At 73.2% G+C, this 54,843-nt stretch carries 53 protein-coding genes, 1 tRNA gene and 1 pseudogene (1 of these 55 cut by a window edge); 16 read left to right on the forward strand and 39 right to left on the reverse strand.

From position 1 onward, the window contains the following. Window positions 1–24: the 5' portion of a YchJ family protein gene (locus ACFWUY_RS08435; protein WP_384103693.1), read on the reverse strand. Its footprint begins 420 nt before the window's first position; the window shows 24 of its 444 coding nt (coding positions 1–24); it begins with the start codon at window positions 22–24; the stop codon falls past the left edge of the window. A gap of 113 nt (window positions 25–137) precedes the next feature. Between ACFWUY_RS08435 and ACFWUY_RS08440 the strand changes: the two genes are divergently transcribed. Together ACFWUY_RS08440 and ACFWUY_RS08445 are read left to right on the forward strand one after the other, a co-directional pair. Then, window positions 138–1,481, forward strand: coding sequence for a 6-phospho-beta-glucosidase (locus tag ACFWUY_RS08440; protein WP_384103696.1), 1,344 nt, complete (start codon window positions 138–140; stop codon window positions 1,479–1,481). Window positions 1,482–1,572: 91 nt separating this feature from the next. After that, entirely contained in the window at window positions 1,573–3,462 is a 1,890-nt protein-coding gene (locus tag ACFWUY_RS08445) for a M64 family metallopeptidase (protein ID WP_384103699.1), read from the forward strand. 67 nt (window positions 3,463–3,529) lie between these two features. Here ACFWUY_RS08445 and ACFWUY_RS08450 read toward each other — a convergent pair whose 3' ends face one another. From ACFWUY_RS08450 to ACFWUY_RS08460, 3 genes are all read right to left on the reverse strand, one after another. Next, the gene (locus ACFWUY_RS08450; RefSeq protein WP_384103703.1) at window positions 3,530–4,348 is read right to left on the reverse strand and encodes an SAM-dependent methyltransferase; all 819 of its coding nucleotides are present in this window, start codon (window positions 4,346–4,348) and stop codon (window positions 3,530–3,532) included. Between the two features lie 73 nt (window positions 4,349–4,421). Continuing rightward, window positions 4,422–4,658, reverse strand: a complete 237-nt coding sequence (locus ACFWUY_RS08455) for a DUF397 domain-containing protein (RefSeq protein ID WP_015037566.1) — start codon at window positions 4,656–4,658, stop codon at window positions 4,422–4,424. Next, window positions 4,659–5,534: a helix-turn-helix transcriptional regulator gene (locus ACFWUY_RS08460; protein ID WP_384103718.1), complete on the reverse strand. Its 876-nt coding sequence runs from the start codon at window positions 5,532–5,534 to the stop codon at window positions 4,659–4,661. It abuts the gene before it with no gap. 271 nt (window positions 5,535–5,805) lie between these two features. On the opposite strand from ACFWUY_RS08460, the gene ACFWUY_RS08465 reads away from it, so the two are divergent. The 3 genes from ACFWUY_RS08465 to ACFWUY_RS08475 all read left to right on the forward strand — a co-directional run bounded on the left by ACFWUY_RS08465 (window position 5,806) and on the right by ACFWUY_RS08475 (window position 7,543). Next, on the forward strand, window positions 5,806–6,237 hold the full coding sequence (locus tag ACFWUY_RS08465) for an ATP-binding protein (protein ID WP_384103721.1): 432 nt from the start codon (window positions 5,806–5,808) through the stop codon (window positions 6,235–6,237). A gap of 5 nt (window positions 6,238–6,242) precedes the next feature. Then, window positions 6,243–6,716 (forward strand): hypothetical protein, encoded by a 474-nt coding sequence (locus ACFWUY_RS08470; RefSeq protein ID WP_384103728.1) that lies wholly within the window; start codon window positions 6,243–6,245, stop codon window positions 6,714–6,716. A gap of 86 nt (window positions 6,717–6,802) precedes the next feature. Next, a complete protein-coding gene (locus tag ACFWUY_RS08475; protein ID WP_384103735.1) occupies window positions 6,803–7,543 on the forward strand; it encodes a class I SAM-dependent methyltransferase in 741 nt (246 codons plus the stop codon). A gap of 205 nt (window positions 7,544–7,748) precedes the next feature. Here the strand turns inward: ACFWUY_RS08475 and ACFWUY_RS08480 are convergent. The 22 genes from ACFWUY_RS08480 to ACFWUY_RS08585 all read right to left on the reverse strand — a co-directional run bounded on the left by ACFWUY_RS08480 (window position 7,749) and on the right by ACFWUY_RS08585 (window position 32,510). After that, window positions 7,749–7,836: transfer RNA gene (locus ACFWUY_RS08480), tRNA-Leu, on the reverse strand. 186 nt (window positions 7,837–8,022) lie between these two features. Further along, window positions 8,023–9,081: a sugar phosphate isomerase/epimerase family protein gene (locus ACFWUY_RS08485; RefSeq protein WP_384103739.1), complete on the reverse strand. Its 1,059-nt coding sequence runs from the start codon at window positions 9,079–9,081 to the stop codon at window positions 8,023–8,025. A 59-nt stretch (window positions 9,082–9,140) separates the two neighbouring features. Beyond that, window positions 9,141–10,532, reverse strand: a complete 1,392-nt coding sequence (locus ACFWUY_RS08490) for an alkaline phosphatase family protein (protein ID WP_384103743.1) — start codon at window positions 10,530–10,532, stop codon at window positions 9,141–9,143. Further along, complete coding sequence (eboE, locus tag ACFWUY_RS08495) at window positions 10,529–11,716, reverse strand: metabolite traffic protein EboE (RefSeq protein ID WP_384103748.1); 1,188 nt, start codon at window positions 11,714–11,716, stop codon at window positions 10,529–10,531. Before eboE ends, ACFWUY_RS08490 begins: the two co-directional genes overlap by 4 nt. A gap of 9 nt (window positions 11,717–11,725) precedes the next feature. Then, on the reverse strand, window positions 11,726–12,574 hold the full coding sequence (locus ACFWUY_RS08500) for a TatD family hydrolase (RefSeq protein ID WP_384103751.1): 849 nt from the start codon (window positions 12,572–12,574) through the stop codon (window positions 11,726–11,728). Further along, complete coding sequence (locus tag ACFWUY_RS08505) at window positions 12,574–13,128, reverse strand: EboA domain-containing protein (RefSeq protein WP_384103754.1); 555 nt, start codon at window positions 13,126–13,128, stop codon at window positions 12,574–12,576. The genes ACFWUY_RS08500 and ACFWUY_RS08505 overlap by 1 nt, the downstream gene beginning before the upstream one ends. After that, the gene (locus ACFWUY_RS08510) at window positions 13,122–14,018 is read right to left on the reverse strand and encodes a sugar phosphate isomerase/epimerase family protein (RefSeq protein WP_384103757.1); all 897 of its coding nucleotides are present in this window, start codon (window positions 14,016–14,018) and stop codon (window positions 13,122–13,124) included. The genes ACFWUY_RS08505 and ACFWUY_RS08510 overlap by 7 nt, the downstream gene beginning before the upstream one ends. After that, window positions 14,015–14,911, reverse strand: coding sequence for an SCO3242 family prenyltransferase (locus tag ACFWUY_RS08515; RefSeq protein WP_384103760.1), 897 nt, complete (start codon window positions 14,909–14,911; stop codon window positions 14,015–14,017). The genes ACFWUY_RS08510 and ACFWUY_RS08515 overlap by 4 nt, the downstream gene beginning before the upstream one ends. After that, window positions 14,908–16,026 carry an inositol-3-phosphate synthase gene (locus ACFWUY_RS08520; RefSeq protein WP_384103763.1) on the reverse strand — a complete coding sequence of 373 codons (1,119 nt, stop codon included), beginning with the start codon at window positions 16,024–16,026 and terminating at the stop codon, window positions 14,908–14,910. The genes ACFWUY_RS08515 and ACFWUY_RS08520 overlap by 4 nt, the downstream gene beginning before the upstream one ends. 124 nt (window positions 16,027–16,150) lie before the next feature. Continuing rightward, window positions 16,151–19,825: a ThuA domain-containing protein gene (locus ACFWUY_RS08525; protein WP_384103766.1), complete on the reverse strand. Its 3,675-nt coding sequence runs from the start codon at window positions 19,823–19,825 to the stop codon at window positions 16,151–16,153. 246 nt (window positions 19,826–20,071) lie between these two features. Next, window positions 20,072–21,076: a sugar phosphate isomerase/epimerase family protein gene (locus ACFWUY_RS08530; RefSeq protein WP_384103770.1), complete on the reverse strand. Its 1,005-nt coding sequence runs from the start codon at window positions 21,074–21,076 to the stop codon at window positions 20,072–20,074. Window positions 21,077–21,089: 13 nt separating this feature from the next. After that, a complete protein-coding gene (locus ACFWUY_RS08535) occupies window positions 21,090–22,304 on the reverse strand; it encodes a Gfo/Idh/MocA family protein (protein WP_384103774.1) in 1,215 nt (404 codons plus the stop codon). 129 nt (window positions 22,305–22,433) lie between these two features. Next, complete coding sequence (locus tag ACFWUY_RS08540; RefSeq protein ID WP_384103777.1) at window positions 22,434–23,480, reverse strand: substrate-binding domain-containing protein; 1,047 nt, start codon at window positions 23,478–23,480, stop codon at window positions 22,434–22,436. Between the two features lie 73 nt (window positions 23,481–23,553). Next, entirely contained in the window at window positions 23,554–24,555 is a 1,002-nt protein-coding gene (locus tag ACFWUY_RS08545; protein WP_384103781.1) for an ABC transporter permease, read from the reverse strand. Then, a complete protein-coding gene (locus ACFWUY_RS08550) occupies window positions 24,552–26,084 on the reverse strand; it encodes a sugar ABC transporter ATP-binding protein (protein WP_384103785.1) in 1,533 nt (510 codons plus the stop codon). The genes ACFWUY_RS08545 and ACFWUY_RS08550 overlap by 4 nt, the downstream gene beginning before the upstream one ends. A gap of 203 nt (window positions 26,085–26,287) precedes the next feature. Next, window positions 26,288–27,469: an ROK family protein gene (locus ACFWUY_RS08555; RefSeq protein WP_384103788.1), complete on the reverse strand. Its 1,182-nt coding sequence runs from the start codon at window positions 27,467–27,469 to the stop codon at window positions 26,288–26,290. 222 nt (window positions 27,470–27,691) lie between these two features. Continuing rightward, the gene (locus tag ACFWUY_RS08560; RefSeq protein ID WP_384103791.1) at window positions 27,692–28,345 is read right to left on the reverse strand and encodes a class F sortase; all 654 of its coding nucleotides are present in this window, start codon (window positions 28,343–28,345) and stop codon (window positions 27,692–27,694) included. Window positions 28,346–28,462: 117 nt separating this feature from the next. Further along, the gene (locus tag ACFWUY_RS08565; RefSeq protein WP_384103793.1) at window positions 28,463–29,026 is read right to left on the reverse strand and encodes a hypothetical protein; all 564 of its coding nucleotides are present in this window, start codon (window positions 29,024–29,026) and stop codon (window positions 28,463–28,465) included. 330 nt (window positions 29,027–29,356) lie between these two features. Next, entirely contained in the window at window positions 29,357–30,313 is a 957-nt protein-coding gene (locus tag ACFWUY_RS08570) for a beta-ketoacyl-ACP synthase III (protein ID WP_384103796.1), read from the reverse strand. Between the two features lie 175 nt (window positions 30,314–30,488). Beyond that, entirely contained in the window at window positions 30,489–30,872 is a 384-nt protein-coding gene (locus ACFWUY_RS08575; RefSeq protein WP_384103798.1) for a (2Fe-2S) ferredoxin domain-containing protein, read from the reverse strand. Beyond that, the gene (locus ACFWUY_RS08580; RefSeq protein WP_384103801.1) at window positions 30,869–31,390 is read right to left on the reverse strand and encodes an isochorismatase family protein; all 522 of its coding nucleotides are present in this window, start codon (window positions 31,388–31,390) and stop codon (window positions 30,869–30,871) included. The genes ACFWUY_RS08575 and ACFWUY_RS08580 overlap by 4 nt, the downstream gene beginning before the upstream one ends. Window positions 31,391–31,415: 25 nt before the next feature. Next, window positions 31,416–32,510: a bile acid:sodium symporter family protein gene (locus ACFWUY_RS08585; protein WP_384103807.1), complete on the reverse strand. Its 1,095-nt coding sequence runs from the start codon at window positions 32,508–32,510 to the stop codon at window positions 31,416–31,418. 219 nt (window positions 32,511–32,729) lie between these two features. On the opposite strand from ACFWUY_RS08585, the gene ACFWUY_RS08590 reads away from it, so the two are divergent. From ACFWUY_RS08590 to ACFWUY_RS08605, 4 genes are all read left to right on the forward strand, one after another. Next, on the forward strand, window positions 32,730–33,596 hold the full coding sequence (locus ACFWUY_RS08590; protein ID WP_384103810.1) for a LysR substrate-binding domain-containing protein: 867 nt from the start codon (window positions 32,730–32,732) through the stop codon (window positions 33,594–33,596). A 387-nt stretch (window positions 33,597–33,983) separates the two neighbouring features. Then, a complete protein-coding gene (locus tag ACFWUY_RS08595) occupies window positions 33,984–35,807 on the forward strand; it encodes an AMP-dependent synthetase/ligase (protein WP_384103813.1) in 1,824 nt (607 codons plus the stop codon). A gap of 204 nt (window positions 35,808–36,011) precedes the next feature. Beyond that, window positions 36,012–36,806 carry an aldo/keto reductase gene (locus tag ACFWUY_RS08600; RefSeq protein ID WP_384103999.1) on the forward strand — a complete coding sequence of 265 codons (795 nt, stop codon included), beginning with the start codon at window positions 36,012–36,014 and terminating at the stop codon, window positions 36,804–36,806. A gap of 143 nt (window positions 36,807–36,949) precedes the next feature. Then, window positions 36,950–37,414 carry an RICIN domain-containing protein gene (locus ACFWUY_RS08605; RefSeq protein ID WP_384103816.1) on the forward strand — a complete coding sequence of 155 codons (465 nt, stop codon included), beginning with the start codon at window positions 36,950–36,952 and terminating at the stop codon, window positions 37,412–37,414. Window positions 37,415–37,436: 22 nt separating this feature from the next. Here ACFWUY_RS08605 and ACFWUY_RS08610 read toward each other — a convergent pair whose 3' ends face one another. After that, a complete protein-coding gene (locus ACFWUY_RS08610; RefSeq protein ID WP_384103819.1) occupies window positions 37,437–38,447 on the reverse strand; it encodes a class I SAM-dependent methyltransferase in 1,011 nt (336 codons plus the stop codon). A gap of 80 nt (window positions 38,448–38,527) precedes the next feature. Beyond that, window positions 38,528–39,460, reverse strand: coding sequence for a cupin domain-containing protein (locus ACFWUY_RS08615; RefSeq protein ID WP_384103822.1), 933 nt, complete (start codon window positions 39,458–39,460; stop codon window positions 38,528–38,530). Window positions 39,461–39,554: 94 nt separating this feature from the next. Here ACFWUY_RS08615 and ACFWUY_RS08620 point away from each other — a divergent pair, with 94 nt between their 5' ends. Next, window positions 39,555–40,463: an NmrA family transcriptional regulator gene (locus ACFWUY_RS08620; RefSeq protein ID WP_384103825.1), complete on the forward strand. Its 909-nt coding sequence runs from the start codon at window positions 39,555–39,557 to the stop codon at window positions 40,461–40,463. Between the two features lie 94 nt (window positions 40,464–40,557). Next, window positions 40,558–41,028, forward strand: coding sequence for a hypothetical protein (locus ACFWUY_RS08625; RefSeq protein ID WP_384103828.1), 471 nt, complete (start codon window positions 40,558–40,560; stop codon window positions 41,026–41,028). On the opposite strand, the gene ACFWUY_RS08630 is transcribed toward ACFWUY_RS08625, so the two are convergent. After that, window positions 41,015–41,761 carry a class I SAM-dependent methyltransferase gene (locus ACFWUY_RS08630; RefSeq protein WP_384103831.1) on the reverse strand — a complete coding sequence of 249 codons (747 nt, stop codon included), beginning with the start codon at window positions 41,759–41,761 and terminating at the stop codon, window positions 41,015–41,017. The genes ACFWUY_RS08625 and ACFWUY_RS08630 overlap by 14 nt on opposite strands. 39 nt (window positions 41,762–41,800) lie before the next feature. Further along, entirely contained in the window at window positions 41,801–42,106 is a 306-nt protein-coding gene (locus ACFWUY_RS08635) for a 4a-hydroxytetrahydrobiopterin dehydratase (RefSeq protein ID WP_384103834.1), read from the reverse strand. 91 nt (window positions 42,107–42,197) lie between these two features. Between ACFWUY_RS08635 and ACFWUY_RS08640 the strand changes: the two genes are divergently transcribed. Continuing rightward, window positions 42,198–43,013 carry a helix-turn-helix domain-containing protein gene (locus ACFWUY_RS08640; RefSeq protein WP_384103837.1) on the forward strand — a complete coding sequence of 272 codons (816 nt, stop codon included), beginning with the start codon at window positions 42,198–42,200 and terminating at the stop codon, window positions 43,011–43,013. On the opposite strand, the gene ACFWUY_RS08645 is transcribed toward ACFWUY_RS08640, so the two are convergent. Then, window positions 43,003–43,425 (reverse strand): hypothetical protein, encoded by a 423-nt coding sequence (locus ACFWUY_RS08645; RefSeq protein ID WP_384103840.1) that lies wholly within the window; start codon window positions 43,423–43,425, stop codon window positions 43,003–43,005. The two genes, ACFWUY_RS08640 and ACFWUY_RS08645, sit on opposite strands and share 11 nt — an antisense overlap. 493 nt (window positions 43,426–43,918) lie before the next feature. Between ACFWUY_RS08645 and ACFWUY_RS08650 the strand changes: the two genes are divergently transcribed. Both ACFWUY_RS08650 and ACFWUY_RS08655 read left to right on the forward strand, forming a co-directional pair. Then, complete coding sequence (locus ACFWUY_RS08650; RefSeq protein ID WP_384103843.1) at window positions 43,919–44,371, forward strand: hypothetical protein; 453 nt, start codon at window positions 43,919–43,921, stop codon at window positions 44,369–44,371. A gap of 280 nt (window positions 44,372–44,651) precedes the next feature. Next, window positions 44,652–45,290, forward strand: a complete 639-nt coding sequence (locus tag ACFWUY_RS08655; protein WP_384103846.1) for an IS5 family transposase — start codon at window positions 44,652–44,654, stop codon at window positions 45,288–45,290. A 109-nt stretch (window positions 45,291–45,399) separates the two neighbouring features. On the opposite strand, the gene ACFWUY_RS08660 is transcribed toward ACFWUY_RS08655, so the two are convergent. The 7 genes and pseudogenes from ACFWUY_RS08660 to ACFWUY_RS08690 form a co-directional block, all read right to left on the reverse strand. Next, window positions 45,400–45,900, reverse strand: coding sequence for a hypothetical protein (locus tag ACFWUY_RS08660; RefSeq protein WP_384103849.1), 501 nt, complete (start codon window positions 45,898–45,900; stop codon window positions 45,400–45,402). Between the two features lie 124 nt (window positions 45,901–46,024). Further along, window positions 46,025–46,990: pseudogene (locus ACFWUY_RS08665) on the reverse strand (alpha/beta-hydrolase family protein); the annotation flags it as partial. A 4-nt stretch (window positions 46,991–46,994) separates the two neighbouring features. Next, window positions 46,995–47,150 carry a hypothetical protein gene (locus tag ACFWUY_RS08670; protein ID WP_384104005.1) on the reverse strand — a complete coding sequence of 52 codons (156 nt, stop codon included), beginning with the start codon at window positions 47,148–47,150 and terminating at the stop codon, window positions 46,995–46,997. 58 nt (window positions 47,151–47,208) lie between these two features. Continuing rightward, a complete protein-coding gene (locus ACFWUY_RS08675) occupies window positions 47,209–47,589 on the reverse strand; it encodes a hypothetical protein (protein ID WP_384103852.1) in 381 nt (126 codons plus the stop codon). 166 nt (window positions 47,590–47,755) lie between these two features. Then, window positions 47,756–49,153, reverse strand: coding sequence for an amino acid permease (locus tag ACFWUY_RS08680; RefSeq protein ID WP_384103855.1), 1,398 nt, complete (start codon window positions 49,151–49,153; stop codon window positions 47,756–47,758). A gap of 66 nt (window positions 49,154–49,219) precedes the next feature. After that, window positions 49,220–51,361 (reverse strand): phage holin family protein, encoded by a 2,142-nt coding sequence (locus ACFWUY_RS08685; protein WP_384103858.1) that lies wholly within the window; start codon window positions 51,359–51,361, stop codon window positions 49,220–49,222. Window positions 51,362–51,570: 209 nt separating this feature from the next. Then, on the reverse strand, window positions 51,571–51,975 hold the full coding sequence (locus tag ACFWUY_RS08690; protein WP_384103861.1) for a hypothetical protein: 405 nt from the start codon (window positions 51,973–51,975) through the stop codon (window positions 51,571–51,573). 135 nt (window positions 51,976–52,110) lie between these two features. Here ACFWUY_RS08690 and ACFWUY_RS08695 point away from each other — a divergent pair, with 135 nt between their 5' ends. Together ACFWUY_RS08695 and ACFWUY_RS08700 are read left to right on the forward strand one after the other, a co-directional pair. After that, window positions 52,111–52,890 carry an MBL fold metallo-hydrolase gene (locus ACFWUY_RS08695; protein WP_384103864.1) on the forward strand — a complete coding sequence of 260 codons (780 nt, stop codon included), beginning with the start codon at window positions 52,111–52,113 and terminating at the stop codon, window positions 52,888–52,890. 184 nt (window positions 52,891–53,074) lie between these two features. Further along, window positions 53,075–53,737 carry a DedA family protein gene (locus ACFWUY_RS08700; RefSeq protein WP_384103867.1) on the forward strand — a complete coding sequence of 221 codons (663 nt, stop codon included), beginning with the start codon at window positions 53,075–53,077 and terminating at the stop codon, window positions 53,735–53,737. On the opposite strand, the gene ACFWUY_RS08705 is transcribed toward ACFWUY_RS08700, so the two are convergent. Continuing rightward, window positions 53,717–54,778 (reverse strand): MBL fold metallo-hydrolase, encoded by a 1,062-nt coding sequence (locus tag ACFWUY_RS08705; protein WP_384103870.1) that lies wholly within the window; start codon window positions 54,776–54,778, stop codon window positions 53,717–53,719. The two genes, ACFWUY_RS08700 and ACFWUY_RS08705, sit on opposite strands and share 21 nt — an antisense overlap. Between the last annotated feature and the right edge of the window lie 65 nt (window positions 54,779–54,843).

Below are 54,843 nucleotides of genomic sequence, written 5' to 3' on the forward strand. Positions count from 1 at the left end.
GGGGCGGGTCTTGCGTCGGGACATGCCGCCATTGTCCCCCACGGGAAACCCGGGACCGCGCCCGGCATGTGGACGCCTCCGTGGACGCCCGTCCGGAATCGCGCTGCTCAGAAGGTGCGTCCGAGTAGCGTACGGGCATGAAACTGACGATTCTCGGAGGCGGCGGGTTCCGGGTGCCGCTGGTGTACGGGGCTCTCCTCGGCGACCACGCCGAGGGACGGGTCACCCGGGTCACCCTGTACGACCTCGACGAGGGACGGCTCTCGGCCATCGCCAGGGTCCTCGCGGAACAGGGCGAGGGGGTGCCGGACGCGCCCGGGGTGACGGCCACGACGGACCTGGACGAGGCGCTGCGCGGGGCTGACTTCGTGTTCTCCGCGATCCGGGTCGGCGGTCTGGAGGGCAGGGCGGCCGACGAGCGGATCGCGCTCGCCGAGGGCGTGCTGGGCCAGGAGACGGTGGGCGCCGGCGGCATCGCGTACGGGCTGCGGACCGTTCCCGTCGCGGTGCGCGTCGCCCGCCGGATCGCCGAACTCGCCCCCGACGCCTGGGTCATCAACTTCACCAACCCGGCGGGCCTGGTCACGGAGGCGATGTCCCGGATCCTCGGCGACCGGGTCATCGGCATCTGCGACTCCCCCGTGGGGCTCGGCCGCCGCGTCGCCCGCCTCCTGGGCGCCGACCCGGACGAGGCCTGGATCGACTACGTGGGCCTCAACCACCTGGGCTGGCTGCGGGGGCTGCGGATCGGCGGCCGGGACGAGCTGCCCCGGCTGCTCGCCGACGAGGAGGCGCTCGGCTCCTTCGAGGAGGGCAGGCTCTTCGGCCCGGAGTGGCTGCGCTCGCTCGGCGCGATCCCCAACGAGTACCTGCACTACTACTACTTCAACCGGGAGGCCGTGCACGCCTACCGGACCGCCGGGCGGACCCGCGGCGCCTACCTCCGCGACCAGCAGGCCGTCTTCTACGAGGAGATGGGGAAGCGCGACACTCCGGCCCTGGCCGCCTGGCACCGTACGCTCGCCGACCGGGAGGCCACCTACATGGCGGCCAACAGGGAGGCCGCCGGGATCGGGGAGCGCGACGAGGAGGACCTCGAGTCGGGCGGCTACGAGAAGGTGGCGCTCGCGCTCATGCGGGCGGTGGCCCGGGACGAACGGGCCACGCTCATCCTCAACGTGCGCAACGGCACGACGCTCGCCGCGCTCGACGCGGACGCGGTGATCGAGGTGCCCTGCCTCGTGGACGCGAACGGCGCCCATCCGGTGTCGGTCTCCCCGCTGCCGTACCACGCGGTGGGTCTGGTGACGGCGGTGAAGGCGGTGGAGCGGGAGGTCCTCGCGGCGGCGGAGAGCGGCTCGCGGGCGACCGCCGTCAAGGCCTTCGCCCTGCACCCCCTGGTCGACTCGGTGGCGGTGGCCCGCCGGCTGGTGGAGGGCTACACGGCGGAGCACGCGGGTCTCGCGTACCTACGGCACTGAGCAGACGCCGGTCCTCCCGGAAGCCGACGTGGAGTCGTACGGCTGACGAACATCTTTACGGGGCCGGGGGCGCGGCCTAGGCTCGCGCCCCATGACCTCACAGAACAAGGGTGTTCGACGAGAGGTGGCCCGCCTCGTCACGGCCTGCCTGCTGGCCGCCGGCCTGGTGGGCACCGTACCCGCGGCGGCGGAGACACCGACGCGGGGGGACGGCCCGGTCGTCGTTCCCGTCCAGACCACCGGGCCGGCGGACCGGCGGTTCAACCTGGTGTTCATGGGGGACGGCTACACCGCGGCGGAGATGCCCGCGTTCCGGGCGGACCTCGAACGGCACCTGAACACCTTGTGGAGCATCGAACCCTTCGCCTCCTACCGCTCGTACGTCAACGTGTGGGCGGTGGAGGCGCCTTCGGCCGAGTCGGGCGTGGACTGCGACCCCGGCCTGGACGCCCCAGCCCGCGACACCGCGCTCGACATGGGCTTCTGGGGCGGCTGCGACCCCGGCAGCGTGCAGCGGCTGCTCACCGTCGACAGCCGGAAGGCCGCCGCCCTCGCCGACCTCGTCCCCGGCACCCACCGCGCCAACCGGCAGGTCGTCGCCCTCGCGCACAGCTCCACCTACGGCGGCGCGGGCGGCGGTTACGCCACCGCGTCCGGCGGCAACGCGCTCTCCTCGCTCATCACCCCGCACGAGATAGGGCATTCGCTCGGCGGCCTCCAGGACGAGTACGACTACTACGCGCGGGGCGTCCCGGGCGGGGAGTACTCAGGACCGGAACCCTCCTCCGCCCACCACACGCTCATGACCGAGGGTCGGATGCGGGAGGAACGCGCCAAGTGGTGGCGCTGGCTCGGCGAGGAGAGCGAGTCGGGCGGGATCATCGGACGCCACGAGGGCGGCCTGTACAGCACGAAGGGCGTCTGGCGCCCGAGCCGGCACTCGCTCATGAAGACCCTCGGCTACTCCTTCGACCAGGTGGAGCGCGAGGTCATGGTCCGGGCGATCTCCGCGAAGGTGGACCTGGTCCAGGACCACGCGCCGGACACGGCGCCCATCGGGGCGGACCGGACGGTCTGGGTGGACACCCTGCACCCGGTGGGCGGTGCGCTCGCCGTGACCTGGCGCCTCGACGGGCGGACGCTGCCCACGCACGGGGCCCGCACGGTCGACCTGCGGAGACTGCGGCTCTCCGCGGGACCGCACACCCTCACGGCGACGGTCACCGACCCGACGCCCTTCGTCCGGGACCCGGCGGTCCGCGCCTCCGCCGCCCTGACCCGGACCGTGAGCTGGACGGTCGACCCGTCCCTCACCACCGTGCCGGACGGCACCCGGGCCGCCTTCACCGGCCACACCCCCACCGGTTCGCCCGTGGGCGCCGGGACCGTCGTCCACGCGGACACCACCCACCCGGTGGACGGCACCCCGTCCGTGCGATGGCGGCTCGACGGCCGTCCCGTCGCGACCGGACCCAACGACCGTGACCTCGACCTGCGTTCGCTCCGGATCGCTCCGGGGACCCACACCCTCACCGCCCGGCTCGCGGGCGGCGACGAGGAGTTGCGCTGGACGGTGGACGCCCGCCCGGCCACGGCCTCGTACGAACTCTCCGAACCCCTGCGTACGGTACGCCGCCCCGGGCGGCCCGTGGAGTTCGTCTACGGCGGCCCGTTCACGATGCGGCTGACCGCGCGGGACGACCAGGAGGGCGCGGTGGTGAGCCAGTTCCGGGTGGACGGCGACGGCTGGTACACGTACTACGGCTGGCCGACGGACGCCGACGCGCCGTTCCTCTTCTCGCCGGAGGGCACGGTGATCGACGACCTCGTGTACGGGAAGCTGGGCCGGAGCCGGGCGGTGCCGTGGGACGACGCGACCCCGGACCACGGCACGCACCGGATCGAGTACCGCACGATCGACGCGGCCGGGAACGTCGGCCCGGCGCGCGGCTTCCTGGTGACACTGACGCCACCGAAGTGAGGGAACGGGACGGGCCCGCGAACCTCTCGGTTCGCGGGCCCGGTCGCGCTGTTCGTGGAGGGGCGGGTCAGGGCTTGCGGGCCACCCCGGCCCATCCCGGGATGGGGTCGTCGCCCTGGACCGGGACGGGCTCGCCCAGCTCCGGGTGCCACTCGGCGGTGAGCGAGACCCCGGGCTCGACGAACTCCAGGCCGTCGAAGAACGCGGCCAGCTCGTCCCGCGAGCGGGGCCGCAGGGTCAGCCCGCGCGCCTTGTACATCGCGGCCGCCTTCGCCGCGCCCTCGGGGTCGAAGTCCCCGGTGACGTGGGAGAGGACCAGGTAGCTGCCCGGCGCGAGCTTCTCTACGATCTTGGCGACCAGCTCGTACGCCCCGTCCTCGTCCCCGACGAAGTGCAGCAGGGCGAGCATCGACAGCGCGATGGGCTGATCGAAGTCAAGGACCTTTCCGGCCCTCTCGAGGATGATCTCGGGGTCGCGGGCGTCCGCCTGGATGTACTCGGTGGCCCCTTCCGGGGTCGAGCGCAGCAGGGCGGCCGCGTGCGCGAGCACGATCGGGTCGTTGTCGCAGTAGACGATGCGGGAGTCCGGCGCGGCCTCCTGCGCGATCTGGTGCAGGTTGGGCTCGGTCGGGATGCCCGTACCGACGTCCAGGTACTGGCGGACGCCGTGGGCGCTGAGCCAGCGGATGGCGCGGTGCATGAAGGCCCGGTTGACGCGGGCCATGTCGCGGCCCCGGGCGTCGACGGTGAGCAGCTGGCGGGCCATCGCCTCGTCGACCGGATAGTTGTCCTTGCCGCCCAGGAACCAGTCGTACATGCGTGCCGGATGCGGCGTGCTGGTGTCGATCCGTATCTCACCGCGCGTGGATGCGGGTTCCTGGGTCATCGGCTCTCCTGATCGGGACGAACGAGTGGCGCTGCAGCAAGAGTTACGCGACGGTAGGGGCGGGACGGAAGAGTCAGGTGAGCAGAAAGTCAGCCTGACCGGATTTGGCCCCCTGGATGAATGCGGCGATCTCCCCGTGGGTGTAGATGAGCGCGGGTCCTTCAGGGTCTGCGGACTGTCGCACGGCGACCCTGCCGTCGGCCAGCTTCATGGCCTCCACGCAGTTGCCCCCGTTCCCGCCGCTCCACGGCTTGTGCCAACCCTCGGCACCGAGCTCAGCGGCGGGCATGCCGTTGTATATGCGATCCATTCACAGCTCCTTGCGGAGATCCCGGAGAATCTCCTTCGTGCGTTGTGCAGTCGCGGCCTGAGCCGCCATGCGGTCCATGACCTCCAGGTGGGATGCCACCTCGGGGCGCGCGTCGAGGTAGACGGCGCCGGTCAGGTACTCGCTGTAGACCATGTCCGGGAGTTCCGGCATGGCGAAGCGGAAGAGGACGAACGGTCCGTAGGTGCCGGGATGGTGGCCGGACGCGAACTCCGCGATCTGCAGGGTGACGTTCGGCAGCTCGGACGCTTCGAGCAGCCGGTCGAGCTGGTCGCGCATCACTTCGGGCCCGGCGCCGACCGGTCGGCGGAAGACCGTCTCGTCCATGATCACCCAGAACTTGGGGGCGTCCTCCCTGGTCAGCAGGGACTGGCGCTCCATCCGCAGGGCTACATGCCGTTCGGTCTCCTCGTCCTTGTCGGCATCGCTGCCGCCACCGACCGCCCCGCTGCGCAGAATGGCGCGGGCGTAGTCCCCGGTCTGGAGCAGGCCGGGGACGAACTGGGGTTCGTACGCGCGGATGAGGCTGGCTGCCCCCTCCAGGCTCACGTACATGGAGAACCAGCCGGGCAGCACGTCGTGGAACCGCTGCCACCAGCCGGGGAGGTTGGCCTCCTCCGCGAGGGCGACGAAGCCCTCCGCCTCGGAGTCCGTGATCCCGTACTCCTTCAACAGGAGCTGCACGTACGGGATCTTCAGTGCGACCTCGGCGGTCTCCATCCGCCGGACGGTGGCCGGGGCCACCCGGAGGATCTTCGCGGCCTCTTCCCTCTTCAGGCCGGCTCGCTCCCGCAGGTCCTGCAGGCGCCTCCCGAGAACGACCTGTCCCACCGTGGGGGCGGACCGCGGCTCGCTCACTCTCAGACCTCCCCGACGCACTGTTTCGACTGAGTGTGCCACGAAGCCCGACCAGAGAGAACACAGCACTCTGCAATTTCCAGAGTGCCACTTGCCAAGTGTCCGACTCAGGAGGACAGTGTTCCGTTGAACCAGTACACGCTGCCGCCGTGCGCCACGCGCCACGGCGACAGCGCCGTACGGCAGTCCTGCCCACTGTTGTGAGGAACCGGTCGTGGCTTCTGGTAACGCGCAGCCCTCAGGTCTCATGAGCCCTCGAGCCCCTCGGGTCATGGCCCAGCGCCCACAGCCGCACACCGATACCGTCCGCCGCTTCGCCTTCGAGCTCCCCGCCCTCACCGCGTCCGTCGCCCGGGCCCGCAGACTCGCCGAGGAACGGCTCATCCTCTGGGGCTGCGGTCCCGACATACGTGACACGGTGGCCCTGGTCGTCTCCGAGCTCGTCACCAACGCCGTGGTGCACACCGCGAGCGACCGGGTGGTCTGCGAGATACGCGAGGACGAGGAGACACTGCGGATAGCCGTGCGCGACGAGGGCGGCCCCGCGGGACCGCGGATACGCGACTGCGGCGAGGAGGAGCGCGGCCGCGGACTCCTGCTCGTCGACGCGCTCTGCACCGCCTGGGGCGCCGACCGCACCGGACACGGCACGGCCCAGATCGTCTGGGCGGAACTGGCCCACGGCATGGGGGAACCGTGCTGAGGGCGATGGCCACCCGCATGATCCCGCTGCTTCCGGGGACCCGCAGGTCCCCCGGCCCCGGCCGCGTACCGGACCCCCGCGCCCGCGAGGCCTCGGGCCCCCTCCGCCCCCGCGCACTGGACGCCACCCGCCTCGCCGTGCCCACCGGACTGCACACCGGCCTCGGCTGCGACGCCGTCGGCGTCCCCGCCCGCTTCGGCTTCAAGACCCTCTCCCGCCTCCCCGCCAAGGGCTGCGTCTACGCCGACTCCGACTGGTGGTGGTGGCTCGTCCCGGCCGGCTCCGACCACGATCTGACCTGGCCCCTGCCCGCCTGCTACGCGCCCGGCGCCGAGATCCCGGACCGCCGGCCGCGCCTCATCCACCACCCCGACGGCACCTCGCCCTACACCCCGCCGATCCCCCTCTACCTGCTGGTCTGCCAGCTGACCGGGATCGCGCCGTCCTGGACGGCGCCACCGGTGCGCAGCGCTCTCTGACCGCACGCGCTCCGACCACACAGGCCCTGACGGCACGGGCCCGCCGGGGCGGCACGGAGTCGTCCCGGCGGCATAGGGTCGGGGGCATGTTCACCCCGCAGGGTCCCACCCTCCGCGAGCTGACCGTCCAGGCGCTCTCCTCGGTCGAGCACGGCTACGACCTGCTCGCGGACACCTTCGACGCCACCCCGTTCCGCACGTCCGACCGCCTCCTGACCGCCGTCACCCGCACCCTGGAGCCCCTCGGCCCCTTCGGCTCGGGCCTCGACGTCTGCTGCGGCACCGGAGCCGGACTCGACGTCCTCCGCACCCTCTGCACGGGCCGGATCACCGGCGTCGACTTCAGTACGGGCATGCTGACCCGGGCCCGCGACGCCCACCCCACCGCCGACCTCGTCCGCGCCGACGCCCTCGCCCTCCCCTTCGCCCCGGCCTTCGACCTGGCCGTCAGCTTCGGCGCCTTCGGACACTTCCTCCCCGACGCCCAGCGCACCCTGTTCGCCCAGGTCCACGCCGTTCTCCGGCCCGGCGGCACCTTCGCCTTCCCCCTCCCGGCCCCGCCCCGCGTCGGGTCCCGCCTCTACTGGACCCTGTGGGGCTTCGACGCCGTGATGCGCGTCCGCAACGCCGTCCGGCGCCCCCCGTTCGTCATGTACTACCGCACCTTCCGCCTCGCGGACGTCCGCGCCCGCCTGGAAAGCGCGGGCTTCGAGGTCTCCCTCGTCCCCGTGGAGACCCTGGGGCGCAGGGACGACGGGAGTCCGAACTGCAGACTGGTGGTGGCGCGGAAGACGGAGCGGTTCAGCGGGGACAGGAGGCCCCGGTAGAGCAGGGTGCGGCCGGGCATCCGGGGGACGGATGCCGAGCCGATCGAATCGTCCCCCGTACCCACCGCTCCCTCTTGGCGGGCCGTGCCGGTCAGGCCTTCTTGACCACGCCGGACTTGAGCCGCATGGCCCCGGGGCCGCCCCGCGCACTGCCGGTCGGCAACGCGACATGCCGGTCGATCCGAAGATCGACCGGCATGTCGGCTGGTGTCCGAGGGGGGACTTGAACCCCCACGCCCGATAAAGGGCACTAGCACCTCAAGCTAGCGCGTCTGCCATTCCGCCACCCGGACAAGGTGTCTGTCGCTTCGGGTTTCCCTCGCGGCGACAGATGTAACTCTACCAGGGGTTCCAGGTGGCTTTCACCAGCGTTTTCCGTGGTCAGTGGGGTGGGGCGGCCCGCTTCTCCTTGATCAGGACCGGACCGCCCCGCCGTGTGCACGGACCGTCGCGGTCCGTGCACACGGCGCGCCGGTGACTCAGCGGCCCTTCTCCCGCAGGGAGTGGAGGTGGGCGCTGGACCTGCGGGCGAAGCTCAGGGAGTCGACGGGGTTGTCGCGCTCGGTCTGCCAGTGGTGGGCGTGCCTGCCGTGGTGGGTGCGGTTGACCGCCGAGATGAAGCGCCGGTAGTCGATGTCACCGTCCCCGACGTCGGTCATGCGGTACCCGTAGGGCACCACGGAGTCGTCACGGTCGCCGTCCTTGACGTGGAAGAGCGGGAACCGGTGGGGCTGGGCGAGGACGTAGTCCAGGGGGTCGAAGGGGGCGGGGGTGCCGTCCGGGCGGGTGGAGTAGCGGTGCTGACCGACGTACGCCCAGAAGACGTCCATCTCCAGGTACACCAGGTCGGGGTCGGTCTCGGCGAGGAGGACGTCGTAGAGGCGCACGTCGGGGCGGTCGGTGGCGAAGGAGAACTCCTCCGAGTGGTTGTGCTGGTAGAACTTCATGCCGCGCTTCCTGGCCTCGGCGCCGAACCGGTTGAACTCCTCGGCACAGCGCTTCCAGCCGTCGACGGTCGAACCGTAACGCCAGGGCCCGGAGGCGGTGCCGATGTGGGGCAGGCCGAGCGCCGCGGCGTCGTCGAGGACCCGGTCGAGGTTCTGGGCGAAGGTGTACGCGGCGGGGTCGTTCGCGTAGTAGCCGACGTGGCTGCCGATGGGGCGCAGACCGTGGTCGCGGGTGAGGCTCCTGAGCTCGGCGAGGGTGAGGGGACCCGCGGCCCCCTGGCCGTAGCCGGCGTACTCCACCTCGTCGTAGCCGTACTTCTGCAGTTCGGCGAAGACGGCGGCGAAGCCGAGGGTCGCGACCTTGTCGCGCAGCGAGTAGAGCTGGATGCCGAGACGGCCGGGCGGCAGGACGGGTCGGCCGTGGCCGCCGCCCCGCGTCTCGGGGGTCGCGGCCGCGACGGCGGGGGTGGCCGCCGCTCCCAGGAGGGCGGCGGCGGTCGCGCCGGCGGCGACGCCCAGCATGTTCCGCCTGCTGAGCCTGTGGACGAGTTCGGGATCGGTGGCGGCTTCGGTACGGCGGGTGCGACTCATCTGTGGACAACTCCTTGGGTGTCGTCGGGCCCTGCTTCACTGGAATCCGGTCGGGCCGCTCAGGCGGCTCCGGCCAGCCTCAGCAGCAGGTTCTTCACATCGGTGGCCGCGACGCGGCCGTCCAGGGCGCGGGGGGTGGAGCACAGGATGAGCGGACCTTCGTCATCGCTCGTGGGGAGGCGGCCGTGGCTGCCGCGCAGGGGTGAGGGATCGAGAGGGACGACCGCGAGGCGGTACCGCATACCGAGCTTCTTGCGGGCGATCTCCCTGGCGGCCTTGACCCGTACGTAGGGGTCGAGGGGGTCCATGAGGAGTTCGGCCGGGTCGTAGCCGGGCTTGCGGTGGATCTCGACGAGCTGGGCGAAGTCGGGGGCGCGGGCGTCGTCGAGCCAGTAGTAGTACGTGAACCAGGCGTCGGGTTCGGCGAGGGCGACCAGCTCTCCCGAGCGCGGGTGGTCGAGGCCGTGTTCCTTCTTGCCGTCGTCGTCGAGGAGCCGTTCCAGGCCTGGCAGGTCGGCGAGGGCTTCCCGGACGGCCGGCAGGTCGGCGGGGCGCCGCACGTAGACATGGGCGATCTGGTGGTCGGCGACGGCGAAGGCCCGTGACGTCATGGGGTCCAGGTACTCCATGCCGTCCTGGGTGTGGACCTCCAGGAGCCCGGCCCGGCGCAGGGCGCGGTTGATGTCGACGGGGCGGTCGACCCGGGTGATGCCGTACTCGGAGAGGACGACGACCGTGCGGCCCTCGGCCCGCGCCTCGGCGAGGAGCGGGGCGAGGACGGTGTCGAGCTCGGCGGCGGCGCGCAGGGAGCGCGGGTCGTCGGGGCCGTGGCGCTGGAGGTCGTAGTCGAGGTGCGGGACGTAGCAGAGGGCGAGGTCGGGACGGCGGGTGCGGAGGATGTGACGGGTGGCGTCGACGATCCAGCGGCTGGAGACGAGGTCGGCGCCGGGGCCCCAGAAGTGGAAGAGGGGGAAGGTGCCGAACTTCTCGGTGAGTTCGTCGTGCAGGGCGGGGGGCCGGGTGTAGCAGTCGGGTTCCTTGCGTCCGTCGGCGTAGTACACGGGGCGGGGGGTGACGGTGATGTCGGTGTCGGCGCCCATGGCGTACCACCAGCAGATGTTGGCGACGGTGTAGCCGGGGTGGGTGCGGCGGGCGGCGTCCCAGAGGCGGTCGCCGGAGACGAGGCCGTTGTGCTGGCGCCACAGCAGGACGTCACCGAGGTCCCGGAAGTACCAGCCGTTGCCGACGATGCCGTGTTCGGCGGGGAGCGTGCCGGTGAGGAAGGTGGTCTGGGCGGTGCAGGTGACGGCGGGCAGGACGGTCGACAGCGGCGCGTGGGAGCCGTCGCGGGCGAGGGCGGCGAGGTGGGGCATGTGCGGCAGGAGCCGCGGGGTGAGACCGACGACGTCGAGGACCAGGAGGGGGGTGGGGGCCGGTGCGGTGTCGCTCATGGAAGTTCCTTGAGGCCGAGGTCGGTCAGCAGGTCGCGGGCCAGGGTGAGTTCGGCGGCGATGCCGTCCGCGAGCCGGGCCCGGGTGCGGGGCCGGCGGTCGGGAGGAAGGGCCTGCCAGGTGTACGTCTCCACCTCCAGGTGGTGGGTGCGCGGGTGCGGGCCGCCGACGAGGAGGGCGAGGGTGCCTTGGAGGACGGGCAGCGTGGAGGCGAGCGGAGGGGCGGGGGGAGCGTGCAGCGGTACGTGGAAGTGGGCCCGCCAGGGTGTCGCGTCGGGGAGCCCGGGCCCGGTGGCGTGACCGGCGGTGCCGAGGGCCTCGGGGAGGTCGTCGGTGCCGTGCAGGCCGGCGGCGGTCCTGGTGCGGGTCTGGTGGAGGAAGCGCGGTTCGGCGAACGCCGCGAGCGCCGCCCTGACCTCCGGGAGGTGCGGGTGCTCGGCGTGGAGCGCCGCGGACAGCTGGGCCTTGGGCACCGGGATGCCGGCGGTGGCGAGGGCGTCGAGGGCGGTACGGGGGTCTTCGAAGGAGGTGGCGAGATGGCAGGTGTCGAGGCAGACGCCGATGCGGGGGCTCGGGACGGCGGCGAGCGCGGTGACGGCGTCGGCGACGGTCTCGACGGTGCAGCCGGGCTCGGGTTCGAGCCCGATCCGGATGCTTCTGCCGGTGAGTTCCTCCAGGGCGTCGAGGCGCCCGGCGAGGGTGGTCAGCGCGGTACGGGCGAGGGCGGCGGCCCCGGCGTCGAAGGGGGTCCGCCAGGCGAGGGGCAGCGTGGAGACGGACCCTTCGGTGACGTCGTCGGGAAGGAGCGCGGCGAGGAGCCGGGCCAGGTGGGTGGTGTGGGCGAGGCGTTCGGGACGGGTCCAGTCGGGCCGGTAGACGCGGTACTTGACCTCGTCGGCGCCGAAGCCTTCGTACGGGAAGCCGTTCAGGGTGACCACTTCGAGGCCGCGGCGGTCGAGTTCGGCGCGCAGGGCGCGGAGCGAGGCCGGGTCGGTGGTCAGGGTGCGGGCGGCGTCGCGGGCCAGCCAGAGCCCGATGCCGAGGCGGTCGCGGCCGAGGCGGCGGCGGACCGGCTCGCAGTGGTCGCGGAGCTGGGCGAGGACGCCGTCGAGGGTCTCGGCCGGGTGCACGTTGGTGCAGTAGGAGAGGTGGACGGTGGAGCCGTCGGGGTGTCGGAAGCGCATGGGGGCGCCTCATTCCCCGCCGCGGCGGACGGAGTTGCCCTCGTGGAGCTCCGGTGGGGCGGGGACGTCGAGGTGGAGGCGTCCGCTGAGGCCGTAGAAGGCGACGGGGTTGCGCCAGAGGACCTGGTCGACGTCGTCGTCCGTGAAACCGGCGGCGAGCATGGCGTCGGCGACCGCGCGGGTCTTGAGGGGGTCGCTCTTCCCCCAGTCGGCGGCCGAGTTCACGAGGACGCGCCCGGTTCCGTACTCCTTGAGGATCGCGACCGTCCGGTCCTCGTCCATCTTGGTGTCGGGATAGACGGAGAAGCCGAGCCAGGCGCCGCTGTCGGCGGCCTCCTTGACGGTCGTCTCGTTGAGGTGGTCGAGGAGGACCCGGTCCGGGGCGAGCGCGGACTCGCGCACGACGTCGATCGTGCGGCGCAGACCGGTGAGCTTGTCGCGGTGCGGGGTGTGCACGAGGGCCGGCAGGCCGTGGTCGGCGGCGAGCTGGAGCTGTGCGGCGAGGGCGGTGTCCTCGGCCGGTGTCAGGGAGTCGTAGCCGATCTCGCCGACGGCGACGACTCCGTCCTTGGCCAGGTAGCGGGGCAGGGCGTCGAGGACGGGGACGCAGCGGGGGTCGTTGGCCTCCTTCGGGTTGAGGGCGAGGGTGCAGTGGTGGGCGATGCCGTACTGGGCGGCGCGGAACGGCTCCCAGCCGAGGAGCGCGTCGAAGTAGTCGAGGAAGGAGGCGGGCGAGGTGCGCGGCTGGCCGAGCCAGAACGACGGTTCGGCCACGGCGCGGACGCCGGCGTCGTACATCGCCCCGTAGTCGTCCGTGGTGCGTGAGGTCATGTGGATGTGGGGGTCGAAGATGCGCATCAGGACTCCTCGGCGGCGGCGGTGAGGGCGAGGACGCGGGACAGGTCGGCGGGGAGGGCGCGCCCGGCGGCGGTGCGTTCGGCGGCGTGGTCGGTGAGCATCCGGGCGAGCTCGGTGTCACCGGCGGCGCGCTCGGCGAGGGCGGCGACGGAGGAGACGGGGACGCCGGTGAAGAGACATTTGAGGAGGGCGTGACGCCAGGCGTGGGGGGTGAGGTGGGTGGCGGCGTACGGGCCGAGGGCGGCGGTGATCAGGCTGGTGTCGTGGGTGCGGAGGGCGTCCTCGACGAGGGGGAGGGCCTCGGGGCCGGGCACGAGGGCGGGGAGGGACAGGAGGACGGCGCGGCGCTCGGCGGCGGTGCCGTGGTGGTAGAGGCGGGTCAGGGTGCCGGCGTCTGCGCCGGCCGCCCGGAGGAGCAGGACGCGGGCCTCGTCCGTGTCCGTCCGGCCGCAGTGCCGTCCGGCGGTGACGAAGCGCTCCTCCCAGCCGGAGGTGCGGGCGGCGGCTTCCGTGAGGGCGGACTCCAGCCAGGCGCGGGCGGTGGCGGTCAGCATGACGGGGTCTCCCGGCGGAGGAAGGCGAGGGAGGTGCGGGCGAGTTCGGGTCCGGCGTGGGAGTGCCGGGGCAGTTCGACGACGGTCAGTCCGGGGTAGCCGGCGGCGGTGAGTTCGGCGAGGGCGGCGAGGACCGGCGGGAAGTCGATCTCTCCGTCACCGAACGGCAGGTGCTCGTGGACACCGCGGCGCATGTCCTCGATCTGGACGTGGTGCACCCAGGGGGCGGCGGCGCGTACGCAGTCGGCGGGAGGGAGGGGTTCGAGGCACTGGCAGTGGCCGAGGTCGAGAGTGAGGCCGAGGACGGCGGGATCGGGGTCGCCGAGGAGTTCTCGCAGGTGGTGGAAGTCGCCGAGGGTGGCGAGGAGGTGGCCGGGTTCGGGTTCGACGGCCAGGGGTACGTGGGCGGTTCGGGCCGCCTCCAGGACGGGGGTGAGCGAGGCGGAGAGCCGCTTCCAGCCCTCGTCGGGCGGGGTGCCGGCGGGCAGGATGCCGCTGAAGCAGTGCACGGCGTGCGCGCCGAGGTCGGCCGCGACGCGCACGGCCCGCAGCAGCAGCCGGACGCGGGCGGCGCGGTCCTCGGGGTCGGGGTCGAGCAGGGACGGGCCGTGCTTGCGGCGCGGGTCGAGGACGTACCGGGCGCCGGTCTCGACGGTGACACCGAGGCCCAGTGCGCCCAGGCGTCGGGCGACCCGGGCGGTGCGGGCGGCCAGACCGGGTGCGAGGGGGTCGAGGTGCATGTGGTCGAGGGTCAGTCCGGCGCCGTCGTAGCCGAGGTCGGAGAGCAGTCCGAGGGCGTCGTCGAGCCGGAGATCGGTGAGGCCGTTGGTTCCGTATCCCAGCCGGAGTCGAGCGGTGGGGCGATCGGCGGTGCGGCCCGTGGTGCTCATGTGGGGCTCACCTTCCGGGCGAGGGCCCGGGCGGCCGGGACGAGACCGAGCAGCGCGAGCGCGGTTCCCGGTGCGCCGGCGCGGGCGGCGAGCGCGGCCTGCAGCGGGATGGTGGCCCGGATCCCGCCGCCGACGGCCCGCTCGGTGAGCGCGGCGGACGGGTTGAGCGCGGCGTGCAGGAGGAGGGTGGCGGGGGTACGGGCGTAGGCCAGGGCGAAGGAGGGTCCGAGACGGCCCGCCACCGCCAGGGTCACGGCGAGTGCGGCGAGCGGGGCGCGGCTGGAGCCGCCCCGGGTCTCGTGTCGGGAGACGGCGGTGACGGCGTAGGTGTGGGCCCCGAGCAGAGCGGCCGAAGGAACGGCGCGCATCGCGGCCGGGAGGGATCCGGTGGTCCTGCCGGGCGCGCCGGCCCTCGGCGTCGCGGCCCTCGTGGTGGTCGAGGCCGTCGCGCCCAGGAGGAGGTCCAGGGCTCGGGCCGCGGCCATGGTGGCGGGGCCCGCCGGGGTGTGCTTGAGGCCGAGGTCGTAGGACCAGACCGCGGTGGCGAGGGCGGTGGCGACCGCGAGGGACGGGCGGCCCGCCCGGGCGGCGAGGGCGAGACCGGTCGCGGTCAGGGCGGCCGAGGCGGCGAGGGCGGCCCGGGGTGTGACGCGGCCGGAGGGCAGCGGGCGGTGCGGGCGTTCGGCGGCGTCCTCCGCCCGGTCGGCCCAGTCGTTGAGGGCCATCCCCGCCTCGTACAGGCAGAACGAGGCGCCGATCGCGCGGAGCGTGCCGCGCCCGGGGCGGGCCCCGGCTGCGGCGGCGCCGGCGAGCGCGTCGCCGGGCACCGAGAACAGTGCCGACACGCGGAGGAGTTCCGCCCAGGCGCGTGCCTTTCCGGCCGGCCCGGTCATCGGGACGTCTCCGTGGCCAGGGTCCGGCCGAAGGCCAGGAGGCGGGCGTACTGGTCCGCCAGGGAGGCGGGCGGGTCGCCTTCCGGATCCTTGAAGTAGAAGGCGAGGTCTTCGAGGGGGCCCGTGAGGCCCCGCTCGTGGGCGCGGGCCGTGAGGCGGGCGAGGTCGAGGACGAGGGGGGCGGCGAGGGCGGAGTCGCAGCCCTGCCAGAGGGTCTGGAGGATCATGCGGGTGCCGAGGAAGCCGTCGAAGGCGATGTGGTCCCAGGCGGTCTTCCACTCCCCCAGGGCGGGGACGTCGTCGATGTGGACCTGGCCTTCGACGCCGGTGCCGAGGACGTCGGTGAGGACGCGTTCCTTGCCTGCGTTCTTGGCGGCCGCGGCCGCCGGGTCGGCGAGGGCGGCTCCGTCGCCGCCGCCGAGGAGGTTGCTGCCGGACCAGGCGCGTACGGTCAGGGCGCGCTGGTGGAACATCGGGGCGAGGACGGCGCGGAGGAGGGTCTGTCCGGTCTTGCCGTCGCGGCCGGCGTGCGGCAGTCCGCTCGTGGCGAGCGGTGCGGCGAGGGCGGGGTGCCGCAGTCCGGTGGAGGGGGTGAAGTTGACGTACGGGCATCCGGCGCGGAGTGCCGCGGCGGCGTAGAGGCTGCTGGGTGGGAGCCCGGCGCCCCCCGACGCCGGCTCCGTGGAGGCAACATTGACGACCACGACGCGGTCCAGGCCAATCCTGTGCCGGAAGTCCGTCAGGTCGCCGGTGAAGGCGGTGACGAGCTGTTCTTCGGTGCGGGTGTCGCCGGGGGCGGGCCCGCCGGGGCGGATCTCGCGGTCGGCGGCCTCGAGTTCGGTGGTGACGGCGCGGACGAGGCCGTGCGGGAGGACTCCGGCGGTGGTGAGCTGTTCGGCGCGTTTGGGGAGGGGGCAGTCGGTGGTGTCGTGTCCGCCGAAGACGAGCGAGGCGAGTGGGGGAAGGCCGGCGCCGGCGAGCTCGGGGGTTTCGGTGGCCATGCCGGTGGGCGGGTGGAGTCCGGCGACGAGGGCGGCGCAGCCGGCCACGGTGGTGGTGGCGACGGAGCCTCTCGCGCCGATGAGCCAGATTCCGGTGCGGGGTGCGGGGGTCATGGCATCGGCCTCCCTGTGCGTCAAGACGGCTTCCCTCTTCCGCGGAGTCGGAGGGGTCTGGGGGGTGACGGTGGGCGGGGGGTACGGCGCCTCCCCGCCCACCGTCGGCTGGGTGGGGCTCCCGTCAGGAGGGGAGCTCCTTGATCCGGATGTCGCGGAAGGCGGCGTGGTCTCCGGCTCCGTGGTTCTGGATGCCGATGTGGCCGCCGGTGAGGCTGCGGGCCGGGTCGGTGTTGGTGAAGTCGTTGATCTTGGTGCCGTTGAGGAAGACCTGGAGGCGCTCGCCCCGGACGCGGAGTTCGTACGTGTTCCACTGGCCGGGCGGTCGGAGTGCCTGGTCCCTGGCCTTGAGGTCGGCCGACTTGAAGCCGTAGACGGCCCCGGTGGTGCGGTCGGGGGTGTCGGTGGCGTCGATCTGGATCTCGTAGCCGTTGTTCACGGCGGACCAGGGGTCGTCGGAGGCGGGGAAGCCGACGAAGACGCCGGAGTTGTCGTCGCCGGTGAGTTTCCAGTCGAGGGTGAGGGAGTAGGACCGGAATTCCTTGGCCTGGTACCAGAGCATGCCCATGCCGCCGGTGGAGCGGAGTTCGCCGTCGGTGATGTCGAATCCGCCGGGTCCTGCCTGCTTCCAGCCTTCCCTGGTCTCGCCGTTGAAGAGGTCTCGGTAGCCGGTGCGGGGCCGGCAGTCGGCCTTGACCTGGCCGGTGGCGTACCGGAGTCCGCCGAGGAGGTGCTGTCGGAAGGCGGGTTCGGCGTACGACTCCTTGGTGTGGCCGCCGCCGGTGTAGAAGGAGCGGCCGCCGCCGTAGGTCTGGCACCAGGCGATGGGGTGGTCGCCCTTCATGGTGCCGCCCTGGTAGGTGGTCTCGTCGAGGGTGGCGAGGACGCGGACCTGGCCCCGGGGGTTGCTGCGGTAGTCGTACCACTCGTCGGTGCGCTGCCAGGGTCCGTCGAGGTGGGCGGTGGCGGGGTGGTCGTGGTCCTCGACGCGGACGGTGGCGGGCTGGATGTGGGGGTGGGACTTGAAGTGGGCGCCGACGAGCCCGCCGTAGAAGCTCCAGTCGTACTCGGTGTCGGCCGCGGCGTGGATGCCCATGTAGCCGCCGCCGGTGGAGACGTAGTTCTCGAAGGCCTTCTGCTGGTCGGTGTCGAGGACGTCGCCGGTGGTGGAGAGGAAGACGACGGCGTCGTAGCGGGCGAGGTTGTTGGTGGTGAACTGGCGTGGTTCTTCGGTGCTGTCGACGACGATGTCGCTGTAGGCGCCGAGTTCCTTGAGTGCGGTGATGCCGGTGCCGATGGAGTCGTGGCGGAAGCCGGCGGTTCTGGAGAAGACCAGGACCCGCTTGGCGTCGCGGTTCACCGGGGCGCTGGAGAACGTGAAGTCGTCGAGGTCGTAGAGGGCGCCGGCGCCGCCCTTGAAGACGAGGAAGAGTTCGGTGGTCCTGCGGGGCAGGTTCCGCAGGGGTACGTCGATGTCCTGGAAGGTCTCCCAGCCGCCGGTGACGGGGACGGGTGCGGAGCCGTGGAGGGGGCCGGTGGGTGAGCCGGTGCGGACTTCGAGGAAACCGCCGTTGCCGCCGGAGGAGACGCGGGCGGTGAGCTTGGTGGTTCCGCTCACGTTGTAGGGCGTGAAGGAGATCCAGTCTCCGTCGTTGATGTCGCCGACGGTGCGTCCGCCGTTGGCCTGGGCCTTGTCGAAGAGGTTGACGCCGTTCTGGGCGTCGAAGTGCTCGGCCTGGCGGTGGCGGGGCTGGAGTTTGGCCTGGTCGTGGGTGGTGAGGGCGGCCTGGCCGCCGCCTCCGCCGTCGGTGTACTCGGCGTCGAAGACGGCGAAGATGTTGGCGTCGTCGTCGTGGCCGCCGTCGGCGGAGGTCTTGATGGTGCCGGTGCAGCCGTTGGCGGTGGTGACGGGGTGGCCGTGGCTGTCGTGGCCGAGGACGTAGGTGACCTTGACCTTGGCGCAGTCGACGGTGCCGTCTTCGGGGTCGGTGACCTTGACCTTGAAGGGGATGTCGTCGCCGAAGGAGAAGAGGGCTCCTTCCGCGGGGAGTTCGAGGGTGACCTTGGGCGCGGTGTTGCCGACGACGACGCGGACGGAGGCGGAGCCGGTGCGGCCACTCGCGTCCTTCGCCGTCACGGTCGCCGTGTAGGTGCCGTTCTTGCGGTACGTGTAGGTGGGGTCGGCGGCCGTGGACGTACCGCCGTCGCCGAAGTCCCAGCTGTAGGTGAGGGCGTCGCCGTCGCCGTCGGTGGTGCCGGCGGAGGAGAAGGCGACCTTCAGGGGGGCGGTGCCGGAGGTCTTGTTCGCGCTCGCCTCGGCGACCGGGGAGCGTCCGCCGGTGGCGTTCTCGATGCGGTAGAGGCCCGCGTTGTGGTCGCCGCCGAACCAGGCGGTGCCGTAGTCGAGGACGTACAGGGCGCCGTCGGGGCCGAAGGCGGTGTCCATCACCTGGGTGCCGGTCCAGGGGACGGGGTTGATCGACCGTACGGTGCCGTCGGCGTCGTGTTCGACGCGCTTGATCCAGCGGCGGCCGAACTCTCCGGCGAAGAAGTCGCCGTCGTACGCCTCGGGGAACTTGACGGGGGAGGTGGAGGCGGCGTCGTAGCGGTAGACGGGGCCGCCCATGGGGGACTCGGAGCCGGTGCCGAACTCGGGCAGGGAGCCGCCGTCGTAGGGGATCCAGGCGGGTTCGGCGGGGGGCAGGTCGACGAGTCCGGTGTTGTGCGGGGAGTCGTTCTTGAGGGCGCCGCAGTCGTAGGTGGCGCCGGAGGCCTTGGTGGCGAAGTCGTAGTCGACGTAGGGCTTGTTGTCGCCGGTGCAGAAGGGCCAGCCGAAGTTGCCTGGTTTGGTGACGCGGGCGAACTCGACCTGTCCGGCGGGGCCGCGCCGGGGGTCGGCGGCGCCGGCGTCGGGGCCGTAGTCGCCGACGTAGAGGATGCCGGTGGGCTTGTCGACGCTGAAGCGGAAGGGGTTGCGGAAGCCCATGGCGTAGATCTCCGGCCGGGTCCGGTCGGTGCCGGGGGCGAAGAGGTTGCCTTCGGGGACGGTGTAGGTGCCGTCGTCGGCGACCTTGATGCGGAGGATCTTGCCGCGGAGGTCGTTGGTGTTGCCGGAGGTGCGGCGGGCGTCGAAGGCGGGGTTGCGGCCGGGGCGTTCGTCGATGGGGGTGTAGCCGTCGGAGGCGAAGGGGTTGGAGTCGTCGCCGGTCGACAGGTAGAGGTTGCCCTGGGCGTCGAAGTCGATGTCACCGCCGACGTGGCAGCAGATGCCGCGGGTGGCCGGGATGTCGATGACCTTCTTCTCGCTGGCGTTGTCGAGGGTGCCGTCGGCCTTCAGCGTGAAGCGGGAGAGGCGGTTGACGCCGTCGTAGGGGGCGAAGTCGGCGGGGGCGCCGTTCTCGGGGGCGTCGCCGGCGGGGGTGTCCAGGGGTGGGGCGTAGTAGAGGTAGATGGCCCTGTTGCGGGCGAAGTCGGGGTCGAGTCCGATGCCCTGGAGGCCTTCTTCGTCGTGGGAGTAGACGGGGACGGTGCCGATGACGGTGGTGTTGCCCGCGGCGTCGGTGCGGCGGAGTTCGCCGCCGCGGTCGGTGTGCAGGACGCTGCGGTCGGGGAGTACGGCGAGGGACATGGGTTCGCCGACTTCTTCGCCGCCCTTGGCGAGGGTGACCTGCTGGAACTGCTCGTCGGTGGGGGCGGCGGGGTCGGTTTCGGCCGCGAGGCCCTGGGGGGCGCCGAGAGCGAGCAGTCCGACGGTGAGGAGGGCGAGTGTCTTCCTGGCTCGGGGGCGTTTTCTCTGCACAGGTGTCCTCCGGAGTTGGGCCGTGTGTGCGGGGTGTCCGGGGACCGGCGTGCGTCGTCACGCTGGTCGCATCACAGTGTTACGTCATGTACACATCAGGGACCGTAGCCGGGTTCGTCCACCACGGAAAGCCCTTGTGCGCCGACACGGTCGAACTTTTCCCTGCGAGAGGACAAAGGCTCTCGCGGGCACGCCGGACCGGCCCGGCCGCACCACGGCCGCCGGGCACGGACCCGCGCGTTCAGCTCAGTCGCCGCTCCCGAAGGCGGCGTCGAAGGAGGCCGTCGGAGGGTCGAAGTCGTACCGCTTGAGGAAGGACAGCGCCTCGGGGGCGCCGGTCAGCCGGTCCATGCCGGCGTCCTCCCACTCCACGGAGACGGGCCCGGAGTAGCCGATCGACCGGAGCATCCGGAAGACGTCCTCCCAGGGCACGTCGCCGTGGCCGGCGGAGACGAAGTCCCAGCCGCGCCTCGGGTCGCCCCAGGGCAGATGGGAGCCGAGCCGCCCGTTGCGGCCGTCGAGCCGCTTGCGGGCCTCCTTGCAGTCCACGTGGTAGATCCGGTCGCGGAAGTCCCACAGGAAGCCGACCGGGTCGAGGTCCTGCCACACGAAGTGGCTGGGGTCGAAGTTGAGCCCGAAGGCGGGGCGCCCGCCGACCGCGTCGAGGGCCCGCCGGGTGGTCCAGTAGTCGTACGCGATCTCGCTGGGGTGCACCTCGTGGGCGAAGCGCACGCCCTCGGCGTCGAAGACGTCGAGGATCGGGTTCCACCGCTCCGCGAAGTCCTCGAAGCCGCGCTCGACCATGCGCTCGGGGACCGGTGGGAACATCGCCACCAGATGCCAGATCGAGGAGCCGGTGAAGCCGACGACGGTGTCGACGCCGAGCGCCGCCGCCGCCCGCGCGGTGTCCGCGAGCTCACGGGCGGCCCGCTGCCGTACGCCCTCGGCGTCGCCGTCGCCCCAGACGCGGGCGGGCACGATCGCCTGGTGACGTTCGTCGATCGGATGGTCACAGACGGCCTGTCCCACCAGGTGGTTGGAGATCGCCCAGCACTTCAGGCCGTACGCGTCGAGCAGTTCGCGCCTGCCCTTGACGTACGCGGGGTCGGCGAGGGCCTTGTCGACCTCGAAGTGATCGCCCCAGCAGGCGAGTTCGAGGCCGTCGTAACCGAAGTCGCGGGCGAGCCGGCAGACCTCCTCGAGGGGCAGGTCGGCCCACTGGCCGGTGAAGAGCGTGAAGGGTCGGGGCACGGTCGGGCGCCTCCTAGCTCGGTACGGGGGTGGGAACGGCGGTGTACACGGCGTTGTTCCTGGCGCTGTCCTCCACGGCCGCCAGGACCCGCTGCACCTGGAGGCCGTCGGCGAAGGACGGTGCCGGGGCGGTGCCGGTCGCGACGGCGTGGACCAGGTCGCGGGCCTGGTGGACGAAGGTGTGCTCGTAGCCGAGCCCGTGACCCGGCGGCCACCAGCCCTCCAGGTACGGGTGGTCGGGTTCGGTCACGAGGATGCGGCGGAAGCCCGCCGTGACGGCCGGTTCGGTGTGGTCGTGGAAGGACAGTTCGTTGAGCCGCTCCAGGTCGAAGGCGAGCGAGCCGTGCTCCCCGTTGATCTCCAGGCGCAGGGCGTTCTTGCGGCCGGCGGCCATCCGGGTGGCCTCGAAGGAGGCGAGCGCCCCGGAGCCGAGCCGCCCGGTGAACAGGGCCGCGTCGTCGACCGTGACCTGCCCGTACGTCTCCGATCCCGCTCCCCCGCCGAGACCGCCCGCGCCGGTGCCCGCGAGCAGCGGCCGCTTCCGTACGAAGGTCTCGGTGAGCGCCGACACGCCGACGAGGAGTTCCCCCGTCAGGAACTGGGCGAGGTCGACGGCGTGCGCCCCCAGGTCGCCGAGGGCTCCGGAGCCGGCGTGTTCGCGTTCCAGGCGCCAGGTCAGCGGGAAGGCGGGGTCGACCAGCCAGTCCTGGAGGTAGCTGACCCGGACGTGCCGCAGGGTGCCGAGCCGCCCGTCCGCGACCAGGCCGCGGGCGTACGCCAGGGCGGGCACCCGGCGGTAGTTGAAGCCGACCATGGCGATCTGGCCCCGGGCGGCGGCCGCTTCGGCGGCCGCGACCATCGTCTCGGCCTCGGCGACCGAGTTGGCGAGGGGCTTCTCGCACAGGACGTGCTTGCCGGCCTCCAGGGCGGCGACGGCGATCTCCGCATGGCTGTCGCCCGGGGTGCAGACGTCGACGAGCTGGACGTCGTCGCGGGCGATCAGGGCGCGCCAGTCGGTCTCGGCGGCGGCCCAGCCGTGCCGGCGGGCGGCGGCCCGGACGGCGTCGGCGTCGCGGCCGGCGACGGCGGCGAGGACGGGCCGCAGCGGCAGGTCGAAGACGCGGCCGGCGGTGCGCCAGCCCTGGGAGTGGGCGGCTCCCATGAACGCGTAGCCGACCATGCCGACGCCGAGCGTCGGCGGTGCGGCCCCGCTCTCCGTCTGTTCCATACGGTTCCTCCGTTTCGTGGTGCGGCGAGGTGCTGCTCACCGGGGGCGGCCGGACCCGGGGCGGTCAGGTCCCGGGGCGGTCAGGCCCCGGGTCCGTCAGCCCCCCGAGAAGGCAGGCCCCCGGGACGGTCAGTTGAAGCCGGTGGGCAGGTACTCGCCGACGTTCTCCTTGGTGACGACGGCCGAGTAGAGGGTGAGCGAGGCGGGGATCTCCAGCTCGGCCATGCCGCCGATCCCCTTCTTCTGGCCGAGGGCGCGGGCGAGGTCGATCGCGGAGGCGGCCATGGTCGGCGGGTAGAGGACGGTGGCCTTGAGGACGCCGGTGTCGGCCTTGATGGCGTCCATGGCGGACCTGGACCCGGCGCCGCCGACCATGAGGAAGTCCTTGCGGCCGGCCTGCGCGATGGCGCGCAGCGCACCGACGCCCTGGTCGTCGTCGTGGTTCCAGAGGGCGTCGAACTTCTGCTGCGCCTGGAGGAGCTGGGCCATCTTGGCCTGGCCGGACTCGACGGTGAAGTCGGCGGCCTGGCGGGCGACCTTGCGGATGTTGGGGTAGTTCTTGAGGGCGTCGTCGAAGCCCTGGGTGCGCTGCTTGGTGAGTTCCAGGCTGTCCATGCCGGCGAGTTCGATGACGGTGGCGTTCGGCTTGTCCTTGAGCTGTTCGCCGATGAAGTTGCCGGCGTTGAGGCCCATGCCGTAGTTGTCGCCGCCGATCCAGCAGCGGTAGGCCTGCGGGGAGGCGAAGATCCGGTCGAGGTTGATGACGGGGATTCCGGCCTTCATGGCCTGGAGGCCGACCTGGGTGAGGGCCTTGCCGTCGGCGGGGAGGATGACGAGGACGTCGACCTTCTTGTTGATGAGGGTCTGGACCTGGCCGATCTGGGTGGCGGTGTCGTTGGAGCCCTCGGTGATCTCCAGGGTGACGTCGGAGTACTTCTTCGCCCGGTCCTTGGCGTTCTGGTTGATGGCGTTGAGCCAGCCGTGGTCGGCCTGCGGGCCGGCGAAGCCGATGGTGACGGGGGTGCCGGGCTTGTCGTCGGCGGCGGGTCCCGCGCTCGCGGCGGGGGCCTGGTTCCCGGCGGCCTTCGGCTCGTTGCTGGTGCAGGCGGTGAGCAGGGCGCCGGCGGAGACGGCCGCGCCGCCGAGGAGGAGGTGTCTGCGGCTGGTTTCGGGCATGGCGGTGGATCCCTTCCGAGGGGGTGGTGGTGAAGGGGGCGGTTTTCGGGGCGGGGCGCGGAGGGGCGTCCGGTCAGGTCTCGCCGTCGCGGGCGGTGCGGCGCTGGACCAGGACGGCGGCCACGATGATCGCGCCCTTGGCGATCTGCTGGACGTCGCTCTGCAGGTTGTTGAGGGCGAAGATGTTGGTGATGGTGGTGAAGACGAGGACTCCGAGGACGGAGCCGACGATGGTGCCGCGGCCGCCGCTGAGGAGGGTGCCGCCGATGATGGCGGCGGCGATGGCGTCGAGCTCGTACAGGTTGCCGTTGGTGTTCTGGCCGGAGCCGGAGAGCACGACGAGCAGGAAGGCGGCGATGCCGCAGCACAGTCCGGAGAGCAGGTAGAGGAGGAGACGCTGGCGGCGTACGTCGATGCCGGCGAGCCGGGCGGCCTCCGGGTTGCCCCCGACGGCGATCGTGCGGCGGCCGAAGGTGGTGCGGTTGAGCAGCAGCCATCCGGCGACGGTGACGGCGGCGAAGACCAGGACGAGCGGCGGGATCCCGAGGACGTAGGAGTCGGGGACGCCGAGGTCGAGCACGGACGGGACGGTGACGATCTGGGTCCTGCCGTCGGTGATCTGCAGGGCGAGCCCGCGGGCCGAGGCGAGCATGGCCAGGGTGGCGATGAAGGGGACCATGCGGCCGTACGCGACGAGGACGCCGTTCACGAGGCCGCAGCCGAGTCCGACGACGACCGCCGTGAAGAGGATGCCGGCGAAGCCGAACTCCTGGGTGGCGAGGGTGGTGGCCCAGACGGAGGCGAGGGCGACGATCGCGCCGACGGAGAGGTCGATGCCGCCGCTGGTGATGACGAAGGTCATGCCGACGGTGACGACGCCGATCACGGACGCCTGGGTCAGGACGAGTTGCAGGTTGGAGGTGGCGAGGAACTCGGCGGGCCGGGTGAGGCCGCCGACGGCTATCAGGGCGAGGAGGACGCCGAGCAGGGACAGGTTGCGGACGTCGGCCCGGAGACCGAGCGCGCGCCGACGCCCTTCCCCTGTCGGCGTCTTGGCCGGGGTGGTGAGCGTCATACGGCCGGGCTCCCTTCCATCACGAGGTCGAGTACGCGGTGTTCGTCGAGGTCCTGGGCGGGTGCCTGGTGGACGACCCGGCCTTCGCGGAGCACCAGGACGCGGTCGGCGAGGCCGAGGACCTCGGGTACCTCGCTGGAGACGAGGAGGACGGCGAGGCCGTCGTCGGCGAGGCCGCGGATGACGGCGTACAGCTCGGCGCGGGCGCCGACGTCGACACCGCGGGTGGGTTCGTCGAGGAGGAGGACGCGGCAGCCGCGCAGCAGCCAGCGGGCGAGGACGGCCTTCTGCTGGTTGCCGCCGGAGAGGGTGCGGACGGGCACGTCGGGGAGGTCGGGGCGGAGCGAGAGGGCGCGGGTGGCGGTCCTCGCGGTCTCGCGTTCGGTGGCGCGGTCGATCCAGCCGGCCCGGGAGAAGCGGCCGAGGGAGGAGACGGAGACGTTGCGGGTGACGGATTCGAGGAGGAGCAGGCCCTGCGCCTTGCGTTCCTCGGGGGCGAGGCCGAGCCCGGCGGCGACGGCGGCGGGGACGCTGCCGGGGCGCAGGGGCCGTCCGTCGACGAGGACCCGGCCGGCGGTGGGCCGCCGTGCTCCGTACACGGTCTCCAGGATCTCGGAGCGGCCCGAGCCGACGAGCCCGGCGAGGCCGACGATCTCGCCCGGCCGCAGTTCGAGGTCGAGCGCCTCGAACTCGCCCTTCCTGGCGAGCCCCCGGACCTGGAGGACGGGGTCGCCGGCCGGGGGGCCGGCGGGCCGCTCGGGGAAGACGTACGGGACGTCACGGCCGGTCATGAGGGCGACGACCTCGCGGGTCGGGGTGGTCGCGGCGGGCAGTCCGCGGGCGACGGCCCGGCCGTCCTTGAGGACGGTGACGCGGTCGCCGATGCGGCGGATCTCCTCCAGGCGGTGGGAGATGTAGACGACGGCGACGCCGTCGGCGGTGAGGTCGGCGACGATCCGGAAGAGGTTGCCGACCTCGTCGGGGTCGAGGGCGGCGGAGGGTTCGTCCATGACGATGAGGCGCACGTCGTGGGAGAGCGCGCGGGCCATGGAGACGATCTGCCGCTGGGCGGCGGACAGCGCGCCGACGCGCCGGGCCGGGTCGATCTCGGGGTGGCCGAGGCGTTTCAGGAGCGCGGCGGTGGCCTCCCGCGCGGCCCGGCCGCGGACGAATCCGGCGGTGGTGGGTTCGTGGCCCAGGTGGACGTTCTCGGCGACGGAGAGGCCTTCGACGAGGTCGAGTTCCTGGTAGATGGTGGCGATGCCGAGGCGGACGGCGGCGCTCGGGGAGCGGAGCCGTACGGGTTCGCCGTTCCAGGTGATGCTGCCGTCGTCGGGCTGGTGGGCTCCGGCGAGGACCTTGATGAGGGTGGACTTGCCGGCACCGTTCTGACCGAGGAGGCAGTGGACCTCGCCGGGCGCGACCTCCAGGTCGACGCCGTCGAGGGCGCGGACGCCGGGGAAGGATTTGGTGATGCCGTGCATGGTGAGCAGGGGCGGTTGTTCTTGGGGCGGGTGGTCCTGGGGCATGGCGGAGGTCCCCTCGGCGGGTGCGGGTGGCGCCGGAGCGGGTGGGCGGGGTGGGGTGGGACCCGGCAGTGCGGGCCGGTGGGTGGTGTGTGCCCACCCGTTCCGCCCTGGGGGTCCCCCCTGGACGTAGTCCTTGGGGGAGGAACGAATGCCCACACACCACCGGCGGGGCGACGGCCCAGCCGATGGGCTGAGTCGGTGCTCTACGCCGGGGAGAAGAGGTGGTCGCTGATGAGGCGGGCCGCGCCGGTGACACCGGCGGTCTGGCCCAGTTCTCCGAGGACGATGGGAAGGTTGCCGGTGGCCAGGGGCAGTGACTGCCGGTAGACCTGGGTGCGGACACTGGCGAGGAGGTTGTGACCGAGGCCGGTGACACCGCCGCCGATCACCACCAGACCGGGGTTGAAGAAGCTGACGAGTCCGGCGATGACCTGCCCGACCCGGTTTCCGCCCTCACGGATGAGGGCGAGCGCGGTGGCGTCGCCGGCGGCCGCCGCGGCGGCGACGTCGACGGCGGTGAGGTGCCCGGCCGCCGCGAGCCGGGCGGCGAGCTCCTCCGACCGGCCGCCGCGCGCCGCGTCCTCGGCGTCGCGGGCGAGGGCGGCGCCGCTGAAGTGGGCTTCCAGGCAGCCGTTGTTGCCACAGGCGCAGGGGCGCCCGTCGGGTTCGACCTGGATGTGCCCGATGTCACCGGCGCTGCCCGTCGTACCGCGGTAGACCTCTCCGCCGACGACGATGCCGCAGCCGATGCCGGTGCCGATCTTGACGCAGAGGAAGTCGCCGACGGAGCGGGCGACACCGGCGTGCTGCTCCCCCATGGCCATGAGGTTCACGTCGTTGTCGACCATGACGGGGCAGCCGAGTTCCTGGCTGAGTGCCTCCCGTACGGGGAAGCCGTCCCAGCCGGGCATGATCGGTGGTGCGACGGGGACGCCCTCGGGGAAGCGGACGGGCCCGGGGACGCCGATGCCGGCGCCGTCGAAGCCTTCCGCGAGTCCCGTGGAGCGGAGCTTCGCCGCCATCGACAGGGCCTGTTCGAAGACGGCGACGGGGCCCTCGCGGACGTCCATCGGGTGGTTGAGGTGCCCGAGCACCTCCAACTCGGCGTTGGTGACGGCGACGTCGATGGAGGTGGCGCCGATGTCGATGCCGAGGAAGCGGAGTTCGGGCGCGAGCCGGATGTTGTGCGAGCGACGGCCGCCGCGGGAGGCGGCGAGGCCGTCGGCGACGACGAGACCGGTCTCCAGGAGCCGGTCGACCTCGACGGCGAGCTTGGAGCGGGAGAGATCGATCTGATCTCCCAGCTGGGCGCGGGAGTTGGGTCCTCCGTCGCGCAACAGCCTGAGGAGCCGCGCCTGATGCCGGTTGGCAGGTCGTGCCGTCATGCGTCTCACGCGCCCCTCCCTCTCGCACACGCTCGTCTTCGGGCTTTCGAGGGGAACGTAGCAGCGGCGTACCGGGGTGGGAAGAAGTTGCGCACGAATCGGCCCCGACTTTTTCCCGGTTGGGGACAAAGGCGGGGGTCGTGGAGGGAGAAGGGGCGGTACGGGGGTCGGGGACGGACGGTGGGGCGGAGGGCAGGAACGGACGGTGGGGCGGTTGGGCGGTCAGCGGACCCCGACCAGACGGGCCGAGACGACCACGTTGCCCGCGTAGCCGCTCTCCTCGGTGAAGCTGCCGCCGCACGTGATCAGGCGCAGCTCGGGGGCACCCACGTCCCCGTAGACCCGCTCGGCGGGAAACCCCTCCTTGGAGACGACCTCGACCCCGTACACGGCGAAGACGGCGGTCCTGCCGTCGCGGCGCGCGATCTCCACGCGGTGCCCCTGGCCGAGGGCACCGAGGTCGTAGAAGACGGCCCGTCCGCCCGGGGTGTCGACGTGGCCGACGACGACGGCGGTGCCGCGCTCGCCGGGGGTGACCGCACCGGTGAACCAGCCCGCGAGCCGTTCCTCCTCGGGGGGTGGGGCCTCGATCCAGCCGTCGGCGTCGAGCCCGACCTTCATGACGGGGGCGTCGATCCGGACGGCCGGTACGCGGACCCGGACCGGCGTGGACGGGGGCAGCGGATCGGGTACGGACACGGGGGCGAGCACGGCGGCCGCCCGGGTGCCGTCGGGTGCGGCGGCGGCGAGGGGCTGCGGCGGGCCGTCGGCCCCGAGCTCCTCCGCACCACCGCGTACGAGGTGGATGCCGACGAGGAGGACGACGGCGATGACGCCCCAGGCGCCACGCCGTCCCGTACCGTCCGACCGCCCCACGTCCGCCCTCCTCCTCGCACCGGCGCCCGCGGTGCCGAAGCGTCATGGCGCCCCTCCGTCCCGGACCTCGTCACACCGGAACGGAGGGGCCGTTTCAAGCCCCCCGGTTTCCGGCCGTCAGACGCGGCCGTCGGCGTCGCGGCGGCGGGTCAGCACGACGGCGGCGCCGAGCGCCCCGGCGATGAGCAGGACTCCCGTGACCACCTCGGTCACACCGAGCCCCTCGGAGTCCTCGCCGGACGCGGCGGCGGTCCCGTAGCCGGCCTTGACGCCCTTCTGCGCTGCCGGGGGCATGCCGCTGTCGTGCCAGGGCGTCTTTTCGCCGGTGCCGCCGCCTCCCTGGGCGATGGTGAGGGTGGTGGTGCCGCGCTCGCCCTTGCAGTCGAAGGTGATCTCGTACCGGGCGCCGGCCTTGGCGTCGACGTCCACGGTCGCGGTGCCCGAACGGCCCTCGCTGAGGGTCACCGCGTCGAACACGCCGGAGGTGACGCTCACCGTCGGCACTTCGCAGCCGTCAGAGGTGAGGGTGACGGTGCCGCCGGGGGCGACCGTCGCCGGGGTGACGGAGAAACCGAACGACGTGATGTTCTGCTCGCCCTCGTCCGCCAGGGCCGCCGGCGCGACCGCGACCACGGCGGCGCTCAGCAGGGCGGCGGCGGAAGCGGCACGTATCGCACGCATGGCGGTGTCCTCCAGATCCACGCGAGGGCCCGGCCGCGGAGCGATTCCGTGCCGGAAGGCGACGACCCTCACCGCGATCGAAGCTAGGTCCGCCCCCGGGGCGCCGCCACCGGGCTCCGCCGAACGGGTCATGACCGTGGGTGACCGCCGTGACGGGACACGACCGCACACGGGCGGACGGACGGGCCCGGCCGCCGACGGCCGCGGCCCGCGCACGGACGGAGCGCCGGCCGCTTCGGCGGCACCCGGCGGCCCCTCACCGGGTGCCGCCGCGCCAGGGCGGTCACGGCCGGGGCGGTCACGGCCGGGGTACGGCCCCGCCAGGGAGCGTCAGGGCACCCGGACGACCTGGCCCGCGTACGAGAGGTTGCCGCCGAAGCCGAAGAGCAGGACCGGGGCGCCGGAGGCCAGCTCGCCGCGTTCGACCAGCTTGGCGAGGGCCAGCGGGATCGAGGCGGCCGAGGTGTTGCCGGAGTCGACGACGTCGCGGGCGACGATCGCGTTGACGGCGCCGATCTTCGCGGCGAGCGGCTCGATGATCCGCAGGTTGGCCTGGTGCAGGACCACGCCCGCGAGTTCCTCCGGAGTGATGCCGGACCGCTCGCAGGCCTGCCGGGCGAGGGCGGGCAGCTGCTGGGTGGCCCAGCGGTAGACGCTCTGGCCCTCCTGCGCGAAACGGGGCGGGGTGCCCTCGATGCGGACGGCGTGGCCCATCTCCGGGACGGAGCCCCACAGGACCGGGCCGATGCCGGGCGCCTCCCCCGCGGCTCCCCCGTCGACCGCCTCGACGATCGCGGCGCCCGCGCCGTCTCCGACGAGGACGCAGGTGGTGCGGTCCGTCCAGTCGACCACCTCGGTCATCTTGTCGGCGCCGATCACCAGGACGCGGCGCGCCCCGCCGGCCCGTACGGCGTGGTCGGCGGTGGCCAGGGCGTGCGTGAACCCGGCACACACCACGTTGAGGTCCATGGTCGCGGGCGAGGTCATGCCGAGGCGGGCGGCGACGCGGGCGGCCATGTTGGGCGAGCGGTCGATGGCCGTGGAGGTGGCGACGAGGACGAGGTCGATGTCGTCGGGGTCGAGCCCGGCCGTGGCCAGGGCCTTGCCCGCCGCGTGCGCGGCGAGTTCGTCGACGGGCTCGTCGGGCCCGGCGACGTGCCGGGTGCGGATGCCGACCCGGCTGGTGATCCACGCGTCGTCGGTGTCGACCAACTCCGCGAGATCCTGGTTGGTGAGCACCTTGGCGGGCTGGTAGTGCCCGAGCGCGGCGATGCGAGTGCCCGTCATACCCGGGACCCCCTAGGTGAATCGATCGTCGACAGGAATTCCCCAGTCTTGCCAGCGACTGACGGGTAACCGGTGACGTAAACCACCAACATTCACCCGTACCCCTTGGCCGACCGCGACAAGGCCCCGGGCGGGGCACGGCCTCCACGGCGCCGGGCGGGCACCGGGGCCCGGGTCAGTTCTTCGGTGGGTCGATCATCTGGAGGGCGAGGGCGGCCGGGGGCGGGGCGATGCCGGGGCCGCCCGCCGCCGTCCAGGCGAGGATGTCGTCGACGGCGTCCTCGTCCAGGGTGAAGGCGACCCAGGCGGCCCGTCCGCCGCGCCGCCTGCCCTCGGTGGAGGGCTGAACGACGACGATGTTGGCCTGGGCGCAGGGTCCGAGGCAGTCGCTGGTGCGGACGGCGAGCCGGCCGCGGGAGGCCGCGGCGGCCTCCCGGAGGCGGGCGAGCTGGCCGGTGTGGTCGGTGCCGGGGTTCTTGCGGGCGTCGCCGCAGCAGCAGCCGCGGCAGACGACGAGGGAGCAGGGGCGGGCCCCGTACCGTATCGGGACCGGGGTCATGCGGGGCCGTCCAGGGTGATCGCGGAGACCGGGGCGACCGTGCCGAGGCGGGGGAAGTCGAGGCTGACGGAGGCGTGGTGCTCGTCGGCGGTGAGCGCGGTCATGGCGTCCTCGGCGAAGACGAGGTCGTAGCCGTGGTCGCAGGCGGCGCGGGCGGTGGACTCGACGCCGAGGTTGGTGGCGATGCCGCCGAGGACGAGAGTGGTGGCGCCGAGTCCGGAGAGCAGCTCGTGGAGTCCGGTGTCCTGGAAGGCGCCGATGGTGCGCTTGACGACGACGTGGTCGCCGTCCTCGACGAGATCGGGGACGAGGCCGCTGCCGGGCGGCTGGCGGTCGACGTGCGGCCGCTCGACCCGGATGTGGACGACGGGGGCGCCGACGGCCCGGAAGGTGCCGGCGAGCCGGGCGGCCGCGGCGAGGACGTCGGTGCCGGTACGGGGGGCAAGGGGCAGCGCGACGATGCGTTCCATGAGGTCGACGAGGACGAGCGCGGTGCGGTCGGGATCGAGTGCGGGCATGGGAGCACCGTAGCGGCCCGGATGATCACCGAGGCTCCGGCAGGGGTGTGATCCGGCCTACGGAGGGGGTGCCGGGGCCCTCCCCCGCTTCCGCCTCCATGGCCGTGTCCGTGCCCGTGTCCATGTCCCGTGCGCGGCGCTTCGCGATGACGGCGCAGACCATCAGCTGCATCTGGTGGAAGAGCATCAGCGGGAGTACGGCGAGCGCGGCCTGCGGGCCGAAGAGGACGCTGGCCATCGGCAGGCCGGCCGCCAGGCTCTTCTTCGAGCCGGCGAACTGGATGGCGATCCGGTCGGCCCGGTCGAAACCGAGCCGGCGGGCGCCGTACCAGGTGAGGGACAGCATCGCCGCGAGGAGGACGGCTTCCACGGCGAGCAACAGGGCGAGCCTGGCGGGGGTCACCAGGTGCCAGATGCCGGCGACCACGCCCTGGCTGAAAGCGGTGTAGACGACGAGGAGGATCGAGCCCCGGTCGACGTGTCCGAGAACCTTCTTGTGCCGGACCAGGAAGCCGCTGACCCAGCGCCGCAGCAGCTGTCCGGCGAGGAAGGGTACGAGGAGCTGGAGCACGATCCTCAGGAGCCCGTCGGCGGAGAGGCCGCCGGCACCGTCGCCGAGGAGCAGTGCCGCGAGCAGGGGGGTGAGGACGATGCCGGCGAGGGAGGAGAAGGAACCGGCGCAGATCGCGGCGGGGACGTTGCCGCGGGCGATCGAGGTGAAGGCGATGGACGACTGGATGGTGGACGGCACCAGGCAGAGGAAGAGAAGGCCGCTGTAGAGCTGGGGGGTGAGCACGGTGGGGACGAGGCCGCGCGCGGCGAGTCCGAGGAGCGGGAAGACCAGGAAGGTGCTGCCGAGGACGGTGAGGTGGAGCCGCCAGTGCTTGAGGCCGTCGAGGGCCTCGCGGGTGGAGAGCCGGGCGCCGTAGAGGAAGAAGAGGAGGGCCACGGCGCCGGTGGACGTGCCCTCGGCGATGTCGGCGGCGGCGCCGGAGGCGGGGAGCAGTGCGGCGAGGACGACCGTGCCGAGCAGGGCGAGGACGTAACCGTCGACGGGGAGCCGGGACGGCAGGCGAAGGGTGCGGCGCCGGGCGGGGCGGCCGGTCGTGCGGACGGTCATGGGCTCCACTGCTCTTGCGCTGCGGGGGGGGCGGGCGGTCCTGTCGTGCGCCGCTGGGACGGGGCGGGCCCTGTCGTGCACCGCAAGGGAGGGTCGGACCCTGTCGTGCGCTGCGGGGCGGGTCGGGCGCTTCCATCCTGCTCCACGGACCGGTGATCGGGAATCCCGTACAACGCTCTGACTGTCATCATGCCCCGCGATGAGCGGTACGGTCGTCCCGTGTACGAGCCGACGCATCTGCGCACCTTTCTCGCCGTGGCCCAGACGCTGAGCTTCACACGGGCCGCGGGCCGCCTCGGACTGCGGCAGTCGACCGTGAGCCAGCACGTGCGGCGCCTCGAGGAGGCGACGGGCCGGCCGCTGTTCACCCGGGACACGCACCGGGTGGCGCTGACGGAGGACGGGGAGGCGATGCTGGGCTTCGCGCGCACGATCCTCCAGGCGCACGAGCGGGCGGCGGCGTTCTTCGGCGGGACCCGGTTGCGCGGCCGGCTGCGTTTCGGCGCGTCGGAGGACTTCGTGACGACCAGGCTGCCGGAGATCCTGGAGTCGTTCCGGCGCGAGCATCCGGAGGTCGACCTGGAGCTGACGGTCGAACTGTCGGGCACCCTCCAGGCCCGTCTCGCGGCCGGCCGGCTCGATCTGATCCTGGCGAAGCGGCGGGACGCGGAGAGCGAGGGCCGGCTCGTGTGGGAGGACGCGCTGATCTGGATCGGCGCGCCGGGCCTTCGGCTCGATCCGGACCGGCCGGTGCCGCTGATCCTGTACCCACCGCCGGGGATCACCCGGGCGCGGGCCCTGGAGGCGCTGGAGGCGCAGGGCCGGGCGTGGCGGATCGCGTGTACGAGTTCCAGCCTGAGCGCGAACGTGGCGGCGGCGCGCGCGGGGCTCGGGGTGATGGCGCACACGAGGGGTCTGGTGCCGCCGGGGCTCGTGCCGGTCCCGGCCCGCGCGGGGCTTCCGGAGCTGGGGGACGTGGGCTTCGTGCTGCGCGGCGGGCGCAGGGCCGGGGCGGTGCAGGAGGCGGCGGACGCGCTGGCGGAGGCGATCCTGGCGGGCGGCGACCGGCTGCACAGACCTGGGTGAACAGGGGCGGCCGCGCGGTCTCCGGGGCGCGGCGAACGGGCGGCGGCACGGGACTTCGGTGCGCGGCGAACGGGCCGCGGCGCGGTGCTTCGGTGCGTGGCGAGTGGGCCGCGGTGGCCCGTGGGAACCGGCCCGGGGCAGGGCTCGAGTGAGCGGCCGGTACAGATTCCGTGGAGATTCCCGCCCGGCGGACGTACCGAGCGGTCGGTAACGACCCCGGGGTGTCCATGACTTGACCTCTCCACCCACCCTGACCTGTGTGAACACGGAATGTCCCGGCTTGGTGAAGGCCCTGCCGCGGGGCAGTCGGGTGGGGTACCGTCACCCGCGCCGTACGGAGCGCGACAACGGGCTTTTCCAGCCACCGAGCCGTCGAGGAGCAGGTCAGTGCGCGAGTTCACCGTGCCGCCCGTCGAGGCGGCGCCTCAGGTCGGCGGTCTGGCGGACGCCGTGTTCGAGCGCGCCCTCGCCGAGCCCGACCGGATCGTGCTCGGCCGTAAGGGCCCGGACGGGGAATGGCGGGACGTGACGGCGGCGCGGTTCCGGGACGAGGTCCTGGGTCTCGCGAAGGGCCTGATCGCGGAGGGCGTGCGGTTCGGCGACCGGGTCGCCGTGATGTCCCGTACCCGCTACGAGTGGACGCTCTTCGACTTCGCGCTGTGGACGATCGGCGCCCAGCCGGTTCCGGTCTATCCGACCTCCTCCGCCGAGCAGGTCTTCTGGATGCTGCACGACTCCGAGGTCACGGCGTGCGTGGTGGAGCACGAGGACCACGCGATGACGATCGGTTCGGTGATCGACCGGCTGCCCATGCTCCGGCGTCTGTGGCAGCTGGACGCGGGCGCGGTGGCCGAGCTGACGGCGGCGGGGACGGAGATCGACGAGGACGTCGTGCACCGGCACCGGCGGGCGGTGACCCCGGAGACGGTGGCGACGGTCATCTACACGTCGGGGACGACCGGCCGCCCCAAGGGCTGTGTGATCACCCATGCCAACTTCATGTTCGAGACGGACATGCTGGTGGGCCGCTGGGAGCCGGTGTTCCGGTCCCGGCCGGGTGAACAGGCCTCGACGCTGCTGTTCCTGCCGCTCGCGCACGTCTTCGGCCGGATGGTGGAGGTCGCGGCGGTGCGCAGCGGGGTGAAGCTGGGGCACCAGCCGGTGATGGCGGCGGGCGAGCTGCTCCCGGACCTGGCGGCGTACCGGCCGAGCTTCGTCCTCGCCGTGCCGTACGTCTTCGAGAAGGTCTTCCACGCGGCGCGGCGCAAGGCGGAGCGGGAGGGGAAGGCGGGTCCCTTCGACAAGGCCGTGGAGGTCGCGGTCGCCTACGCGGAGGCGCTGGAGCAGAAGGCGTTCGGGACCGGTCCCGGCCCTTCGGCGGCGCTGCGCGTGCAGCACCAGTTCTTCGAGAAGACGGTGTACGGGAAGGTCCGGGCGGCCCTGGGCGGGCGGCTGCGGCACGCGATGTCGGGCGGTTCGGCGATGGACCGCAGGCAGGGGCTGTTCTTCGCGGGTGCGGGGATCACGGTGTTCGAGGGGTACGGCCTGACGGAGTCCTCGGCAGCCGCGACCGCGAACCCGCCCGAGCGCGTGAAGTACGGCACGGTCGGGCAGCCGGTGCCGGGGACGACGGTGCACATCGCGGAGGACGGCGAGGTGTGGCTGCACGGCGGCCAGGTCTTCTCCGGCTACCTGAACGATCCCGGGGCGACCTCGGCCGTCCTCAGCGACGGCTGGCTGGCCACCGGCGACCTGGGGGCCCTCGACGAGGACGGCTACCTGACGATCACCGGGCGCAAGAAGGAGATCCTGGTGACCTCCGGCGGCAAGAGCGTCGCCCCGACGCGTCTGGAGGAACGGGTGCGGGCGCATCCGCTGATCGCCCAGTGCATCGTCGTCGGCAACGACCGGCCGTACATCGCGGCCCTCGTCACGGTCGACCAGGAGGCGGTGGAGCACTGGCTCGCGATGCAGGGGCGGGCGCCGCTCGCACCGGCGGAGCTGGTGCGCGATCCGGCTCTGGAGACCGAGATCCGGCGGGGGGTGGTGGCGGCGAACACGCTGGTCTCGCAGGCCGAGTCGATCCGCACCTTCCGGATCCTGGCGCATCCGTTCAGCGAGGAGCACGGACTGCTCACCCCGTCCCTGAAGCTGAAGCGGAAGGCGATCGAGCGGGCGTACGCGGCGGAGGTCGCGGCGCTGTACGGCTGAGCCGTTCCCGCGCGCGACGAGGGATGAAGAGCAGGGGACGCGGAATGCGCGGCGGCCCGTGGTCGTTGACGCTGGGAGTACCCGTACGGCCTTCAGGGGGCGTACGGGCGCCACGACCAGCGACAACGTAAGGATTCCTCCCACGTGAGCACGGACAGCAAGGTTCCCTCGGTCCCCTCGGTCACCCTGAACAACGGCGTCCGGATGCCGCAGCTGGGCTTCGGTGTCTGGCAGGTGCCGGACGACGAGGCGGCGACGGCCGTGACGACCGCTCTGGAGGCCGGCTACCGCTCCATCGACACCGCCGCGATCTACGGGAACGAGGAGGGCACGGGCCGTGCCGTCGCCGCGTCCGGGATCGCCCGCCAGGACCTGTTCGTCACCACCAAGCTGTGGAACAGCGAGCAGGGCTACGACTCGACGCTGAAGGCCTTCGACACCTCGCTCGACAAGCTGGGTCTCGACTACGTCGACCTGTACCTGATCCACTGGCCGGTGCCGGCGAAGGACGCGTACCTCGACACGTACCGGGCCTTCGAGAAGATCTACGCGGACGGCCGGGCCAAGGCGATCGGCGTCTCGAACTTCCTTCCGGAGCACCTGGAGCGGCTGATCGGCGAGACCTCGGTCGTGCCCGCCGTCAACCAGATCGAGCTCCACCCGCAGCTCTCCCAGCGGGCCTCCCGCGAGGCGCACGCCCGGTACGGGATCGCGACCGAGGCGTGGTCGCCGCTGGGCTCCGGCAAGGGTCTCCTGGACGTGCCGGCGATCGTCGCGATCGGCCGCAAGCACGGCAGGACGCCGGCCCAGGTCGTGCTGCGCTGGCACCTCCAGCTGGGGAACGTGGTGATCCCGAAGTCGGTCACCCCGTCCCGCATCCAGGAGAACATCGACGTCTTCGGCTTCGAGCTGGACGCCGAGGACCTGGCGGCGATCGCCGCGCTCGACGAGAACCGCCGACTGGGCCCGGACCCGGCGGAGTTCAGCGTCGGCGCCTGACGGCGGAGCACTCCGGCGCCGTGCCACTTCCGTGGTGCGGCGCCGCTGTCGTACCCGGGACGTAGGGTCGGTGACGGCCCTCGGGGCCCGTGCGGCCCCGCGCCGTGACGTCCAACAGGGGTGCGAACAGGAGGAGTCGGTACGTGAGTGGTGCTCCGGGGCCCGTCGAAGAGGGTCTCTATCGCGTGCGGAACGTGGCCAGCGGGCTGCTCCTCGAGGTGTACGAGGGATCGAGCCGCAGCGGCGCCAACGTGCAGCAGGCCACCGGGAACGGAACCGCCGGGCAGCACTGGCACATCACGCCCGTGCCGAACGGCGGCGGGCTGTACCACCTGGTCAACGCCGCCAGCGGGAAGCGGCTCGACGTGGCCAACGCGTCCACGGAGAACGGCGCCAACATCCAGCAGTGGAAGGCGAACAACTTCGGCGCGCAGGAGTGGATCATCGAGCAGGACCTCCAGTCGCCGGGGACGGTCGCGCTCGTGAGCTTCGTCAGCGGACTGTTCCTGGAGGTCGCGGACGGTTCGACGGCCGACGGGGGCAACGTACGGCAGTGGGAGGACACCGACTCGCCGTTCCAGTGGTGGCGGCTCGAGCCGGTGTCCTGAACGCGGCCCCGGGGGGCGGGCGTCAGCCCTTGCGGGCGGTGTGGACGGTGCGGGCCGTGAGGTGGAACAGGTCCGTGCGGTGGTGCAGGGACAACTCGTCGGACGGGTCGAGGAGCCGGTCGAGCGTCGCCCGGTCGTCCGCGTCGAGCCGGTCGCCGCAGCCCTCCCGGAGCCGCCCGAAGGAGGCGAGGGCCAACTCCCGTACGACCGGGGACACCGGCGCGGGGACGTCGGTGAGGAAGGTGCGGGTGCCCGCGGGGATGAGGCCGGCGCCGGCGAGGAGCGCCCGCCAGTCGTCCGGCTCGTCCTTGGCCCCGGGGAGCTCGGCGCGCATCTCGCCGAACAGGTCCGTGTGGGCGGCGTCGAGGCGCGCCTCGAGGCCCGGCCTGCCGATCCCGATGTGCCGGGGCAGGTAGCGGGTGGGCAGGCCGCCCTCGACGAGGACCATCAGGCCGCCGGGGTTCAGCAGTTCGGCGAACTCCACGAGCGCGGCCCGCTGGTCGCCGATGTGATGCAGCGAGTTGCCCGCCCAGATCAGGTCGGCCCGCCCCAGGCCGGCGATGCCGTCGGGGAGTTCGGCGTGGAGCGTGGAGACCCGGCCGCCGAGTCCGCGGGCCTCGGCGCGGGCCTCGGCGCGGGTGAGGAGTTCGGGGGTGCCGTCGACGGCGACCGCCTCGGCTGCCGGGAAGGCCTCGGCGAGCACTCCGGTGACGACGCCGGGGCCGCTGCCGACGTCGAGGATCCGCCGGACGCCCGGTGCCGGGACGAGCGTGCCGAGCCAGGCGGCGGCGTCGGCGTAGGCGGGGCTCGCGATCTCGGCCTGCCGCTCCAGGAGCGGGGCGATCTCGTTCCAGTCCGGGTGGGTGTGGTCGTGGTGGTGCGGCCCGGGCGCGTGGGCGTGTCCGTGTCCGCCGTGGCCCCGGCCGTGCCCGTCCTGGCCGTGTCCGCCCTGACTCTGCCCCTGGCCTTGTCCGCCCTGGTCGTGGCCCTGGCCGTGCCCGTGTCCGTCGTGGGATTCGCTCTGCTGGCTCATGGGGCCAGCGTGCGACAGCCGGGCCCGCGGCGCGAGAAACGTTGCCGTTCCGGCAAAGGAATCCGCCGTGGCCCGACGGGTCACACCCTGGCGCGGTGTTCCTGCGGGCTGACGCCCCGGACCCGTTTGAACGCGGCGCTGAGCGCGAACGCCCCGCTGTAGCCGACCTGCCGGGCGACGGACTCGACGGTGGCGTCCGTCTCGCGCAGCAGGTCTGCGGCGAGCGCGAGCCGCCAGCCGGTGAGGTACGCCATCGGGGGCTCACCGACGAGTGCGGTGAAGCGGCGGGCGAGCGCGGCCCGGGACGCCCCCGCCTTCACGGCGAGCGAGGCGACGGTCCAGGGGTGGGCGGGGTCGTTCTGGAGCAGCCGGAGCGCCCGGCCGACCACCGGGTCGCCCATCGCCCGGTACCAGGCGGGAGCCTCGGCGCCGGGCCGGGCGAACCAGGCGCGGACGCCGGCGATCAGCATCAGGTCGAGGACCCGGTCGAGGACGACGGTCTGACCGGGTTCGTCGCGGGAGATCTCCTCGCCGAGGAAGGGCATGAGGGGGCAGTTCCACGCGTCGGCGGGCAGGTGGAGCAGTCCGGGGAGGGCGTCGAGCAGCCGGCGGCCGACCTCGCCGCCCATCCGGTAGGTGCCGATGAGGACGGTGGTGCCGCCGTCGGGCGCGTTGCCCCAGGTGCGGACGCCGAGCCGCATGGACTCGGCGAGCGGCTCCCCGTCGAGGGTGGTGCAGACGCCGCCGGGGCCGACCAGGGCGCGCGGCGGGGCGTCGGGGGCGTCGCCGACGGTGTACGGCTCGGGGCCACGGGCGATGGCGATGTCCCCGGGGCGCAGGAGGACGGGTGCGCCGGTGTCGGGGGCGATCCAGGCCTCGCCCTCGGTGACGCACATCAGGCAGATCGGGGCTCCGTCCTCGATGCGCACGGACCACGGCGGCTCCATGATCATGCGGAGCAGGAAGGCGCCCTTGGCACGGGGCCCGTCGAGGAGTCCGGCGAGTGCGTCCATGGAGGGAAAGCCTAGGCGAGGGGTGAGACGCAGACGTAGGGACGTGAGACTGCGGAGCATGGGCGACGGCGGTCGCGGCCGGGAGGCTTGAGCCATGACGACGCACACGAACCAGACGAGCAGGACGACCGACACCACCGACACGACCGCCGTCACCGAGGCGACCGACGCGACCGGCACCCTGCGGACGATCCTCGTGACGAGCGCCTCCGGCAAGACCGGGCGGCGCGTGGCCGAGCGGCTCGGGGCGCGCGGCGCGACGGTCCGCGCCGGGTCCCGTACCGGTACGACCCCGTTCGACTGGGAGGACCCGGCGACCTGGGCCCCGGCGCTGCGGGGCGCGGACGCCGCGTACGTGGCCTACTACCCGGACCTCGCCGCGCCCGGCGCGGTGGAGGCGATGAGCACCTTCGGCCGGCTCGCCGCCGAGAGCGGGGTGCGCCGGCTGACGCTGCTGTCCGGCCGTGGGGAGCCCGAGGCGCTGGTGGCGGAGGAGGCGCTGCGGTCGGCGGCGGACGGGGTCGAACTGACGGTCGTACGGGCCTCGTTCTTCGCTCAGAACTTCTCCGAGGGGATGCTCGCGGAGGGGGTGGCGGAGGGCGTGCTGGTCTTCCCCGCGGGTGACACGGCCGAGCCGTTCGTCGACGTGGACGATCTGGCGGACGTGGTGGTCGAGACCCTGACGGCGGACGGGCACGCGGGGCGGGTGCACGAGCTGACGGGGCCGCGACCGGTGGGCTTCGCCGAAGTGGCGGCGGAGATCGCGCGGGTCTCGGGCCGCCCGGTGGTCTACGAGGCGGTGTCCGCGGCCGACTACGCGGTGCTCCTCACCGGGTTCGGGCTTCCGGTACCCGAGGCCGACTGGCTCGCGGCCCTGTTCGCGACGCTCCTCGACGGCCACAACGCCTCGGTGACGGACGGGGTGAAGCGGGTCCTGGGTCGCGAGCCGCGCTCGTTCACGGCGTTCGCGGCGGAGACCTGGGGCGGCGGTCCGAGCGCCTGAGGCCGGTTCAGGAGGAGGGCCGGGACGAGGCGGCCGGACTTCACGGCGGCTTCCCTGACAGAAGGTGTCGGTGGAGTGCTCCTACAGTCCGGCCATGACTGACGCACAGGGGTTCTCCTTCCTCGACGGTGACTGGAACGTCCGCAACCGGTGGCTCACCGACTTCCTCGACGCGGAGAGCGACCCGGAGGAGTTCGACGGGCACACGACGGGACGGCTGTTCTGGGACGGGCGGGCGCACGTCGACGAGATCGTGTTCCCGTCGAAGGGGTTCGGGGGCCTGACGATGCGGCTGTACGAGCCGGAGACCGGCGAGTGGACGCTGAACTGGTCCAACAGCCGTACGGGAAGGCTCGACCCGCCGGTCAGGGGCCGGTTCGCCGAGGACGGGACGGGCACCTTCCACGGGACGGACACCTATGAGGGGCGCCCGGTCCGGGTGCGGTTCCGCTGGTCCGGGATCGGTCCGGACACCGCCCGCTGGGAGCAGGCGTTCGCGCCGGCGGATCGCGGGGACGGGGCGGAGTGGGTGACGAACTGGGTGATGGAGTTCAGCCGCGCCTGACGAAGCGGGCCAGCCGGTACCGGGGGTCGTCACGGGGGCGGTCCTGGTCCGGGAGGGCCGTGAGGGCGGCGGCGATCGCTTCGGAGGACGCGGTGTCGCCGTCGAACCAGGAGGCGAAGTACCCGGCGCGCAGCTTGCGTACGGTGTCGCGCGGGGTGGCGCCCTGGCCGTGTCCGGTGAAGTGGGTGCCGGGGGCGGGTTCGAGACCGTGGGCGGCGGCGTACCGGGCGATCAGGTCGGCCCGGTCGGAGGCCGTCCCGGCGGACCGGTGGGGGCGGAGGACGGCGTCGATGTCGCTGCCGACGTCGTGGGCCGCGTCCTTGTCGACGGTGGCGACGAGGACGCCGCCGGGGCGCAGGACGCGGGCGGCTTCGGCGACGATCTCCGCCGTGAACGGCACGAGGTGCAGCAGCCAGACCGCGCAGACCGCGTCGAGGGAGGCGTCGGGCAGCGGAAGCCGCCGGGCGTCGGCGCGCACGACCCGGCCGGGTACGCGTCCGGCGGCGACCCGCAGCATGGCGTGGGCGGAGTCGGCCCCGTGGACGCGCAGTCCCGGCCGGGTGAGCCGTTCGGTGACGAGGCCGGTGCCGCAGGCCAGGTCGAGGAGGGTGCGGGCGCCGGGCGGTACGAGCCGCAGGACGGCCTCGGCCGCCGCCTCGGCCCGGGGCACCCCGCCCCGGGTCCGGTCGTAGTGCGCTGCCTCGGCCTCGTAGTCGAGCACGGTCTCCGCCATGCCGATGATCCTACGAGCGGTGCGGCGGTGGGGTGCGGGTCAGTTGGCGCCGTGGCCCGGGGCGATCCCTTCGACGCGTTCGGCGAGTTCGAAGTCCTTCTCGGTGACGGTGCCGCCGGCGGAGTGGGTGTTCACGGAGAGGGAGACGGTGTTGTAACCGAGGGTCAGGTCCGAGTGGTGGTCGAGCTCCTGCTGGATCCGGGCCACGTGGACGACGAGCGCGGTGGCCGCGAAGTGGTCGCCGAGCCGGTAGACACGGGTGAGGCGGTCGTCCTCGACGGACCAGCCGGGGAGCTCCCGCAGGCGGTCCTCGATCTCCTTCTGCGACAGCGGCTGTGTGGGCACGGCGGTGCTCCCTCCGGTCGGGTGGCGCGGGTGACGGACAGGGGTCCCCGGGGGAACGTACCCGGGTCCCCCTCTGGGATACCGTCTGGCCATGACAACTGTCGTGAGCGACACGGGTGTGGGGCCGCTGTTGCGGGGCTGGCGTGAGCAGCGGCGGCTGAGCCAGCTGGAGCTGGCGCTGCGCGCGGACTCCTCGGCGCGGCACATCTCGTTCGTGGAGACGGGCCGGGCCCGGCCGAGCGAGGAGATGGTCCTGAGGCTGGCCGAGCACCTGGAGGTGCCGGTCCGCGAGCGGAACGCGCTGCTGCTCGCCGCCGGGTACGCGCCCCGGTACACGGAGTCGCCGCTCGACGCGCCGCGCCTCGACACCCTGCGCTGGGGGATCCAGCAGCTGCTCGACGGCTACGAGCCCTACCCCGCCCTGGTGGTGGACGGCACGTACACGGTGGTGGCGGCCAACCGGGGGATCGGGCTGCTCCTCGACGGGCTGCCGGAACACCTCCTGACGCCACCGATGAACGCGATGCGGATCACCCTGCATCCGGAGGGCCTGGCGCCCCGGATCCGGAACCTGCGGGAGTGGCGGGGCCACCTGCTGGCCCAGATGGACCGTCAGATCGCGCTCGCCCGCTCGGAGTCGCTGCGCGCGCTGTACGAGGAGGTGGCGGCGTATCCGCTGCCGGCGGAGGTCGATCCGGAGGACCGGCCGGACGCGGAGCCGTATCCGTACTTCGCGCTGCCGCTCCGGATCGAGCACGACGGGCGGGTGCTGTCGTTCGTGTCGTCGATCTCGACGTTCAACACGCCGATGGACGTGACCGTCGCCGAGCTGGCCATCGAGACGTTCCTCCCGGCCGACCCGGCGACGGTCGCGTACCTCCGGTCCCTGCCGGCGGTCAGCGAGTAGGGTCGGCGGCCCGCAGCGCCGTCCACTGGAGTACGGCGAACCCGGCGACGGTGGCCGCCTGCATCGGCGTCCACACCAGACCCGCGGTGGTCGGCTCCAGCCAGGCGACGAGGGCGACGACGCTCAGGACGGCCCAGAGCACGTTGACGTCGACGACGAGCTTCACGGCGAGCGCCGGGGGCTGGGGACGGGTGGCGAGCCAGCCGACCCCGGCGGCGAACACGGCCAGGAAGAGACCGAGTTCGAGGAGGAGCCCCGCGTCGATCCCGAGGAACTCCCCGAGCGGTCCGGAGGCGGCGGCGTAGGCGATGCCGTTGGCCCCGGTGACGACGGCGTCGAGGGCGAGGAACCGGCGGACCGCCGTCTGGGGCCGGGTGGTGCGGGCGAGACCGGTGAGCAGGGCCTGGGACATGGCGGATCACCCTCCATGGGGGACGTTCGCGCGGGCGGTGGACCGGAGCCCGAGCGGAGTGCGCCGCCCGGGTTCCGGTGCCCCGAGCATGCCGCGCGGCCCGGGAGCGGGTCGATTACCCGGGAGGTAATGGGGGGCATCCCGGGGCCTCGGTCAAGCACCCGCTCCCCCCGCCCCTCGAGGGGCCACGGATGTCCCCGAAGTCCGTCTGCGTCCGCCGGGTGTCGCCGTGGGTGGCTCCCCGTCTGGTTCCCCGAGTCGGCAGGGAGGCGCTCGTGGCCTCCAGGCAAACCACGCTCCGCCCTCCACCCTCCGGGGCACGACTCCTTGCCGGTGGGTACGGACGGGCTCGAACCGCCGGCACGCTCGCAGGCAAGCGCCGCCTCAGAAGCCGTTTCTCTACCGATCGCGGTGGGCGTGCGTTCGAGTGCGACTGCCCGGCCGGGTGATCTTTCGGCGGTCTGGGTATCAAGCTCTGGGTATCAAGCCAAGGGTGATCGGCGAGCGAGGGGGCGGACTTCGAATGGGGGCGGCGGACGAGCAGGACCTTGAGGACGGGGAAGGCTGGCTGACGAAGGCCGAAGTCCGGGAGATCTGGCCGCAGATCAGGCCGATCAGCATCAGGGCCGTGGCGCGGGCCAACAGCGTACGCACCTCGGCTGCGCCCTCCTCGGACCTGACCCGCGAGCCGGCGTACCACGCGGCCGACGTGCGCCACGTGGCCGCGCGGATCGCCCGGGGTGAGGCCGAGGTCGCGCCCTGGCAGCGCGCCGACTCCGACGCTGCACGCGACGACGCCACACCCGGCCCACCGGTTCGGCAGCCCGTCGATTGGGGGCCCGATAACGTGCCGGGGCTGATCCTGCTGGCAATCATCGTGGGGCTGATCCTCTGGGGCCTGACCTCTCCCGACAACCACGGCACAGTAACGAACTTCGTGCGCTGAGTGCGCTGACCAGCGTTTGCTCTATCGATCGTGATGATCGTGAGTTCGAGTCTGCCGACTCGGTCGGGCGATCTCCTGGTCGTCAGGGCATGAAAGTGGGGCCTCCCGTACAGCTCGTGGGTGCCGGATCCAGTCGAGCAACAGGAGACCCCTGGTGCCTCAGTTTTCCGTCTCCGTGACATTGCCGTCCAACTCCGCTCCCCTGTCGTGTGATTGCCTCGCTCACCGGTTCGGGAACGCCGGGGGTCGGCCGCACAGGCGTCCGAGGCACCCCTCGGACATGACCGACGCGGAGTGGGCAGTCGTGCGCGACGCGATGCCCGTGCCCGCCCGGCTGGAGGGAAGGGGCGGGCAGCCGGAGAGCTACTGCCACCGGCAGCTGGTCGACGCGGTGCGCCACCTGGTTGCGGGCGGCATTGCCTGGAGAGCGGTTCCTGCGGACTTCCCCGCATGGGACCGCGTCCATGCCTTTCTCCGGCGCTGGCGGGACAAGGGCTTGGTCGCCGAGTTCCACGACCGGCTGCGTGACCGGGTCCGCGAGACGTCGGGCCGTGCTCCGGAGTCGACCGCCGGGATCATCGACGCGCAGTCGGTGAAAGGGGCCGCGTCGGTGCCGGTTGCCGGCCGGGGGTTCGACGGCGGGAAGAAGGTGAACGGCCGCAAGAGGCACATCGTCGTGGACACCCTCGGGCTTCCGCCGGCCGTGATGGTCACCGCCGCATCCGTCACCGGCCGCGAGGCCGGCCGGACGCTGCTGGAGCGGCTGCGGATGCGGCACTGGCGCATCTCGCCGGTGTGGGCCGACGGCGGCTGCACCGGACGCCTGGTCGACCTCGCCCGCGATGTCCTGCGGATCGCGCCGACGGTGGTCAGACGCACCGACGACGCCACGGGCTTTGTGGTGCCGCCGAAAAGGTGACTGGCCGAACGGACGTTCGCATGGCTGATGCACTCATGCCGCCTGGTCCGCGACTACGAGACCCGCACCGACACCTCCGAGGCGATGATCCGGTGGTCGATGAGCATCGTCATGAGCCGCCGGCTCGCCCGGCGAGCACGCTGAACACCCCCGAACGTTCCTCGGCCATCCAGCCCCGCGCGGCCAGGCGCTTCACCTTCGACCGCACTCCCTCCACCTTCGCCGCGACCGCCTCCAGACCCAAGGCCGCCGCGAGCTGCCCGCAGTCCATCTCCTCCCCGCTCCCCGCTCCCCGCTCCCCGCTCCCCGCCAGGACCTCCACGAGCCGTTGGTAGTCCGGCGCCAGTGAGTCGAGAGCGAGCCCTTCCCTCCAGGCGGGAACCACCGAGCCGGGCACCGCCCCGGCGACCCGCGCAGGCCGTTCACCGGCCACCCCGGCCACCCCGGCCAGCGACGCCTCCTCGCCCACAGGAGGTTCTGCCAGGACTTCGGCCACCGTCTGACGAGCAATCACGAACCGCTCCCACGCGGCTTCCGCCTCTCGGAGCTTGGCCTGCAGGACCTCCACCCGCTGCCGAGCAGCACGCTCGCGCTCCTCAAGCAGCCTCATCACCGACGGCATCCGGCACCTCCACCGAAGAGACGACACGACACCCCGCCTCTGCCACCGAGGCACCGCCACTATGCCCGACCAGCGGAAACGCACCCGTCACTGTCGGAAAGACAACGGCTTCTCAGACGTCGCTTCTCATAGCGTGATCATTCGTTGAGCCGTGCATGACGGATCTCATCGAGCGGCTGGTGCCGGACGAGTTGTGGGTGTTGTTCCGGCGGGTGGTGTCGGACGTGGTCCAGCCGGGTGGCGGGAGGACGGCGGCCCAGCCGTCGACGGCCCCGGCTCCGTAGCGGTGGCCGTGCGGGGCGCCGACCCCGTACGAGACGGCCATGTCCACGGAGGTCTGCCAGAAGGCGACGAAGGGGAACCAGGTGATCTCCGGGGTGACGTCGGGGCCGAGGGGTTCGTCGAGCCAGGCGGGGCGGCTCAGGAGGAGGTCGGGCGACCACCAGACGACGGGGTCGGAGGCGTTCTGCAGGTAGACCGCGCGGACGCTCCCAGGCGGCGGCCGGGCGGGCGAGGTCCGTCTCGGGGAACTGGGCGAAGCGGACGTGGGCGCCGCCCCGGTACTGGGGCCGCCAGACGGGGCTGCCCGGGTCGCGGTCGCGGCGGATCTCCCGGGAGATCGGGGAGAAGTTCGGGGCGCCCATGAGGAGGGCGCCGTCGGTGGAGGCGAGGAGGTCGTCGACACCGTCGAAGGAGGCCTCGACGGCGTACGCGCCGAGGCTCTCGCCGGTGACGACGAGCCGGGGCCGGCGGTCGGCGGGCAGGGTGTCGAGGCGGGCGCGCACGGCGTCGAGGAGGGCGCGGGTGGCCTGCCCCGCCTTCTCCTTGTCGACGAGGAAGGAGACCCAGCTGGGGAGGTACGAGTACTGGCGGCGACGATCGCGGTGTCGCCCCCGTACATGTACTCCAGAGCCTCGGCGACGTTCGGGTCGACCCAGCCGGTGCCGGTGGTGCCGGCCACGGCGAGCACCGCGCGGTCGAAGGCGCCGGTGCGGGCGAGTTCACGGACGGCGAGCCGGGCCTGGGCGGCGAAGGGCTGGTCGTCCTCGAAGGCTGCGGGCAGCGCGGAGGGTACGTAGACGTCAGCGGGCAGGGTCCTCGCGGGGCGCGGGCCGCTCGGGCGCCGGGGCGGGCGACGCCGGTTCGGCGGGCTCGGCCGAGCGGCGTTCGGTGAGCCGGGAGCGGGAGGCCTCGGCACGCAGCAGGGCCTGGAGGGCGGCGAACGGGTCGACGGGCATGACGGAACTCCTCGTGGTGCGGGGTGATGTCGGGGGGCTGCCGGGAGGTGCGGGCCTCTCAGCAGCGCATCACCACGCGCCGGAGCACGTCGTCGCGCGGGGCGGGTACGGGAGCGGGGGCGGCGGTACGGGACGGTCGCCGACGGCCGGTACGGGGGTGCCGCCGCGCGGGGGCCGGGCGGGCGCCCGTACGGTGCCGCCGGGCCCGGCGGGGCAGTCCGGTCTCGGCGGCGGACGGGTCGTGGGTCTCGCCGTGGGGGTCGGGCGCCGGGGCGGCCGCCGCGGCGCGGAACTCGGCGCCGCCGGGGAGAACGCCCGACGTGCCGGTGCCGACGAGGGCGGCGAGGACGAGGAGCAGCACGATCCAGGCGCGCCCGCCCCGTACGGGGCGCACCCGAGCGCCCGCCGGTCCGGCGGGCGCTCCGGTCGTCCGGTTCACGGGGCTCACGGTGATCCGTACTGCCCCGCGAGGACTCCGGGGAGGCCCGCCGGGACGCAGATCCGCCCGAGCGGCGTAAGGCCTGACGTGCCGGTAAGGCCGGAAGAGACGGAAAGCCGGTAAGGGTCGGCAGGGCCGGTCCGCCGGGGGCCTCTTCCGCCGTTCCCTACGGGCGCGGGGCGCCGGCCCGGCCGTCGGCCGTCGCGCGCTGCCCGCGGGCCGACATCCCGGCGTACACGAGCACGCCGGCGAAGAGGAACAGCACGCCCTGGTAGACGGCCGCGTAGCCGGAACCCGCGACCAGCCAGAGGGAGAAGCCGAAGGCGGCGAGGGTGAGGAGGGTGTCGCGGACGAGCCGGGGGCGGTGGACCCGGTCGGACCGTCCGGAGAGGAGGAAGTGGAACTGGGCGGCGGCGGAGAGCAGGTAGGGGACGGTGGCGGTGAAGGTGGTGACGAGGACGAGGGTCTCGAAGACGCCCTCGGTGCCGGCCGTGTAGTTGTAGACGGTGAGCAGCGAGGCGAGGACGACGGTCACGAGGACGCCGACCGTGGGGACCCCGCGCCGCTTGCGGGCGAAGGCCTTCGGGAAGAGGCCGTCGCGGGCCGCCGCGTACGGGGTCTGGGCGCTGAGCAGGGTCCAGCCGTTGAGGGCGCCGACCATGGAGACGAGGGCCATGCAGGCGACGGCGGTGCCGCCCCAGGAGCCGCCGAACATGAGGTTGACGGAGTCCGTGAAGGGGGCGTTGGAGGTGACGAGCCGCTCGTGCGGGACGGTGCCGAAGACGGACAGGGTGGTGAGGAGGTAGAGGAGGGCGGCGGCGAGGGTGCCGAGGACGGTGGCGCGGCCGACGTTCCGGCGCGGGTCGCGGACCTCGCCGGCGCTGACGGCGGCCGACTCGACGCCGAGGTAGCTGAAGAGCAGGATCGCGGCGGAGGCGGAGACGGCGCCGAGGGCGCTGCCGCCGCCGGCGTGGAAGGGCCCGAGGTTGTCGCTGTCGAAGAAGAACAGTCCGCCGACGGCGACGAGCAGCAGCGGCAGGAACTTGAGCACGGTGGCCACGAGCTGTACGGCGCCGACGCAGCGGGTGCCGGCGAGGTTGGCGAGGGCCGGGAGCCACTGGATGAGGAGGGCGGCGGCGATGGTGGCGGGCAGCGAGCCGTGGAGGGGGATCAGCACGTCGAGGTAGCCGACGGCGGCGACGGCGAGGGCGGCGTTGGAGACCCAGGTGGTGATCCAGTACGACCATGCCGTCAGGAATCCGGCGAAGTCGCCGAAGGCCTCGCGGGCGTAGACGTACGGTCCGCCGGTCCGGGGGTGGCGGTGGGCGAGACGGCCGAAGACGAGGGCGAGGGCGATCGCGCCGAGGGTGAGGACGCCGAAGGCGACCAGGCTGATGGTGCCGAAGGGTGCGACGGAGGCGGGCAGCAGGAAGATTCCGCCGCCGATGATGTTGCCCATGACCAGGGCGGTCGCGACGGGGAGTCCGAAGCGGCGGGAACGCCGGTCGGCCGGCCCGGGGTCCGTCCGGGGTCCGCTCTGTGGAGTTGTGGTGGCCGTGCTCATGGGGTGGTGCGCCTTCCGTCGTACAAATCCGGACCATCGTCCGGTAACGACGAACACACGTCCAAATCAGAGGTTTTCGTCCTGTACGACCCGGCCATCAACCGGAAGAAGTGGTTCCGATCCGTCCGTGGACGGTGAAATCTCCAGCGGCACCTGCGGACCCGAGCACTCCCGCAGCCAGCGCCGCAGCACCCGGTGCACCTGCTCCGCACCGACCAGCGCCTCCCCCTCGGCGACCGGCGGCGACAGCTCCGGCGGCGAGAGGAGGAAGGGGTGCGACTGCTCGCCGCCGAGACCGCCGTGCGAGCCGATCTGCTCCTCGAAGGCGTGCACGGTGCCGGTCGCCGGGTCGTACATGGAGTTGACCATGATGTCCGCGACGTGCGAGAAGCCGTCCGTACGCCGCACCGCGTCCGCCGCTCCCGGCCCGAAGACCGCCAGCGGTCCCCCGTCGTCGAGCGCGGAGACCGGCACCTCCACCCCGCCCCTGGCGAGCACCACCGAGCCGTGCTCGGCGCTCGCCACGAGGACGAAGCCCACGCCCGGATGGTGCGCGAGGGTACGGAGCAGCGCCGGGTGGCGCTGGTCGATCTCCTCCCGGGTCATCCGGTGCGGCACGTCGGGGAAGGAGACGAGACCGAGGTTGCCCGAGGCGAGGACGACCGGCTCCGAGGGCCGGGCGGGCAGCTCCCGCGCCGTCTCGTCGGACTCGTCCACCGGCCGGTGCAGCGCGAGGCGCAGCGCGTCCCTGGCCGCGTCCCGCGCCTCCGAACCGCTGCGAGTCCTGCGCACCCGACGCGGCACCGGAAGCCCGCAGCCGGCCCTGACGAGGTCCTTCAGCGTCAGCCCGTACGCCCCTTCGAAGGTCTCGCCGGGGCTCTGCCCGTGGTCGGAGAGCAGCACGATCCGGTACGGGCGCGGGGCGTGCTCGGCGACGGTGGCGATGAGCGCGATCGAACGGTCGAGCCGCCGCAGGACCTGGTCGGTGTCCCGGCCGTGCGGGCCCGAGTGGTGCGCCACCTCGTCGTAGGCGACGAGGTCGGCGTAGACGGCGGTCCGCCCCGCGAGGATGTCCCCCATCACGGCGGAGACCACGACGTCCCGCTCCAGGACCGTCGCGAAGGCGCGGACGAAGGGGTACGTGCCGCCGCGCGAGACCCTCGGGGTCTCGCGGCGCAGCAGCGACCTGGTCGACTGGCCCATCTCGCGGAGGCACTCGGCGACGAACGATCCGGCGGTGCGGACGGCGTTGGCCGGGTCGGAGAAGTACGCGAAGTAGCCGGCCCGCGAGCGGTTGCGCCGGCCGCGCCGGGCGGCCACCGACAGGACGAGGGCGACCTGGTCGGCGCCGCCGCTGAAGAGGTTGCCGCGGGAGGCCCCGTCGAGGGTGAGCAGCCCGCCGTCCCCGGTGCGGCGCACCGCCCGGCGCTGGAGCTCCGCCGCGCCGGCCGGGCGGTTCGACACCATGAGCCGGCCGGTGTCCTTCTCGTACCAGCGGAAGGCGGGTACGTCCTCGTTGGAACCGTGCAGGATGCCGAGCTGGCTCGCGCCGGTCTGGCTGGACCAGTCGGTGCGCCAGGGGGTGAGCCGGTGGCCGGCGTCGAGCCAGCCGGCGACGGTCGGCATGAGCCCGTCGGCGACGGCGCCGCGCAGCACGTGGTGGCCGACGCCGTCGAGCTGGAGGAAGACGGTGCCGGGCACCTGCTCGGGGGCGTCGCCCGGCGCGCGGGGCCGGGTGCGGCCGGTGAGCCGGTAGAGGCGGCGCCGGTAGGCGTCGTCGTCGCGGACGGCGAGGGCGGTGGAGGTGGCGGAGGCGACGGCGGACATGACGGCGGCGACCGCGACGGCGGTCTCCGGGTCGGCGGCGCCGCGCCCGTCGGGGATCAGCCAGAGCGCGACGAGCAGCAGCGAGCCGTTGAGGAAGAACACGAGCAGGCCGAGGACGAGGGCCGGGACGAGCAGCAGGGCCCGTACGATCAGCGGCCACACGAGCGCGCCGAGCAGACCGAACGCGCCGGCCGCCGCGGCGGCGGTGAGCGCGGTCCTCGTGAAGGTGTCGCCGTCGGCGGACTGGAGCTGGAAGTCGGGGAGCAGCCCGGCGAGGATCAGCAGGGTGAGCGTGGACACCGCCCAGACCACGGCCACCCGCCCCAGCGCACGGCCCGCGGACCGCCAGCGGTCGGCGCCACCCCATCGCCCGTCACCCACGCCCACTTCACCTTTCGCCCGTTTCCTGCCTCAAGCGTGGCACAACGCCCGCGGTCGGCGTGGGAAACGGGTGACGGCGACGGGCCCAGGTGTGTCAGGTCGCGTGTCGGACTCCCGGGGCAGGTCGCGTGTCAGATCCCGGAGCAGGTCCCGAGGCAGGTCCCGAGGCAGGTCCCGACGCAGGTCGGCGTGTCAGGTCGTGTGCGGGATCAGGAACCGTCGTACCCGGCCGTCGGCATGGAGAGCCGCCGGTGCACCCCCGCCTTGGCCGCCGCGTCGTACACCGGCTCCTCGGAGCAGACCGTCTCCAGGCGCACCCCGCGCCGCGCGCACTCGGCGCGGAAGCCGGGCACGGAGGTCAACGCGCGTGCGAGGACCCGCTCGTTGGCGGCGACGAACAGATCGACCGCCCCCGCCTCCACGTCCGCCCACAGTGCCGCGTGGTCGGGCCGGATGCCGTAGAACAGCAACTGGCGGGCGACCACGTACCCCTGGTCGTCCGCCCAGCGCGCGCACACCGCGTGCTGGCCCCGCGTGTCGACAAGGAAGGGCTCGCTGTCCAGCTCTTCGAGCGGGGTGAGGCTGGCGATCGCCGCCACCCGAACGTCGTCCATGGGCCGACCCTACTGCGGGACGGCGCGGCCGAACATCCTCCGGCGCCCGCTCCGGGCATTTACCCTCGTTGGGGAAGTACGGGACGGTCGCGACATCGTGAACGGCGGCCGGAGCCCCCGAGGACGGAAGGCGGCATGCCGGTGGAGGTCACCTGGTGGGGTCACGCGACCTGCACGGTCGAGGACTCCGGGGTCCGCTTCCTCACCGATCCGCTGTTCGCCCGGCGGCTCGCCCATCTGCGGCGGCGCCGTGGTGCCCTGCCGCCGCCCGGGGCCGCGGCGGCCGAGGCCGTTCTCGTCTCGCATCTGCACGCCGACCACCTGCATCTCCCCTCGCTCGCCCGGCTCGCGCCCGGGACTCTGCTCGTCGTGCCGCGCGGTGCCCCCGCCGCCGTACCGGGACTGCGCAGGCTCGACGCGAACGGGGTGCGGCTGACCGAGGTGGGACCGGGCGACACGGTGACGGTGGAGGGGGTGACGGTACGGGCCGTCCCGGCGCTCCACGACGGACGGCGGCTGCCGGTCGGACCGCATCGCGCTCCCGCGCTCGGGTACGTCGTCGAGGGCGAGGCGCGCACGTACTTCGCCGGGGACACGGGTCTCTTCGACGGGATGGCGGAGGCGGTGGGGCCGGTGGACGTGGCACTGCTGCCGGTCGGCGGCTGGGGGCCGTACCTCGGGCACGGCCACCTCGACGCGGGCCGGGCCGCCGAGGCGCTCGCGGCGCTGTCGCCGGCGGCGGCGGTGCCGGTGCACTACGGCACGTACTGGCCGATCGGCCTCGACGGGGTCCGGCCGCACGAGTTCCACGCGCCGGGGGACGAGTTCGTACGGCACGCGGCACGGCTCGCGCCGAAGGTGGCGGTCCACCTCCTCGGCCACGGCGAACGGGTGCGGCCGGAGGTCGCGAGGTGAGGCGGGGAGCGGTGGTGGGGCGGGGAGCGGTGGTGGGGCGGGGAGCGGTGGTGGGGCGGGGAGCGGTGGTGGGGCGGGGAACGGCGATGGAGCGAGCGGGAACGGCAGGACGGTCCGGGACGACCGGGCGAGCGGGAACGGCACCGTGGCGGGCCGGGGCGGCGGGGCGGCCGGGGGGCGCGTGGTGATCGACGGGTTCACCCGGATAGCGGCGGCGGTGCGGGAGCTGCCGCCCGAGTCGACCCAGCAGGCGGTCGGCTATCCCTCCCTGTTCCTGCTCGTGGCGCTCGGCGCCCTGGTGCCGGTCGTGCCGACGGGCGCGATCGTCAGTTCGGCCGCGGTGGTCGCCTTCCACCAGTCCTCGCCGCTGCCACTGCTCCTCGTCTTCCTCGTGGCGGCCTTCGCCGCGTGTCTCGGCGACGCCGCCCTCTACTGGCTCGGGCAGCGCGGGGTCCGGTCCCGCAACGGCTCGCGGTGGCTCGCCACGCTGCGGGGCCGGGCGAGCCCCGAGCGGCTCGCCCACGCCCAGGAGCGGCTCGCCGACCACCAGGTGTCCGTCCTGGTGCTGTCCCGGCTCGTGCCGGCGGGACGGATCCCGGTGATGCTGGCGTGCCTGCTCGCGGAGATGCCGCTGCGGCGCTTCGTCCGGGGTGACGTCGCGGCCTGCCTGGCGTGGGCGGCCACGTACCAGCTGATCGGCGTCCTGGGCGGTTCGCTCTTCCCGGAGCCGTGGCAGGGGGTCGTCGCCGCGGTCGGCCTGACGCTGCTGATCAGCGCGGTCCCGGCGCTGTGGCGGCGGGTCCGGGGGACGCCCCGCGAGGCGCCTTCAGGGCACGAGCACCCGTGAGCCGCCGACCGGCAGGTCCCACAGGTCCTCTCGGGGCAGCCCGGACTTCTCCCAGGCGGCCCTGACCCGGGTGAGGGGTTCGAGGACGGGCTCGGAGGAGAGGACGAACGTGGCCCAGTGCATCGGCGCCATCCGCCTCGCCCCCAGGTCCCGGTGGGCTCGGACGGCCTCCTCCGGATCGGTGTGGACGTCGCTGAGCCACCAGCGCGGATCGTAGGCCCCGATCGGGAGCAGGGCCAGGTCGATGCCGGGGTAGCGGCGGCCGATCTCGGCGAACCAGTGGCCGTAACCGGTGTCCCCCGCGAAGTGGATCCGGCGGCCGGCCCGGTCGGTCAGCACCCAGCCGCCCCACAGGGAACGGCAGGTGTCCAGGAGGGTGCGCTTGGACCAGTGGTGCGCGGGGACGAAGTCGAAGCGGACGCCGTCGAGTTCGGCCGCCTCCCACCAGTCGAGCTCGGTCACCCGGCTGAACCGGCGGCGGGTGAACCAGCGGCCGAGGCCGGCCGGGACGAAGACCGGGGTGTGCCGGGGCAGCCGTTTCAGGGTGGGGGCGTCGAGGTGGTCGAAGTGGTTGTGGCTGATGACGACGGCGTCGATACGCGGCAGGTCCGCCCAGCGGACCCCGACCGGGGTGAGCCGGGCGGGAGTGCCGAAGATGCGGCGCGACCAGACGGGGTCGGTGAGGACGGTGAGCCCGCCGAGCCGCAGCACCCAACTCGCGTGCCCCGCCCAGGTGACGGCAAGGGTGTCGGGTCCGGCGGGTGGCAGCGGGCCCGGTTCGAACGGCAGCAGGGGGATGTCGCGGAGGCCCTCGGGACGGGGGCGTACGGCTCCCTCGCGGGCGAACCGGGCCAGGGCCCGGACACCGGGCAGGGGCGCGGTGAGCCGGTCGGCGAAGGTCCGCGGCCAGTCCGACCGCAGCCGCCCGACGGGCTGGAGGACGGGCGTGGGCGCGGAGGGAGGCGTGGAGGGGGGCGCGGACGCGGGAGCCGTGGCCGGGGTCTGCGCGGCGCGCGCGGGCGGTGCCGTCCGTTCGGTCATCTACGGACTCCGTTCTCCGCGGGTCGTACGGGGCGGGATCGACGTGCGGGGCGGGTGGGGCGGGC

This window comes from Streptomyces sp. NPDC058664, assembly GCF_042716635.1.
Classification (GTDB): Bacteria; Actinomycetota; Actinomycetes; order Streptomycetales; family Streptomycetaceae; genus Streptomyces.

What these genes read in the sequence shown, in the direction of transcription:
- ACFWUY_RS08510 (WP_384103757.1), bottom strand. Translation starts at nt 14,018, where the DNA reads ATGAGCACCACGGGCCGCACCGCCGATCGCCCCACCGCTCGACTCCGG.
- ACFWUY_RS08520 (WP_384103763.1), bottom strand. Translation starts at nt 16,026, where the DNA reads ATGACCCCCGCACCCCGCACCGGAATCTGGCTCATCGGCGCGAGAGGC.
- ACFWUY_RS08555 (WP_384103788.1), bottom strand. Translation starts at nt 27,469, where the DNA reads ATGACGGCACGACCTGCCAACCGGCATCAGGCGCGGCTCCTCAGGCTG.
- ACFWUY_RS08535 (WP_384103774.1), bottom strand. Translation starts at nt 22,304, where the DNA reads ATGGAACAGACGGAGAGCGGGGCCGCACCGCCGACGCTCGGCGTCGGC.
- ACFWUY_RS08575 (WP_384103798.1), bottom strand. Translation starts at nt 30,872, where the DNA reads ATGACCCCGGTCCCGATACGGTACGGGGCCCGCCCCTGCTCCCTCGTC.
- ACFWUY_RS08640 (WP_384103837.1), top strand. Translation starts at nt 42,198, where the DNA reads ATGACAACTGTCGTGAGCGACACGGGTGTGGGGCCGCTGTTGCGGGGC.
- ACFWUY_RS08470 (WP_384103728.1), top strand. Translation starts at nt 6,243, where the DNA reads ATGGCCACCCGCATGATCCCGCTGCTTCCGGGGACCCGCAGGTCCCCC.
- ACFWUY_RS08670 (WP_384104005.1), bottom strand. Translation starts at nt 47,150, where the DNA reads ATGCCCGTCGACCCGTTCGCCGCCCTCCAGGCCCTGCTGCGTGCCGAG.
- ACFWUY_RS08570 (WP_384103796.1), bottom strand. Translation starts at nt 30,313, where the DNA reads ATGACGGGCACTCGCATCGCCGCGCTCGGGCACTACCAGCCCGCCAAG.
- ACFWUY_RS08440 (WP_384103696.1), top strand. Translation starts at nt 138, where the DNA reads ATGAAACTGACGATTCTCGGAGGCGGCGGGTTCCGGGTGCCGCTGGTG.
- ACFWUY_RS08475 (WP_384103735.1), top strand. Translation starts at nt 6,803, where the DNA reads ATGTTCACCCCGCAGGGTCCCACCCTCCGCGAGCTGACCGTCCAGGCG.
- ACFWUY_RS08565 (WP_384103793.1), bottom strand. Translation starts at nt 29,026, where the DNA reads ATGCGTGCGATACGTGCCGCTTCCGCCGCCGCCCTGCTGAGCGCCGCC.
- ACFWUY_RS08620 (WP_384103825.1), top strand. Translation starts at nt 39,555, where the DNA reads ATGACGACGCACACGAACCAGACGAGCAGGACGACCGACACCACCGAC.
- ACFWUY_RS08585 (WP_384103807.1), bottom strand. Translation starts at nt 32,510, where the DNA reads ATGACCGTCCGCACGACCGGCCGCCCCGCCCGGCGCCGCACCCTTCGC.
- ACFWUY_RS08445 (WP_384103699.1), top strand. Translation starts at nt 1,573, where the DNA reads ATGACCTCACAGAACAAGGGTGTTCGACGAGAGGTGGCCCGCCTCGTC.
- ACFWUY_RS08540 (WP_384103777.1), bottom strand. Translation starts at nt 23,480, where the DNA reads ATGCCCGAAACCAGCCGCAGACACCTCCTCCTCGGCGGCGCGGCCGTC.
- ACFWUY_RS08485 (WP_384103739.1), bottom strand. Translation starts at nt 9,081, where the DNA reads ATGAGTCGCACCCGCCGTACCGAAGCCGCCACCGATCCCGAACTCGTC.
- ACFWUY_RS08455 (WP_015037566.1), bottom strand. Translation starts at nt 4,658, where the DNA reads ATGGATCGCATATACAACGGCATGCCCGCCGCTGAGCTCGGTGCCGAG.
- ACFWUY_RS08580 (WP_384103801.1), bottom strand. Translation starts at nt 31,390, where the DNA reads ATGCCCGCACTCGATCCCGACCGCACCGCGCTCGTCCTCGTCGACCTC.
- ACFWUY_RS08490 (WP_384103743.1), bottom strand. Translation starts at nt 10,532, where the DNA reads ATGAGCGACACCGCACCGGCCCCCACCCCCCTCCTGGTCCTCGACGTC.
- ACFWUY_RS08680 (WP_384103855.1), bottom strand. Translation starts at nt 49,153, where the DNA reads ATGAGCACGGCCACCACAACTCCACAGAGCGGACCCCGGACGGACCCC.
- ACFWUY_RS08500 (WP_384103751.1), bottom strand. Translation starts at nt 12,574, where the DNA reads ATGCGCATCTTCGACCCCCACATCCACATGACCTCACGCACCACGGAC.
- ACFWUY_RS08610 (WP_384103819.1), bottom strand. Translation starts at nt 38,447, where the DNA reads ATGAGCCAGCAGAGCGAATCCCACGACGGACACGGGCACGGCCAGGGC.
- ACFWUY_RS08660 (WP_384103849.1), bottom strand. Translation starts at nt 45,900, where the DNA reads ATGAGGCTGCTTGAGGAGCGCGAGCGTGCTGCTCGGCAGCGGGTGGAG.
- ACFWUY_RS08550 (WP_384103785.1), bottom strand. Translation starts at nt 26,084, where the DNA reads ATGCCCCAGGACCACCCGCCCCAAGAACAACCGCCCCTGCTCACCATG.
- ACFWUY_RS08545 (WP_384103781.1), bottom strand. Translation starts at nt 24,555, where the DNA reads ATGACGCTCACCACCCCGGCCAAGACGCCGACAGGGGAAGGGCGTCGG.
- ACFWUY_RS08600 (WP_384103999.1), top strand. Translation starts at nt 36,012, where the DNA reads ATGCCGCAGCTGGGCTTCGGTGTCTGGCAGGTGCCGGACGACGAGGCG.
- ACFWUY_RS08690 (WP_384103861.1), bottom strand. Translation starts at nt 51,975, where the DNA reads ATGGACGACGTTCGGGTGGCGGCGATCGCCAGCCTCACCCCGCTCGAA.
- ACFWUY_RS08630 (WP_384103831.1), bottom strand. Translation starts at nt 41,761, where the DNA reads ATGGCGGAGACCGTGCTCGACTACGAGGCCGAGGCAGCGCACTACGAC.
- ACFWUY_RS08505 (WP_384103754.1), bottom strand. Translation starts at nt 13,128, where the DNA reads ATGCTGACCGCCACCGCCCGCGCCTGGCTGGAGTCCGCCCTCACGGAA.
- ACFWUY_RS08655 (WP_384103846.1), top strand. Translation starts at nt 44,652, where the DNA reads ATGACCGACGCGGAGTGGGCAGTCGTGCGCGACGCGATGCCCGTGCCC.
- ACFWUY_RS08695 (WP_384103864.1), top strand. Translation starts at nt 52,111, where the DNA reads ATGCCGGTGGAGGTCACCTGGTGGGGTCACGCGACCTGCACGGTCGAG.
- eboE (WP_384103748.1), bottom strand. Translation starts at nt 11,716, where the DNA reads ATGCGCTTCCGACACCCCGACGGCTCCACCGTCCACCTCTCCTACTGC.
- ACFWUY_RS08515 (WP_384103760.1), bottom strand. Translation starts at nt 14,911, where the DNA reads ATGACCGGGCCGGCCGGAAAGGCACGCGCCTGGGCGGAACTCCTCCGC.
- ACFWUY_RS08645 (WP_384103840.1), bottom strand. Translation starts at nt 43,425, where the DNA reads ATGTCCCAGGCCCTGCTCACCGGTCTCGCCCGCACCACCCGGCCCCAG.
- ACFWUY_RS08465 (WP_384103721.1), top strand. Translation starts at nt 5,806, where the DNA reads ATGGCCCAGCGCCCACAGCCGCACACCGATACCGTCCGCCGCTTCGCC.
- ACFWUY_RS08615 (WP_384103822.1), bottom strand. Translation starts at nt 39,460, where the DNA reads ATGGACGCACTCGCCGGACTCCTCGACGGGCCCCGTGCCAAGGGCGCC.
- ACFWUY_RS08450 (WP_384103703.1), bottom strand. Translation starts at nt 4,348, where the DNA reads ATGACCCAGGAACCCGCATCCACGCGCGGTGAGATACGGATCGACACC.
- ACFWUY_RS08625 (WP_384103828.1), top strand. Translation starts at nt 40,558, where the DNA reads ATGACTGACGCACAGGGGTTCTCCTTCCTCGACGGTGACTGGAACGTC.
- ACFWUY_RS08705 (WP_384103870.1), bottom strand. Translation starts at nt 54,778, where the DNA reads ATGACCGAACGGACGGCACCGCCCGCGCGCGCCGCGCAGACCCCGGCC.